Raw genomic sequence first — 54767 nt, 5'->3', positions numbered from 1 at the left:
TGCTGACGGCGATGGACAACATCGCCGACCTGCTCGACAAGTCGGGTACGACGCACCAGGTCAACGACGAAGAGCAGCAGCAGATGCTGGACAAGTTCCACTCTGCACTCAACCCGTGATCCGCCGAGACGAGCAGGGGAGGAACTCATGAGCATCAAGGTTGACTACGCGGTCCTCGAGAGCAGCAACCAGCAGATGATGGCCATCTCGCGGACCATCGACGAGAAGCTGGACACGCTGCGTTCGATGCTGTCGAAGCTCCAGTGGGACGGTGAGGACCGTGCCGCGTACGAGCAGCACCAGGCGCAGTGGGACGCCGCCGTCCGGGACATCAACAAGATCCTGAACGACATCGGTGGCGCCGTGGGCATCGCCCGCGAGAACTACGTCAGCACCGAGATGAGCAACGCCAAGGCGTGGAACTGACACAATCGCCGACGCGGCTCCGGTCCGGTTCGACCGGGCCGGAGCCGCGTCGCGTTGTGCGTCGATAGGTCCTGGGAGAATCATGCGTGCGGGAAAGGCTTCGCGGCCCAAGCTCCGGCTGGCCGTCGCGGCGCTGGCGTTGTTCGTCGGCGCCGGTTCCGGTCCACTGGCCGCGCCGGCCCCGGCACGCGCCGACACGGTGCGCGGCCTCCAGTGGTACCTCGACACCCTGAAGATCCCGCAGGCCCACAAGCTCACCAAGGGCAAGGGCGTCACCGTCGCGGTCATCGACACCGGGGTCAACCCCGACCTGCCGGATCTGCGCGGTCAGGTCCTGCCGGGCAAGGGCATCGGTTCCGGGACGGCGGCCGACGGCCGCCGCGACGACGACACCAGGAAGGCCCACGGTTCGTCGATGGCCGGGATCATCGCGTCCCGGGGCGGTGGCGCGATGCGGCACCTGGGCATCGCCCCGGAGGCGAAGATCCTGCCCGTCGCGATGGGCGACTCCTTCGACTCGGCAGACCTCTCGGCGGGCATCCGCTGGGCGGCCGACGCCGGCGCCGACGTGATCAACATGTCCGTCGGGACGGGCACGGCGGCGACCCCCGACGAGATCGCCGCCGTCCGCTACGCCCTGGACAAGGACGTCGTGCTGATCGCCTCGGCCGGCAACCGGCTGCAGAACGACCGCGTCGTCACCAGCCCCGCGAACATCCCCGGCGTCATCGCGGTGACCGGGCTGGCGAAGAACGGCGAGTTCTTCGCGCAGAGCGCCACCGGCCGGGAGGCCGTGCTCGCCGCGCCGATGCAGGAGATCATCTCTCCCCGGTCCGCGTCGGTGTCGTCCAACGGCTACGGCATCGCCAGCGGCACGAGCGACGCCGCCGCCATCACCTCCGGGGTGGCGGCGCTGGTCCGCGCGAAGTACCCGGACCTCGACGCGGCCAACGTGGCGAACCGGCTGATCCGCACCGCCCGGGACCAGGGCCCGGCCGGCCGCGACAGTCAGTACGGCTTCGGCGCGATCGACCCGCTCGCCGCGCTGACCCGCTCGGTGCCGGCGGTGGACGCGCACCCGTTGCTCGCCGGTGCCGGGAACGGCGCCGCCCCGTCCGCGGGCGCGGCGGAGCCGCGGAAGGACGACGGTCCGGCGGTGTCGATCAGCATGAAGAAGGACACCGGCGCGCTGGTCCGGGGGGCGCTCTGCCTGCTCGTGCCCGTCGCGTTGCTGATCCTCGTGATCGTGCTGGTGCGTCGGTCCCGACGGAAGGCGACCGCTGCCCGGCCCGGCCCGCCCGGGTACCCGCCGCCCGGCGGCCCGCCCGGGTACCCGCCGCCGGGCTATCCACCGGCCGGCGGCCCGCAGGCCGGTCCGCCCGGTTACCCGCCGCCCCCCGGCCACCCGCCAGCCGGCGGCGCACCGGGCGGGACGCACGGTAACCCGCAGTTCGGCGCGCCCGGATATCCGCCACCCGGCGGGGCACCGGGCACGCCCGCACCGCCCCAGGCGGGACCCCCGCCCGGGTACGGCCCGACGCCCACCGGCGGGACCCACCCGTACGGTGCGCCGCCGGCACCCCAGGCCGGTGCCTGGCAGCCGCCCGGCGCCGCGCCGACGGCACCACCCCCGCCGGCCCCCGGCGGACACCAGCAGTAAGCCACATTGTCAGTCGGCGACGGGGAGGAACCGATGACGGACGACAGGACGGACCAGCCGGAGGAGATCCGGGTGGACACTCCATACATGCCCATCACCCCGCTGGCACCCACCGTGCACGTCAGCGGCATCACGATGGACAACGTCAACCGGGCGCAGGCCCCCTCCGGCCTGGTGCCGGGGGCGGGCGAGAGCGGCGACAACACGGAGTGGGACGCGTCCAGCCTGGACAGCGCCATCGAGTGGTTGGAGTCGCACGCCTCGTTTCTCAACAAGCAGTCGTACACGATGGTCGAGATCCAGGACAAGATGGGCGGCGCGGCGGCGTCGGGCGGCCTGAACGGCGTCGGCGGCGGGGCGACGAGCCCGCTCGGCGCCTTCGACCGGGCGGGCGACCTGGCCCGCAAGCACGGCAGCCTCTTCACCACCACGCAGCAGAGCGTCCGCAAGCTCGCCGAGGACCTCTACCAGGCCGCCAACGCGCTGCGCGAGGTCAAGGAGAACTACGAGACGGCGGAGAAGGCGAACGCCATGTCCGCCGCCGAGATGGAGCGCGCCTTCAGCCAAGCCGCCACCAACGGATCCAACGGCTGATCGGGAGGGTGACAGGATGCCGAGCTGGGAAGAGATGTGCCAGCAGATCGTCGTCGCGGGCAGGCCGGGCGACGTCACCAGCGCCGCCCTGGGCTGGGAGCAGCTGCTGAAGAACCTGAACTCCGTCAAGGAGAGCCTGGAGACGAACGTCGCCGATCTCGGTGAGGTGTGGAAGGGCCCGGCGTACGAGTCCTTCAAGACCCACATCAAGCAGATCGCCACGGACACGGGCCGGGTCGTCGACGACGCCGAGAAGCACAACGGCATCGTCCAGTCGTTGAAGACCGCAGCCGACAAGCTGAGCGCCGCGCAGGCCGAGTTCCCCATCCCCGCGAGCTGCGTCAACGACGTGCTCGAGGCGCGCAACGGCCGCATCGTGATCGACACGGGCCTCTTCGAGATGAAGGTCAAGCCCGACTTCCTGGGCCTGCTCGACCCGCTCACCTCGCTCGCCGACTGGCTCAACGACAAGTCCGACGAGGCGGCCAAGGTCTACAACCAGGTCAGCGGCGAGTACGTGACGATCGACTCGGGCACGCCCGGCCAGACCACGCCGGGCACCACCCAGTCGCCGGACGTGCAGACCCCCGACCTCGGCGCCGGCCCCGGGGCCGGTAGCGCCGGCGGCGCGCCCAGCATGGGCGGCATGCCCTCGACCGGTGGCATGCCGGGCGGTGGCATGCCGTCGCTCAGCGGGGCCGGCGTGCCCGAGACCGGGACCACCGGGATCGGCTCCACCGCGCACCCCGGCCTGACCGGTGGCGGCTACGACCCGAGCGGTGGCTACGACCCGAGCGGCGGTTACGACCCGAGCACCGGCAGCCTCGCCGACGACTACGGCAGCGGTCTGGCCGGTGCCGGCGCCCCGACGGTTCCCGCGCTCGGCGGCGGCGGTGGCGGCGGCCTGCCCGGCACCTCCGGGCTCGGCGGCGGTGGCGGCCTGGGCTCCGGTGGCGGCGGGCTCGGCGGCGGAGGCGTCATCCCGGGCGGCGGCTCGCTCGGCCGGCCGGTGAGCCCCAACATGGGGCCGATGATGGGCGGCGGCGCGGCCGGCGCCAACCGCGGTGGCGGCCGGGGCGCTGGCGGCAAGCTCGGTGCCGGCGGCAAGCTCGGTGCGGGCGGCATGGCGCCGATGATGGGCGGCGCGGCCGGTGGGGCCGGCCGTGGCGGCGGGCGCGCGGGTGTCGCCGGCGCGGGCGCCAAGGGCGTCGGCGCGGGCGCACGGGGCGTCGGTGGCATGGCCGGCATGGGTGCCGGCTACGGCGAGGAGGAGGCCCCTCGCAACACCTGGCTGGAGGAGGACGAGGACGTCTGGGGCGCGGACGGCGGCGGTACGCCGGGCATCCTGCGCTGACGAAGTCGTACCGAGCGCCGTCCACCGCACCGGTGGGCGGCGCTCGACGCTTCCCCGGGAGACCGACCGGAGAGGGGCGTCAGCCGGTCGTGGCGTCCGTTGCGGACGGGCGGCGGCCCGGGCGCCAGCCCCGGCGTCGCCCGCGGACCAGGATCGGCTTGACGGAGAGCAGCAGCCCGGCGACGAGCGCGCCGACGGCGGCGGCCCAGACCGCGACGGTGCCCTGCCAGGCGAGCGGATCCTCGGTGGAGGGCGGTGCGGGCATCGCGCCGGCCGGCGGGTCGGTACGGGTGCCGAGCACGGTCGCCACCGCGCGGTACGGATTCACCACCCCGTGGCCGACCTCGGCGTTCTTCCCCTCGGGCGGGCTGTCGGCCGTCCGGATCAGCCGGTCGGCGACCTGCTCCGGGCCGAGGTCGGGGTGGGCGGCCCGGACCAGCGCGGCCACCCCGGAGACGTACGCGGCGGCGAAGCTGGTGCCGCCCTGCGGCTCGGCGAGGAAGCCCTCGCCCCCGGGGGCCGGGCCGAGGATGTTCAGCCCGGGTGCCGCGAGGTCGACGTAGTCCCCGCTCACCGAGCTGCCGACGTGACCGCCCTCCTCGTCCACCCCGGCGACCGCGATCACCCCGGGGTAGGCGGCCGGGAACGCGGGCCTGTCCTGCTGGTTCTCCTGGCGGTTGCCGGCGGCGGCCACCACGACCACCCCCTCGTCGAGGGCGTAGCGGACGGCGTCGGCGAGATCCTGCCGGTCCAGGGTCACCAGCGACAGGTTGATCACGTCGGCGCCGTTGCGCACCGACCACCGGATCGCCTCGGCGATCTGCCCCGGCAGCCCCTCGTCGGCGGTGGTCCTCGTGTCCGGCAGGACGCGTACCGGGAGGATCCTGGCCTGCGGCGCGATGCCGCTGAACGACGCGCCGGTGCCCTCCTTCCCGGCGATGATGCCGGCGACGATGGTGCCGTGCCCGGCCAGGTCGCAGCGGCCCTCCTGCTGCGGCAGGCCGTTGAAGTCCCGGCCCACCCTGACCTGACCCTTCAGGGCGGGATGGAGGGCGGAGACGCCGGAGTCGATGACCGCCACCGTGACGCCGGCGCCCCGGGAGATCCGCCAGGCCGACGAGGGTTCGAGTCTCTTCAGCGGCCACGGCGTCTCGGCGGGGGCGGCGACGCCGGGGGGCCCGCAGCGGGGGACCGCCGCGGCGGCGGGGGACGGGGCGACGACGGCGGTGCCGAGCAGGACCGCCGCCGCTCCACCGAGGACCGCGCGGGCACCGCGCCCGCCTCGGCGGGCCGGCCCGGTCCCGCCCGGTCGGAAACTCTCGCGCACGCGGTGAGATTACCGCCGCGGGCCCACGGCGCGTGCCGCCGCCCGACCCGTCGTCAGGGACGCTCGGTGGCCTCGGCCGGCTCCTGCTCGTCGGCGAAGAGGGCGAGGAGGGCGCCGACCTGCCGGTCCGCCTCGGCGGGGTGCCGGAACCGCCCGGCGGGGTTGAGGGTGTACTCGTTGCGTCGGCCCACCCGGGTGCGGTGCAGGTAGCCGCCGGCCTCCAGGTCGGCGACGATCGCCTGCGCGGCCCGCTCGGTGACGCCCACCTCGTCGGCGACGTCGCGGAGGCGGGCGGTGGGGTTGCGGGCGATGGCGAGCAGCACGTGCCCGTGGTTGGTGAGGAACGTCCAGTTGCGGGTGCTCCCGTTCTCCCCTGTCGTCGCCATGTCCGCCATCGTATGGCCCCTGCTTCGTGTTTTGCTGCGTGCCCTCGCGGCCGGCGGACGCACGGCGGGCCCGACCGCCGTCGCGCCGGGCCCGCCGAACATATGAAATGCATATCACGCATACCTTGACGTATCTTGCAGTGCGTGTGACGGTGGTGGCAGCCCGCGTCCAGCGTCGGCCCGGGTGACCAGGCCGTTCACGTGCGGAGCGAGGTGTGGGATGAGTCGTCCCGGATCGCCAGGAACCCAACCGGGCCCGGAGCGGACGCTCCCGGTGTCGACCACGGGTGGAGCCCCGGCCGACGCCGGCACCACGTTCACCGTCCCTGCGAGTCCCGAGCAGGCGCTCGCCGAGCTGCACGCCGGCAACCGGCGGTTCGTGACCGGCGCCCCGCGCCACCCCAACCAGGACGCCGGGCACCGCGCCGCGGTCGCCGACGGGCAGCACCCCTTCGCGGTGATCGTCGGCTGTTCCGACTCCCGGCTCGCCGCCGAGATCATCTTCGACCGTGGCCTCGGTGACCTCTTCGTGGTCCGCACCGCCGGGCACACCATCGGCCCCGAGGTGCTGGGCAGCGTGGAGTACGCCGTCACGGTCCTGGGCACGCCGCTGGTGGTGGTGCTCGGGCACGACTCCTGCGGGGCCGTCCAGGCGGCGCGTACGGCGGACGCCACCGGCACCCAGCCGGTCGGGCACCTGTGCGCCGTGGTGGACGCCGTGGTGCCGAGCCTGCGCCGGGCCGCCGCCGAGGGGGTGGACGACATCGACCGGATCGTCGACATCCACATCGCGCACACCGTCGAGGCGATGCTGGGCCGCTCCGCCGTGCTCGCCGCGGAGGTGGCCGCCGGCCGCTGCGGGGTGGTCGGCATGTCGTACCGGCTGACCGCCGGCGAGGTGCGGACGGTGGCCTCGGTGCCCGCCCGTGCGGCCGACGCGCCGGAGCCGGCGGCCAGCGCCGCGCTCGCCTGACCTCGCCCGCCGGCAGATCGTCGCGGCGGGCCCGCACGACGGCAGAGGGCCGCTCCCGCGTCCGGCGGGGGCGGCCCTCTGTGTGCGTGTGGTCCGGCTAGAGCAGTGACACGTGGACGTGGTCGGTGTGGTTCGACGGCCCGCTGTAGGACTTCCAGCCCGTCGCCGGGAACCAGATCTGTCGGTTCCAGATCACGTAGTAGATGCCGAGCCGGTCGGCGTTGCGGACCAGGAACGCGGTCAGGTTGTTGCCGTACATGTAGGTGTCGTCGTTGTGCCAGGGGGAGAAGCCGCTCCTCTGCAGCGACCAGTCGCAGGCCCGACCCTTCGGATGCTCGTACGGCCCGCCGGAGCGGTAACAGCCGACGAACCGGTTGAAGCCGGCCCGCTTGACCTCCTTGTACATGTGCAGCGTGCGCGCGGTGATGCAGCCGGAGGTGGTGGGGTCGTTCTCGGTGCAGGACAGGGGCTTCCAGTCGCCGTCGGCGGTACGACCCGGCGCCATCTTCGCCACCGGCGAGGTCGCCACCACCTTGCCGCTGGTCAGCCCCCTGCCGCCGACCAGCGCGAGCGCCTTCTCCGCCTCACGCTTGCCGCGCGCCATCTCGTTGGTGAGCTTCTGCTGCTCGCGGACCTCGGCGTCGAGCGCCAGCTTGGCCTGCTCGGCGCGGTCCTTGATCGCGTTCACCTCGGCCAGCTTCTTGGAGTTGACCAGGTTGAGCTCGTCGAGGGCGGCGGCGCGTTTGACGAACGAGTCGGGGCTGGTGGTGTCCAGCAGCATGGACACCGCGCCGATCCGCCCGGTGCGGTAGGACTGGGCGGCGATCTGGCTGACCTGGGGGGCCAGCGCGTCCAGCTCGGCCTGCGCCCGGTTGACCTCCAGGGCCAGTTCGAGCTGGCGTTCTTCCGATTTCTTCAGCTTCGCCTTGGCCTGCACGTAGGACCGGTTGCGGGCCTCGATGAGGTCGTCGAGCAGCTTGGGCTCGTCGTCCCCGTGCCCGGAGGGCTTGGGCGGGGTGGGCGCGGCCGCCGCCGGGAGCGGCCCGGCGAAGACCGCCAGGGCGGCGAGTACGGCCACCACGGGCGTCAACCAGCGGCGTAGGGGTGCCGTCACAGTTTTCCCTTCCGTCGACCGCCGACCGGGTTAGCTGACGGGTTCGGGGCGGAAGTGGCCCCTACCGCTGTCGCGGATTCACCCCACGTACCTGGGTCCCCGGTTCGCCTCGCGGCGATTGGGCGGCGGCACCGCAGGCGCCGCTGCGCGCCTTCGGCGGTGACCGGCAGCGAGGTTACCCGAGAACACTCCCGGGGATCTACGTCCCTAAGCCGACTAAATGCGTTATTTCGTAATGGCGGACGGTGAGCAGTGACGCGTTTATCAGGCCGTACGTCCTGTTCGGTCACGCTGAGGAGTGTCACCATGCGGTGTCCGTGCTCCTGTCCCGGTCGGGCCATCCGGCGGGAGCGGCGGACGGCGTGTCTGCGCGCGGCCCGCTGAGGGCCTCCAGCGCCTCGGACCGGTCGGCGGCCGGCCGGGGCGTCGGCGCGGGCGCGGCGCGGTCGGTGGCGTTCCCGCCGCGGCGGCCGGCCGTGGTCACCAGGGCCGCCAGCCCGGTGGTCAGTGGCACGGCGGCGATCAGGCCCAGGGTGGCGACCGCGCTGCGGACGATCTCCTGGGCGAGGAACTCGCTGGTGAGGAGTTGGGTCACCGCCCGCGAGTCGGCCGTCAGCAGGAGCAGCACCGGCAGGGAGGCGCCGGCGTACGCCAGCACGATGGTGTTCACCGTCGAGGCGATGTGCGCCCGGCCGACCCGGGTCGCCGCCCGGTAGAGCTGCGTCCGGGACAGCCCGGGGTTGGCGTGTGCCAGCTCGGTGACCGTGGCGGCCTGGGTCACCGTGACGTCGTCCAGCACGCCGAGGGAACCGATGATGATCCCGGCCAGCAGCAGCCCGTGCAGGTCGACGTCGGCCTGGTACATCGACAGCGTGGTGGCGTCCTCGGAGCCGAACCCGGTCAGGTGGGTCGCGGCGGTGGCGATCGTGCCGAGGACGCCGGTCAGCACCAGGCTGCCCAACGTGCCGAGCACGGCCACCGAGGTCTGCGCGGTCACGCCGTGGGTCAGGTAGAGCACCACGAACATGATCAGCGCGGCGCCGACGACCGCGACCAGCAGGGGCGGGCTCCCGGCGCCGATGCCCGGCAGCACGAAGGTCAGCAGGATGGCGAAGCTCGCCGCCAGGCCGGCCAGCGCGGCCAGCCCGCGCCACCGTCCGAAGGCGACGATGGCGGCCGCGAAGAGCGCCACCAGCCAGACCAGCGGCTTGCCGCGCTGGTGCTCGGCGATGTTGTAGGTGCTGGCCGTGGGGTCGGCGGGATCGGTGAGCTCGACCAGGATGATCTCGTCGTCCACGGCGACGGTCGGCGCGCCGGGGCCGGCGGGCACCGGCGTCTCCACCTGCTGGCCGGCGTCGGGACCGTCCTGCACCCGTACGGTGACCGTGCCGCAGGGGCCCTGCGACCCGCCAGGGCTCCCCTCCGGGGTCTCCGGGGTGGGCGGGCACGGCTCCGTCACGACCCGCGTCACCGTGCCGTGGTAGCGGGGCGCGTCGGTGCCGGTCGGCGGGTCGGGCGCGTCCCACGGCCACAGCACCAGGGCGGCGACCAGCGTGGCGACGAAGAGGGGCACCACCGTCGCGACGAGGATCCGCCGCACCCTCGGCGGGGCGGACGGAGCGGGACGGGTGTGGTCGGCGCCCAACGAGTTTCTCCCAACGGATCCAGGGCGGGGTACGTGCCGGCGGGCCGGTCGGTTCACCCGTCGCCGCGTGGCCGGGACGGGGATCGCTTCCGTGTGGTGGCGCGGTCACGTACCGCGGTCCCGGGCCTCCGTCCGGTCGCGGTTGGTCGGTGTCGCCGCCCGGCGGGGCGCGCGGGGCGGGCGGTGCGGAATCGGGAGGGCCACCGGCCGAATGGTAGCCACCCCGACATCCGGGCGCAGGTCGTGCGGGTGGTGTCGGGGTGTGGCGTCGCCGTGTGCCCGCGTTTCGTCGCGGGGCCGAGGGGCCGGGACGGGTCAGCCGCGCTTCATCAGGCGGCCGACGGCGGCCATCATCTCGGTGGCCATCTCGTCGGCGCGCCCCTCGGCCGCGCCCTCGTGCATGCAGTGCCGGGCGTGCCCGTCGAGCAGGCCGAGCGCGACCTTGTCCAGGGCGGCCTGGATCGCGGAGATCTGGGTGAGCACGTCGATGCAGTAGCGGTCCTCGTCGACCATCTTCTCGATGCCACGGACCTGCCCCTCGACGCGGCGCAGCCGCGCGAGCAGCTGGTCCTTGGTGGCGGTGTATCCCCTGATCGGGGTGGGCGTCGGTGTGGTCATGGGGACGAGGATAGCGTACCCCTCGGGGGTATGGTACGTTCGTTCCTGGCCGGCATACCCCCACCGGGTACCGGTACAAGGCACAGGCACCGGTCCGCCTCCGATTTACCCCCGGGGGGTATATGCTGGGGGCGGCGAGAGGAGAGTTCGATGATCACCACGACGTACCAGGTGCAGGGCATGACCTGCGGGCACTGCGCCACCGCGGTCAGCACCGAGGTCGGCGCGATCCCGGGCGTCAGCGACGTCCAGGTCGACGTCGCCGCCGGTCGGGTCACCGTCACCAGCGAGGGCCCGTTGGAAACCGACACCGTGCGCTCCGCCGTCGACGAGGCCGGTTACGACCTCGTCGGCGTCTGAGATCGGGCACGGGGGAAACGAGGCACACCATGAACACGGCGACGAAGCTGAGCGGTTTCGCCCTCGGCCTCGCGGTGGTGTTCGGCGCGACGTACGGGGTCGGCCGGGTGGCCGACCCCGTGGCACCGCCCGCCGAGGCCCCGCACGAGGCCGGCGGTGGGCACGGCGAGGACGGCGGAGCCGGACACGGGGGCGACAACGGCGCGGCGGCACACCTGCCCGGCGGCCTGCTCGTCTCCGACCGTGGCTACACCCTGCGTCCGGTGGACGCCCCGGCCGGGCAGTTCGCCTTCCAGGTCACCGGTCCGGACGGCCGGGCGGTGACCGCGTACGACGTGGCGCACGACAAGCGCATGCACCTGATCGTGGCCCGCCGCGATCTCTCCGGATTCCGGCACGTGCACCCGGAGATGGCGCCCGACGGCACCTGGCGGGTCGACTCGCCGCTCGCCGGGCCCGGCGTCTGGCGCGCGTTCGCCGACTTCACCCCGACCGGGGGCGAGGCGCTGACCCTCGGCGTCGACGTGACCGTCCCCGGCGCGCTGACCGGGCGGCCCCTGCCCGCACCGGCGACCAGCACCACGGTCGACGGCTACACCGTCACGCTCGCCGGCGCCCCGCAGCCCGGCCGCACCGCCGAGCTGACCCTGACCGTGAGCCGTGACGGCGCGCCGGTCACCGACCTGGAGCCCTACCTGGGCGCGTACGGCCACCTGGTGGCACTGCGCCAGGGCGACCTGGCGTACCTGCACGTGCACCCGCACGGTGAGCCGGGCGACGGGCGGACGCGGCCCGGCCCCGAGGTGAGCTTCTCGGCGGAAATGCCGTCGGCGGGCGCCTACCGGCTCTACCTGGACTTCAAGCACGGCGGCGTCGTGCGTACCGCCGAGTTCACCGTCGTCGCCGGCAGCCCGACCGCGCCGGGTGTCCCGGCCACGACCGGCTCCCCGACGGCGGGCACGCCCGCCGCCACGAGCTCCCCGACCGCCGACGCCAGCCATGGCGTCCCCGGTCACGGGCACGACTGACGGGAAGCGTGATGACTACCAAGCCCTTGCTGACGGCGCCGAACCAGATCGAGCTGGCGATCGGCGGCATGACCTGCGCCTCCTGCGCCGCCCGGATCGAGAAGAAGCTGAACCGGATGGACGGGGTGACCGCCACCGTCAACTACGCCACGGAGAAGGCCACCGTCCGGTACGCCGACGAGGTCACCCCGGACGAGCTGATCGCCACGGTGGAGAAGACCGGCTACACGGCGGCCCTGCCGCCCCCGCCCACGCCCGCCGGTGGCGAACCGGCCGCCGAGCCGGTGGACGAGTTGCGCGGCCTGCGTACCCGGCTGTGGGTCTCGGCCGTGCTCACCGTGCCGGTGATCGTGCTGGCGATGGTGCCCGCCTGGCAGTTCGACTTCTGGCAGTGGCTGTCGCTGACCCTGGCCGCCCCGGTCGTGGTCTACGGCGGGCTGCCCTTCCACCGGGCGGCCTGGATCAACCTGCGGCACGGCGCGGCGACCATGGACACCCTGGTCTCGCTCGGCACCCTGGCGGCGTTCGGCTGGTCGGTCTGGGCGCTCTTCCTCGGCACGGCCGGGACGCCGGGGATGACCCACCCGTTCAGTCTCGCGATCAACCGCTCCGACGGCGCCGGCAACATCTACCTGGAGGCGGCGGCCGGGGTGACCGTGTTCATCCTCGCCGGCCGCTACTTCGAGGCGCGGGCGAAGCGGACCGCCGGCGCGGCCCTGCGCGCCCTGCTCGAACTGGGCGCCAAGGACGTCGCGGTGCTGCGCGGCGGCACGGAGACCCGGATCCCCGTGGACCAGCTCGTGGTGGGGGACCGGTTCGTGGTGCGGCCCGGTGAGAAGATCGCCACGGACGGCGTGGTCGACGAGGGCACCTCGGCGGTCGACGCCAGCATGCTCACCGGCGAGTCCGTCCCGGTCGAGGTCGGCCCGGGCGACTCCGTGGTCGGCGCGACCGTCAACGCGGGCGGCCGGCTGGTGGTCGCCGCCACCCGCATCGGCGGCGACACCCAACTGGCCCAGATGGCCCGGCTGGTCGAGCAGGCGCAGACCGGCAAGGCGGCGGTGCAGCGGCTGGCCGACCGGATCTCCGGGGTCTTCGTGCCGATCGTGATCGCCCTCGCGGTGGGCACCCTCGGCTGGTGGCTCGGCAGCGGGTCGGGCGGGACCGCCGCGTTCACCGCCGCCGTGGCGGTGCTGATCATCGCCTGCCCGTGCGCCCTCGGGCTGGCCACGCCGACCGCCCTGCTGGTCGGCACCGGCCGGGGCGCGCAGCTCGGCGTGCTGATCAAGGGGCCGGAGGTGCTGGAGTCCACGAAGCAGGTGGACACCGTCGTGCTGGACAAGACCGGCACCGTCACCACCGGCCGGATGACCCTGGTGGACGTGGTCCCGGCGGCCGGTGAGGACCGCGCTGAGCTGCTGCGGCTCGCGGGCGCGCTGGAGTCCGCGTCCGAGCACCCGATCGCCCGGGCCGTCGCCGCCGGGGCGGCCGAGGCGGGCCCGCTGCCGCCGGTGACCGGCTTCGTCAACGCCGAAGGGCTCGGCGTGAGCGGGACGGTCGACGGTCGGGAGGTGCTGATCGGCCGGCCCCGACTGCTGCGCGAGCGCGGCCTCGACGTACCGGAGGAGGTCGCGCGGGCGGCGGCCACGGCGGAGGCCAAGGGGCGGACGGCGGTGCTGGCCGGCTGGGACGGTCGGGCCCGTGGGGTCCTCGCGGTGGCCGACGTGGTCCGACCGACGAGCCGGGCGGCGATCGCGCAGCTCCGCGCGCTCGGCCTGACGCCGGTGCTGCTGACCGGCGACAACGCCACCGTCGCCCACGCCGTGGCCGCCGAGTTGGGCATCGACGAGGTGGTCGCCGAGGTCCTGCCCGCCGACAAGGTCGACGTCGTGCGGCGGCTCCAGGAGGAGGGGCGGGCGGTGGCGATGGTCGGCGACGGGGTCAACGACGCCGCCGCGCTGGCCCAGGCCGACCTCGGCCTGGCGATGGGCACCGGCGCGGACGTGGCGATCGAGGCGTCCGACCTGACCCTCGTCCGGGGCGACCTGATGGCCGCCGTGGACGCGATCCGGCTCGCCCGGCGCACCCTCGGCATCATCAAGGGCAACCTGTTCTGGGCCTTCGCCTACAACGTGGCGGCCCTGCCGCTGGCCGCCGCCGGCCTGCTGAACCCGATGATCGCCGGCGCCGCGATGGCCTTCTCCTCGGTCTTCGTGGTCGCCAACAGCCTCCGGCTGCGGGGCTTCCGCTCGGTCGCCTGAGCCCTTCGCACCGTGCCGCCGGCCCCACCCGCCAGGGGCCGGCGGCACGGTTCGTGGCGGGTCCGCCCGCCCGCCGGCCCGCGCCGTCCGCCGGCGGTAAGTGACCGGGACGGTTGGACGGTGGCGGTACGGGGTATTCGAAGGGCGTACCGGCACCGCCAATCGGGAGGTTGACATGGGTTTCGAGGACAAGATCAACAACACGACCGAGGATGCGGCCGGCAAGCTGAAGGAAGGCGCCGGCCGGGCCACCGACAACGAGCGGCTCGAGGCCGAGGGGCGCAACGACCAGGCCAGTGCCAAGCTCAAGCAGGCCGGCGAGAAGATCAAGGACGCCTTCAAGAGCTGACCCGCGTACGCGCCCTCCGCCGGATCGGTCCCGAGCCGACCCGGCGGAGGGCGTGCCGGCGTGTCCCGCGGGAGGCGCCACTCGTTGGCAGGTCGACGTCCCGCCGCCCGGCACCGGCCGAACCCGTGCCGTCCCCCTGACGGCCGAGACCCGAACGGGAGGTCCCGTGTCCCGATCCGTCGTCTACGCGCGGCGCGCCGCCGCCACGGTGGCGCTCGGGGTGCTCGCCGTGGGATGCCAGGACAGCGCGCGGGAGGAGGCCGCCCGGACCGGCGCGGCCCCGCCGAGCCCGACGGCGTCGGCGAGCGCCGCCCCGAGCCCCTCCCCGGTCGCCACGACCGCCGCCAACACGGCCGAGGTCTGCCGCGAGGTCGACCGGCTCATCCTCGCCGGCAGCCGGCGGATCGCCACCGACTCGGCCGCATCGGTCACCCGCGACCTGACCGGTGAGCAGGTCGCCGACCAGCTCCGGCGCAACCTCGCGGAGTTGGCGGACGACGTACGCGGGCAGGCCCGCCGCGCCGCCGACCCGGAGATCCGCGCCCTGATCCAGGAGACCGCCGACAGGATCGACGCCGGTTCCCGGGCGTCCCGGCCGGCCGCCTGGATGGACTCCACCTTCACCGCGATCCCACCGAAGCTCACCCGCGAGTGCCGCGCCTGAGGCCGACGGGCACGTGCCCCGGCGTCGTCGACGCCTGACCGGGACGCCGGCCGGCATGCACCCCCGAGCCGCACGCCGGCCGGCATCCGTCAATGTGACTCCCGCAGCCGCCGGGACTCATCGGTCCCCGTCAGCCGGGCGGCCCGCAACTCCAGGTAGCGCTGCTCCGGCAGGCTCGTCGTCCCCCGGGCCGCCGCCAGGTACGCCGCCCGCGCCCGCTCCGGTTCGCCGGCCAGCTCCAGCAGGTGGGCGCGGACGGCGGCGAGCCGGTGGTGCCCGGCCGTGCGGTCGTCGTCGTCGAGCGGGGCGAGCAGGGCCAGGCCGGCGCGGGGACCGTCCACCATGGCCACGGCGACGGCCTGGTTCAGGGTGACCATCGGGCTCGGGGCGGTCCGGGCCAGCAGCCGGTAGAGCGCCAGGATCTGTCGCCAGTCGGTGCGCCCGGCGGACGGGGCCTCGGCGTGCACGGCGGCGATCGCCGCCTGGAGCTGGTACGGGCCGGGCGGTGACCAGGTCAGCGCCTCGGTGACCAGCGCGGTCCCCTCGGCGATGGCGGCGTGGTCCCAGCGGTCGCGGTCCTGCTCGGCGAGCGGGACCAGCTCCCCGGCCGGTCCGGTGCGGGCGGCCCGGTGCGCGTCGGTGAGCAGCATCAACGCCAGCAGCCCGGTCACCTCGCCGTCGCCCGGGAGCAGCCGGTGCACCAGCCGGGCCAGCCGGATCGCCTCCGTGGTCAGGTCCGTCCGGTGCAGGTCCGGCCCGCTGGACGCGGTGTACCCCTCGTTGAAGATCAGGTAGAGCACCTGGAGCACGGCCCGTAGCCGCTCGTCCCGGTCCCCGGGGGCGGGCATCGTGAACCGCGCCCCGGCGGCCTCTATCCGCTGCTTGGCCCGGCGGATGCGCTGGCTCATCGTCGCCTCGGGCACGAGGTACGCCCTCGCGATCTGCGCGGTGGTGAGGCCGCCGACCGCCCGCAGCGTCAGCGCGACCTGAGCCGACCGGGCCAGCGCCGGATGGCAGCAGAGGAACAGCAGGGCCAGGGTGTCGTCACCCGCCGGCGGCTGTTCGTCGGCGGCCGGCGCGACCGTCGCGTACGCCGGCTCGCGGGCGGCCAGCGCGGCCTCCCGGTACCGCCGGGCGCGCTCGCTGCGCCACTCGTCGGTCAGCCGGCGCGTGGCGACGGTGAGCAACCAGGCCCGGGGGTTGTCCGGCACGCCCTGCTCCGGCCACTGCACGGCGGCGGCGAGCAGCGCCTCCTGCACGGCGTCCTCGGCGGCGTCGAACTGGCCGTGCCGGCGGACGAGCAGGCCGAGGACCTGCGGCGCCAGGTCGCGCAGCAGGTCCTCCAGCTGCCCTGCGCTCACATCTCCGTCCCGGCCTCGTCCATGATCGCCCGCACCTCCAGCACGCCGAAGCCCCGCCGCACGTCCGGCCAGCTGGCGGCGATCTCGGCGGCCCGCTCGGCGCTGTCGCAGTCGACCATCAGGTAGCCGGCGAACTGTTCCTTGCTCTCCATGTACGGCCCGTCGGTCACCTCCGGCCGGTCACCGGCCAGCCGGACCGTACGCGCCTGCGACGGGTCGGCCAGGGCCTGGCCGCCGAGGAACTCGCCCGACTCGGTCAGCTCCCGCATGACCTCGTCGACCTCGCCGAAGAGCGCGGTGCGTTCCTGCTCCGACAGCCCCTCCACGAACCCCGGGCGGTTCCAGATCAGCAGCATGTACTTCATCGGGTGCTCCTCGTTCCGTCGGCCGCGCCCATGGTGGCGCGTCTGCGGTGGAAGGTCGGAGCCGACCCGCCGGTTCCGACAGCCGGCCGTGCGGAATCTCAGCGCCGGCCGCGTACCTGGCGCTTCGGGGCGGGGCCGGCGCCGAGCGAGGCGCGGTCGGCGGCGGAGGTGCCCGACGACCAGCCCTCGGCGTCGCGCACGGTGAGCCGGCCCCGGACGACGCCGGGGAAGAGCGTGTCGAGGCGTTCGCGTACCGCCTCGGCGCGGGTGGCGAGCACCGGCAGCAGCCGCTCCGGCCCGGCCTGCGCCGTCGCCTCCCGGTCGGCCGCGTCGGTGGCGGCCCGCAGCCGCTCGCCGATCCGCAGCGCGAAGGCGTTGAGGAAGGACTCGTCGTAGTCCCGGGTCCGCCGGCCGGTGCCCGTGGCCCGCCGTTCCCCCCGGCCGCGCAGCATCGCGGCGGTGGCCTGCACCAGCAGCGAGGTGTAGAGCAGCTCGACCGCCTCCAGGTCGGCCGGCCAGCCCAGCACGGTGGTGAAGCCGAGGTCGTCGGACCAGACCGCCTCGCAGCGGTTCGCCGCCGCCACCTCCTGCGCCAGCAGCGCCTTCGCGCCCGCGTACGGGGGCTCGGTGCCGAGGCGCACCCCGCCGGGCCGGTCGGCGGGCTCGGCGACGCCCGCCAGCAGCGCCTGGTCGATGCTGTGCCGGGCGATCAGCTCCTGGGCCTTGCCGGTCAGCGCCTCCGCCTCGGCCGGGTAGGTGGTCGACTCCGCCTTGGCGAGCAGCGCCCGCACCCGGTCGAGCATCCGTGAGGCGCTGCCCGACCCGCCACGCGCGACGGCCGTTCCGGGCGCGCCGGGCGGCGGGCGCAGCACGGCGATCGGCGGGAGCCCCTCGACCAGGGCCAGCGCGTCGACCGCCGCCCGCAGCGCGGTGAACCGGTCGCAGCCGGCGCGGGCGGACCAGGCGGCCAGGTGGCCCTCGTCGGCGTCCCACCACACCCCGGCGCCCAGGTCGCGCAGCTGGTCGTCCCACCACGGCGGCACCGGGTCGGCCAGCTCGCGGCGCTGCGCGGCGAGCGCGTCGGTGACCAGCCCGGCCGCCCGGGGGCCGAGCCGGCGGGCGGCGAGCCGACCGAGGTCCACCGGCTGCCAGCCGTGCCGGGCCAGCCGCCCGACGCCCCGGGCCAGCCGGCGCAGGAGGGTGGCGTCCACCGCCGCCGCGCCGTCCGCGGCACCCGACCCGATCATCAGCCGGTCCAGCTGCCGCTCCGCGAGACGTACGTCGGTGCCGCGTACCGCCGCGAGCGCGTCGTTGACCAGTTCCTCGGCGTCCGGCACGGCCGTGTCCTCCTGGGGTCTGCTTCTTCCGCGCCGGGAAACGATCGTCGCCCGCCCGCCGAAGGTACCTCCGGGTCAGCGCGCCGTCCGCCGGTCGTGACCCGTGCCACCGGACCGCCCGTCCCTCCGGGGAACTTCCGCATGGTTCGGCCGGTCCGGGGTAGTTCGGGGGGAAGCGGGCGAGGCGAGGTGGTGCAATGGCGGGATCGTGGTTGCCGGGCAACGGCTCCGGCGCACCTGATCTTCGCCGGTCGGTCCTCGCCGCCGCGGTGATCGGGGCGGCGGTGATGGCCGCCGTCGACGAGATCGTCTTCCACCAGATCCTCGGCTGGCACCACTTCTACGACCGGTCCACCCCCTCCGTCGGGCTGCTCTCCGACGGGCTGCTGCACTCGGCCGAGCTGCTCGCCCTGGTCGGCGGCTTCTTCTGGTTCGCCGACCTGCGCCGCCGGGGTGCTGTGGTGCCCCGGGCCGCCTGGGGCGGGTTCCTGCTCGGCGCCGGGGCGTTCCAGCTCTTCGACGGGATCGTCGACCACAAGGTGCTGCGGCTGCACCAGATCCGCTACGGGGTGCACCTGCTCCCGTACGACGTGGTGTGGAACGTGGCGGCGGTGGCGCTGCTGCTGCTCGGCGCGTGGGTGACCTGGCGGGTGCGGTCCCGCGCCGGCCGCGACGCCCGGTGACGGCGCTCGCGCACACCGGTGCCGCCGCCGGGCCGGCCCCGCTGCCGCTCGCGGCGGTCGCGTTGCTCGCCGCCGGCTACCTGCTGGCCGTGTCCCGGGACCGGCGCGGCTGGCGTCGCCGGCGTACGGTCGCCTGGCTGGCCGGCTGCGCGGTGCTCGCGGTCGCCCTCGGCCCGCTGGCGGGCGGGCCGGGCGACCCCCGCGTCCACATGGCCCAGCACCTGCTGCTGGGCATGGTCGCGCCGCTCGCGCTGGCCCTCGGCGCGCCGGTGACCCTGCTGCTGCGGGTCGTGCCGCCGCCGGTCGGCCGCCGGGTGGGCCGGTTCCTGCGGGCGGGGCCGGTGCACGTGCTCGCCCATCCGGTGACGGCGGCGCTGCTCAGCACCGGCGGGCTGGCGCTGGTGCTGCTCACCCCGCTCTACGCGGCGGCCGAGCGGAACCCGGTACTGCACCACGCCCTGCACGTGCACTACGTCGCCGCCGGCTACCTGCTCGCCTGGTCGGTGGCCGGCCCGGACCCGGCCCCGCGCCGGCCGGGCCTGGCGGTGCGGGCCGGCGCGCTGCTCGGCGCGGGGGCCGGGCACGCCGTGCTGGCCAAGTACCTGTACGCGCACGCCGCCACCCTGCCGCCCGGGCTGCCCGACCGGGACGTCGCGGCGCTGCGCGCGGCGGCGCGGTTGATGTACTACGGCGGCGACGTGGCCGAACTGCTGCTCGCCACCGCCCTCTTCGCCGCCTGGTACCACCGGCGTCGGCCCCGCCGGCCGGCACCCGCCGTCGGGGAGGGCCCGCCCGGACGCGAGGCCGTGCGGGTCGCGCCCGTCAGCCGGTGTACGCCCTCCCGGCCGTCAGCCGGAGCGTGAACCCGGCGTCGTCACGCTGCCAGGTCACGTGGTTGCAGGACTGGTAGGTGATCCAGAGGCCGAGCCCGCCGGGGGCGCCGTCGGACACGGGGAGCAGCCCGCAGAACGGATCGCCCGGCCCCTCGCCGCCGTCGCTGACCGTCGCCACGATGCGGTCGTCGCCGGCCCAGACGCGCAGTCGGACCGGCGGCCTGCCGTGGCGCAGCGCGTTGGTGACGATCTCGCTGACCGCGACAACCAGATCCTCCACGTCGTCGACCGGCACCTGGCCCTGGTCGGCCTTGTGCACGGCGGCGCGCGCCTCGGCCGCCGTCGGGTCGGCCAGCTCCACGGCCGGCGGCTGCGCCTGGAGGGGGTCGGGCACGACCCGGGGGCACTGTCGCAGGTACTCCCTCGGCGGCGTCCAGGTCGGGCTGGGCACGTGCCGCCCGTCGGGGGTGGCGAACCGGGGGTGCGTACGGGCCACGTCCGCCAGCACCTCCGGCGGCGTGATCCGGGTGTCGTACGCGCACATGCTCCACAGGGGGAAGTCGTCGTACGCGTGGTTTATCGCCGACTCGTAGCGGGCCCACCAGTCCCAGGTCGCGCCGAACGAGACCGGGGGCACCTCACCGATGATCCGGATCTGCCCGGCGCCGGCGGCCACCTGCTCGGCGAGGAGCTGGCGGTAGGAGCGGATGGCGGCGGCGGGCCGGGCGTAGACGTCGCCGCCGGGCAGGAACTCGACCTTGGAGCCGGCCGGCAGCGCCGAGCGGACCAGCCCGCCGGTGCGCTCGCCCAGCGCGACGAAGGTCGGCTCGCCCGACTCGATGCCGCCGAGCAGGAACGGCACCGCCACGGCGAGCAGCTCGTCGTCGGAGTCGTAGTGGACGGCCTCGTGGTAGTAGCCGTGGTGCTGGGCGGCCGCACCGGTCCTCATGGCGTGACCTCCACCCGCATACCGGGCAGGCGCAGCAGCTCCACCAGGCGGGCCGGGGCCGAGCGGGGGGTGCGCAGCACGGCGGTCGCGCCACGGCGGTGCGCGTACTCGGCCAGGATGGTCAGGGCGCGGTGGTCCACGAAGCGCAGGTCGGCCGCCGACAGCACCAGCTCACCGTCGGTGGGCCGCAGGTCGGCGCGGTCCAGGGCGGTGTGGAACAGCTCGTGGTTCGACATGTCCAGCTCGCCGTCGAGCGCGGCGTGCCCGTCGGCGGGCGCCACGGCGTACAACCGGAACAGCAGGTCCTCGACGTTGGTCTGCGGATGCATGCAGGCCAGCTCGGTGACCGCCCGGTCGCCCAGCTTCAGCCGGTGGTAGGCGCACATGGCCTTGAACGGCCGGGTGCGCATGTAGCGGTCGATGAGGTGCTCGTAGCGGGTGAAGACGTCGAGCTGGGCCGGGGTGCGGACCAACTCGGTGGCCTCCGCGACCACCCGCAGCCCGGTGTGGCCGGCGGCCAGCGCCCCGTCGGTGGCCGCCGCGTAGGCGGCGACCTGTGCCGCCGGGTCGACGACGTGGTCGGGCGAGTAGGTCGAGACCAGGGGGACCACCGCGGCGGCGCCCTGACGTACGGCGTCGGAGAAGCTCGGCAGCGCGCGCAGCCGCTCGGCCACCAGGTCCGAGGGGCGCGGCGTCACGTACCAGAAGCGCTCGCCGGCGGCGAGGCTCGTGGCGAGGTGGCGCTCCGCCTGGTCGGCCAGGGACTCCGGGTCGTCGTACGACCAGCAGATGTGCCCGCCCGGCGCGGCCCGCCGTTCGCTGCTGGTCATGCTGACTTCCTCACGGCAACCAGTGTAGGTCGGCCGGGAACGGGCGCCGGGCCCGCGACCTGCCAGGACGCCCTTTCGACCGGTTCGTCGCCCGGGAGCGGGCGTGCGGCCGGCCGTTCCGCCCCGCGCCGCCCGGGCTGCCGGTGCCCGGTCAGGCGCTCCGGGCGCCGCTCAGGCGTTCGGTGCGGGGGAAGGACGCCCAGATGTTCTTGGTGGTGCCCGTGGCGTACCAGCCGACGTCGAGGGAGAGGGCGCGGGCCAGCTCCAGGCCGCGCCCGCCGTCGCCGACGGGCCGGGCCTCGGCGAGCTGCGGCAGGGACCCCAGGTCGTGGTCGGCGACGTCGAGGATGAGGCAGTCGTCGGTGGCGAGCAGCCGGACGATCGTCGGCGGGATCCCGTGGCGCAGGGCGTTCGTGGCCAGCTCCGTGGCGATCAGCGCGACGAGCTCGGGGACCTCCTCCAGGGCCTCGCCCTCTCCGAGCACGTCGCCGGTCAGTTCCTCGTGCAGGGACGCCCGCAGGGCCCGCAGGTCAACCGCCTCAGACAGGGTCCACCGGCGCAGCTCAACGGCCTGCGGCGGGGGTGGGGAACTGCTCAGCTGGCCCATGGTCCCGTTCTACCCGATCTCCGGCCGGCTCACTCCAGGCGCACGGGTCGGCGCACCGGGTCGTGGGTACCCCGGGGCACCCCGGGACGGCAGCGGCGCACCCGCTCGGCGGCCAGCCGTCCCCCCACCGCCAGCCCGTGCCACTCCACCGCCGTCAACCCGTACGCCCCACAGGTCGGCGTGAAGCGGCACCGCCCCGGCCAGTGCGGCGACAGCCACCGGCGGTAGCCCCGGATCGCCGCCACCCCCGCCCGGTCCAGCACCGGCGCCCGGGTAGCCGCCGCCGTCGCCGAGCCGAGCATCAGCAGGGTGGAGAACAGCCCCAGGTCGCAGCAGTCACAGCAGCCGTCGGGGTTCTTCGACTTCGACATGAGCCGTTGCTGCCGGCGGTTCTCGCGGGCCGTCTCACGGAGGCGTCTGAACATGGCCCGATCATCGGCCACCGCGGCGACCGGCGGGCCGTCGCCTCCGCAGCCGGTCAGCCGGTGGGACCCGGGCGCGGTGGTCGACGCGGTCGACGGCCCGACGCGACCGGTGCCGCCGGTGGCCGCATGCCGGGCGACGGTCGCGGGTAGTGCACAGGCAGTGACCGAGAGGAGAACGCCGTGCCCAGCACCACGATGCCGATGCTCGAGACGTACCCGAAGTCGATCAACCTGGACCGGGCCAAGCTGGCCGCCGTCGTCGACGCGCTGAACACCTGCGCCCAGGCGTGCACCGCCTGCGCCGACGCCTGCCTGAGCGAGGACATGGTCGCCGAGCTGACGAAGTGCGTACGGACGAACCTGGACTGCGCGGACATCTGCACGACGACCGCCCGGGTGCTGTCCCGGCACACCGGCTACGACGCCAACATCAGCCGCACCCTGCTGGAGGCGTGCGCCACCGCCTGCAAGTCCTGCGGCGACGAGTGCGCCAGCCACGCGGGCATGCACGAGCACTGCCGGGTCTGCGCCGACGCCTGCCGCGCGTGCGAGCGGGCCTGCCGGGACCTGCTCGCCACCATGAGCTGACCGGTCCGCGGACGGCGACGGCGCCGGCATCCCGCGCGGGGTGCCGGCGCCGTCGTGCCGGTGGTCAGCGCAGCCGGACCGGGCCGGCGTCGATCCGGACGCGGAACAGGGCGTACGGCTTGCGCCGCAGGTCCTGCCCGCGCTGGTACTTCGCCTGGCGGTGCAACTGGTTGGCGGTCACGTACAGGTGCCCGTCGCTCGCCACGGACATGGTGTCGGGCCAGAGCAGGCGGGGATCGTGCACCACGGTCTCGTACCCGCCGTCGGGACGGCGGCGCAGCACCGCGTCGTGCTCGTACGAGGTGAGGTAGAGCCGGCCGGCGTCGTCGGTCTCCAGGCCGTCGGAGCCGCCGCCCTTGTCGCCCTCGTCCACCACCGACGCGGCGACCTGGTCGTCGGCCGCCGAACGGTCGGTGAGCGCGTCGGTGGGCACGCTGTACCAGCGGCGCGAGGCGAGCGGGCAGTAGTGCAGCCGGGCCCCGTCGGCGGAGATGGCGATGCCGTCCGCGCCCATCGTCACCGGCTTCGGCGTTCCGTCGGCGGGGCGCTCCAGGAACGGCCGGCCCTCGACCACGGGCCGGAACGTCTCCAGCGGTTCGGCCTTCGTGGACGGGTGGTCGTGCAGCCGCCGCCAGGACGCGCCGCTGGCCAGGTCCACCACGATGATCCCGTTCGGGCCGGAGTCGGAGGAGTCGGTGACGTAGGCAACGCCCGCCTCGCCGCGGCGCAGGTCGAAGCGCACGTCGTTGAGGTAGGTGCTGGGCAGGGCGACGTCGGTCGGGAAGGTGATCACCTGGGCGACGGTGTCGGTGTCCAGGTCGACCCGGACCAGCTTCGGGCCGCCGGGCGAGGTGGGGCGGAACATCGGGCTGCCGGTGTCGAGGATCCAGAGCCGGTCGGCGGGGTCGACGACGATGCTCTGCACCGACACGAACGCCTCCGCGTCGTCGTCGCCCGACGGGCTGTTCCACCGCTGGTCGGGGAAGGGCACCTCGCGGCCGTCGCGCAGTTCGACCACCGTGGCGGGCACCTCGTCGCCCCACTTCGGGAAGTTGACGAAGATCCGGCCGGTGTGCGAGACGCTCACGCCGGTGGGCATCGGGCCGGTGAAGGCGTGGACGAGTTCCAGCTCGCCGACCGGCTCGGCGCCGACCGGTCCGCTCACGACGCGCCCCCGGGACGCGGCGCGGCGTCCCGCGCGCCGGTGGCGACGAGCGGCCCGTGGGTGGCGACCGGCCGATCGTCGCCACCGGCGACCGGCCCGCGTGCGGCGACGGGCGTCCGAACCGGTGCGGCGTCGTCCGCGACCCGGCGCGGATCCTCGTGGAGCACGTGCACGGCGTCATCTCCCTCTCGCGCGGGGTCGACCGTCGGGCTTCCCGGCGCCCACCGCCGCAAACCCTCCGCCCGCCTCTCCTCCGAGCGATCCGTCGGCATATACCCGGAGGGGGTATGTATGGTGGGTCGGGAGGAGGCGCAGATGCCCCACGAGACGCACCACCACGACGGCCACCCGCCCCGCGCGACGGGTGCCTCCGACGCGCACGCCGGCCGGCACGCCCACGGCGCGGGCGGACACGCCGGGCACGACAAGCACGCCGGGCACGACCCGGAGATGTTCCGCCGGAAGTTCTGGCTGAGCCTGGCGCTGACCGTGCCGATCGTCCTGACCAGCGACATGGTGATGGACTGGTTCGGCTACCGGCTGGAGTTCCCGGGCGTGGCATGGGTCGGCCCGGTCCTCGGCACGGTCGTCTTCCTCTACGGCGGCTGGCCGTTCCTGGTCGGCGCCGTGCGGGAGGTGCGCGACCGGGCGCCCGGCATGATGCTGCTCATCGCGATGGCCATCACGGTGGCGTACGTCGCCTCGGCGGCCACCGCGCTCGGCGTCTTCGACCTGGACTTCTGGTGGGAGCTCGCCGCCCTGGTCACGATCATGCTGCTCGGGCACTGGCAGGAGATGAAGGCCATCGGCCAGGCGCAGGGCGCGCTGTCCGCCCTGGCGGCGCTGCTGCCCGACGACGCCGAGCGGGTGACGGCGGACGGCGGGGTCGAGCGGGTGTCCGTGGCGGACCTGCGGGTCGACGACCTGGTGCTGGTCCGGCCCGGCGCCCGGGTGCCGGCCGACGGCCGGATCACCGAGGGCGGCGCCGAGCTGGACGAGTCCATGGTCACCGGCGAGTCGCGGCCGGTATCCCGGGGCGTCGGGGACCGGGTGGTCGCCGGCACGGTGGCCACCGACGCGGCGATCCGGGTACGCGTCGAGGCGGTCGGCGAGGACACCGCGCTGGCCGGCATCCAGCGCCTGGTGGCCCAGGCCCAGCAGTCCAGCGGTCGCGCGCAGGTGCTCGCCGACCGGTTCGCCGCCTGGCTGTTCTACGTCGCGACCGTGGTGGCCCTGGCGACCCTGGTGACCTGGGCCGTGCTCGGCGACCCCGGTGCGGCCGTGGTGCGTACCGTCACCGTGCTGGTGATCGCCTGCCCGCACGCGTTGGGCCTGGCCATCCCGCTGGTGATCGCGCTGTCGACCGCCGTGGCGGCCAGGGGCGGGATCCTGGTCAAGGACCGGCTGGCGCTGGAGCGGATGCGCACGGTCGACGCGGTGCTGTTCGACAAGACCGGCACCCTCACCCGGGGCGAGCACGTGGTGTCGGGGGTGGCGGCCACGGGGAACGGCAGCGAGGACGAGGTGCTCGCCCTGGCGGCGGCGGTGGAGGCGGACAGCGAGCATCCGCTGGCCCGGGCCATCGTGGCCGCCGGGTCCGAGCGCGGCGCGGCCCGGCGGGCGACGGGGTTCCGCTCGCTGACCGGGCGCGGCGTCCGCGCCGAGGTCGACGGCACGGCGTACGCCGTCGGGGGCCCCGCCCTGCTCCGCGAGTTGGGCGCCGAGGTGCCGGACGACCTGGGCGACCGGCAGGGCGAGTGGTCGCGCCGGGGTGCGGCGGTGCTGCACCTGCTGCGCCTCGACGGCGGGACGGCCACCGTGCTCGGCGCCCTCGCGCTGGAGGACCAGGTCCGCCCCGAGGCCCGGGAGGCGATCGCCGAGCTGCGGGAGCAGGGTGTCCGCAAGATCGTCATGATCACCGGGGACGCCCGCCCGGTCGCCGAGGCGGTCGCGGCCGACCTCGGCTTCCGTCCCGGCGTCGACGAGGTCTTCGCCGAGGTGCTGCCCGCCGACAAGGACGACGCCGTGGCCGACCTGCAACGGCGCGGGCTGCGGGTGGCGATGGTCGGCGACGGGGTGAACGACGCCCCCGCGCTGGCCCGCGCCGACGTGGGCATCGCCATCGGCGCCGGCACCGACGTGGCGATCGAGTCCGCCGGGGTGGTGCTCGCCTCGTCCGACCCGCGGGGCGTCACCGGCGTGATCCGGCTGTCCCGGGCCTCGTACCGCAAGATGATCCAGAACCTGGGCTGGGCGGCCGGCTACAACGTCGTCGCCCTTCCGCTGGCCGCGGGCGTGCTGGCCTGGGCCGGGGTGACGCTCAGCCCGGCGGTCGGCGCGATCCTGATGTCCGCCTCGACGATCGTGGTGGCGCTCAACGCCCAACTGCTGCGCCGCGTGCGCCTGCGTCCCCGGGAGGAGTGAGCGGCGCGGGCCCTCACCGATCAATCGGATTGTCTTGACAGGAAAAACTGTCGGTGGGACGCTGTGGTCATGTTCGACATCGCAGTGATCGAGGACCCGGCGGCGGCCGAGGCGTCGCTGGACCCCATGCGGGCCCGGCTGCTGGCCGCGCTCGCCGAGCCGGCCTCGGCGACGATGCTCGCCGCCCGCGTCGGCCTGCCCCGGCAGAAGGTCAACTACCACCTCCGGGCGCTGGAGCAGCACGGCCTGGTCGAACTGGTGGAGGAGCGCCGGAAGGGCAACGTGACCGAGCGGGTCATGCGGGCGACCGCGGCGTCGTACGTGATCTCGCCCGCGGCCCTCGCCGCCGTGCGGCCCGACCCGGCGCAGTCGCCGGACCGGCTGTCGGCGCGGTGGCTGCTGGCGCTGGCCGCCCGCCTCGTGCAGGACGTCGGCGCGCTCATCACCGGCGCCGAGCGGGCGAAGCAGCGGGTGGCGACGTTCGCGGTCGACGGCACCGTCCGGTTCGCCTCGGCGGCCGACCGGGCGGCCTTCGCCGAGGAACTGGCCGCCACCGTCACCGCCCTGGTCGGCAGGTACCACGACGAGAACGCCCCCGGCGGCCGCGAGCACCGGGTGGTGGTCGCCCTGCACCCCAGCGCCGACCCCGACGACAGCACCGCGAACGAGGAGCACTGACTGACATGGGACACCACTTCGAGCTGCGCAAGGACGTCGAGCTGGCCGCCACGCCCGAGCAGGTGTGGGAGGCCATCGCCACCGGGCCGGGCATCGACTCCTGGTTCATGGGCCGCAGCGAGGTCGAGCCGGGCGAGGGCGGCCGGACCCGCCTGACGATGGCCGGCCACGTCGAGGAGTCGACGATCACCGCGTGGGAGCCCGGCAAGCGGCTCGCCGACCGCACCGCGACGGCCCCGGACGGCACCTTCATGGCGATGGAATACCTCATCGAGGGCCGCGAGCGGGGCAGCACGACCCTGCGGCTCGTCCAGAGTGGCGTCCTCGGGGACGACTGGGAGACCGAGTACGAGGCGATGGGCGTCGGCTGGGACATGTACCTCGGGACGCTTGCCGCGTACCTCGCCCACTTCCCCGGCCGGACCGCGACCCCGGTCTCGGCCTTCCGCCCGGGCGTCGGCGGCGCGGACCGGGCGTGGGCGGCCGTGGCCGACGCCCTCGGCGTCGCCGGTCCGCTCGCCGAGGGGCAGCGGGTCCGGTTCACCGTCGCCGGGCTGCCGCCGATCGAGGGCGTCGTCGACCTGGCCGGCCTCCCGACCTACGTCGGTGTCCGCACCGCCGACGCGCTCTACCGGTTCCTCCACTCCGGCGCCGAGCGCGGCGACGCCCTGGTCCTCGGCCACCACGTCTTCGCCCCCGGGCAGGACCCGGCCCGGAGCGAGCGGGCCTGGCAGGACTGGCTGGCCGCCCTTCCCGTCGGCTGACCCGACGACAGGAACGGCGAGCGGGCCTGGCAGGACTGGCTGGCCGCCCTTCCCGTCGGCTGACCCGACGACAGGAACGCCCGGCGGGCGGGCCGGCCCGGACGCCTGGGTGGACGGGGGCCGATCCGGACGCCCGGCAGGCGCTGCCCGGTGGGAGTCGGGCCGGCCCCGCCGGGCGTCCGGGTGTGGCCAGGGCGTGAGGACGAGGCGCCCGCGCAGGCCGCCCGCGGCGAGGCGGTCGTGGGCCACGCCGACCTGGTCCAGCGGCAGGGTGTCCGCGACGCGCGGGCTGAGCCGTCCCGCGCCCACCAACGCGGCCAGTTCGGCCAATCGCGCGCCGTCGGCGAACACCTCCTGCACGACGACGCGCGTGGCCCGCAGGGGCGGCGGCGCGAACGGTGCGACCAGGGCCACGAAGGTGCCCTCCGGCCGCAGTGCCTCGTGCGCCGCGACGCCGACCACCGCGGCGTCGACCACCGGGCACGTCGTGGCGTACGGCCTCGGCGAGCCGTTGCGTGCGCGGCACGAACCAGGTCGCCCAGCTGCGGGAGCACCAGCGCGACGAGTACAACGCCTTCCTCGCGCAGTGCCCGGGTCACCAGCTGCTGGCGACGCTCAGCGACAAGGGGTGACGCTGGTCCTCGCCGCCCTCGCCGCCCTCGCCGCCCTCGCCGCCCTCGCCGACGGGCCCCTGCGCTACAGCGACCTGAGCCGCACCATCCCCGGCGCCAGCCAGAAGATGCTGACCCAGACGCTGCGCAAGCTGGAACGCGACGGCCTGCTCACCCGCACCGTCACGCCGGCGGTGCCGGTGCGCGTCGATTACGGGATCACCGCGCTGGGCCGTACCCTGCTTCCGATCCAGCAGGCGATCAAGAACTGGGCCGAGACGCACATCGAGCAGGTCCATCGCGCCCGCGCCGCATACGACCGCGGCGCCGCCGGCTGACCGTCGCGCTCCGACGCGGACGGGGTGTGGCCTGGGCGACACGGCCCCCTGGCGCTTGTTGCATGAGATTGGCAATTGCGGAATGCTGGCGTTAGTGGCCGGCTGCCCCCGGCACGCGATGATCGAGACCATCGCCGGGGCGTCCGTCCGCTCGTGACCGTGGACCGCCGCGGGCACGGTCGGTCAGATCAGGACGCCGGCCCCGGCGTGACGCCGGGCGGTCGCGCGAAGAACAGACCCGGGAGCATGTGATGGGTACGCCTGTGTCCAAGCGCGTGGCGGCGGTGGCCGTCGCCGGTGTCCTCGCCGTGGCCGGCTGCTCCTCGCCGACGACCACGTCGACGGGCGCGGCCGGCGCCGGCACGCTCGTCGTGGCGACGGCGGGTGAGCCGGACGCGTTGAACCCGGTGCTCAACTACGGCGTCGACGGCGGCTCCCTGATCTTCGACGGGCTGGTCGCCCGCGACGCCCGCAACGAGCTGGTGCCGGCGCTGGCCCAGGAGCTGCCGACCGTGTCGGCGGACGGCAGGACGGTCACCGCGAAGCTGCGCGACGGCGTGCTGTTCCACGACGGCAGCCCGTTCACCGCCCAGGACGTGGTCTTCACCTACCAGGCGGTGCTGGACCCGAAGGTCGACTCCACGCTCCGCTCCGACCTGGACATGCTCGCCTCGGTCACCGCGCCCGACCCGTCGACCGTGGTGTTCACCCTGAAGTACGCCTACGCGCCCTTCCCGCAGCGGCTGGCCCTCGGGATCGTGCCGGCCAAGGCGCTGGCCGGGCAGGACATCAACAAGGCCGAGTTCAACCGCAAGCCGGTGGGCACCGGCCCGTACCGCGTGACCTCGTGGACCCCGGGCGACCGGCTCGTGCTCGCGGCCAACGAGAGCTACTGGGGCGGCAAGCCCGCCAACGGCGGCGTGGTGGTGGCGTTCGTCGCCGACGACAACGTACGCGCGCAGCGGATGCGGGCGGGGGAGTTCGACGCGGCGGAGCTGGCGCCGAAGCTGACCACCGGCTTCGACGGGCAGGCCGGCTACCGGGTGCAGCGGGTGCCCACCGCCGACTACCGGGGCGTGATGCTGCCGATGGGCAACCCGGTCACCGCCGACCTCGCGGTGCGGCGGGCGCTGAACGCCGCGGTGGACCGCGCGGCGATGGTCACCGGGCTGCTCGGCGGGGCGGGCGAGCCCGCGTTCGGGCCGGTGCCGCCGACGTCGGAGTTCGCCGAGCCGTCGATCGTCGGCAAACCCGCCGCCGACCCGGCCGCCGCGACCGCCGCCCTCGACGCCGCCGGCTGGAAGCCGGGCCCGGACGGAATCCGCGCCAAGGACGGCCGGCAGGCCGCGTTCTCGCTGATGTACCCGGCCACCGACAGCCTCCGCAAGGAACTCGCCCTCGCGGTGACCGCCGACGCGAAGAAGGTCGGCATCAAGATCACTCCCGAGGGCCTGACCTGGGACGCGATCACCCCCCGGATGAAAAGCGACGCGCTCGTCATGGGCTACGGCACGCCGTACGACCCGGACTTCGTCAGCTACAAGCTGTTCGGCTCCGCCTTCGCCGGCCAGGGCTTCTTCAACCCCGGCTCCTACCGGTCGCCCGTGGTGGACAAGGCGTTGCAGGACGGCCGCGCCAACGCCGACCCGGCCGCCCGCAAGGCCGCGTACGCCACGTTCCAGAAGCAGCTCGCGACGGACATGCCGTGGGTGTTCCTCACCTACCTCCAGCACACCTACGTGGTGAAGGACGCCGTCGCCGGGGTGACCCCCCGGGTGGAGCCGCACGAGCACGACGTCGCCAACAGCCTCTGGTGGAACATCCACACCTGGACGAGGAAGTCGTGACGACGCCCGCCCCGACAGCCGCGCCGGCACCGGCGAGGGCCACCCCCCGACGTCGGACGCGTCGGATGGCGGGAGCCGGCGCGGTGGTCCGCCGACGGCTGCTGGTGGCCGTGCCGATCCTCGCCGCCACCAGCGTCGGCATGTTCGCCCTCGGCGCGGCCTCGCCCATCGACCCGGCCCAGCAGTACGCGGGCGCGGCGGCGTTCACCGCCAGCGAGGAGAACCTGGCGCAGATCCGCGCCAACTGGGGTGTCGACGACCCGCTGCCGGTGCAGTACCTGCGTTGGGTGGGCAACCTGCTCCAGGGCGACCTGGGCTGGTCCACGAGTCGCCACGAGCCGGTCACCTCCGTGCTCGCCGCCCGTGCCGGTTGGACCCTGCTGCTCGTCGGCGCCGCCCTCGCCCTCGTCCTCGTGGCGAGCCTGCTGCTGGGCACGCTGGCCGCGTACCGGCGTGGCGGCTGGTTCGACCGGGCGCTGCGCGCCACCGCGTACGCCGTGCAGTCGATGCCGGTGTTCTGGATCGGGCTGGCCGCGATCGCCCTGTTCGCCCTCACCCTCGGCTGGCTGCCGGCGGGCGGGCTCACCGACATCACCGCCACCGGCACCGACCCCGCCGACGTGGCCCGGCACCTGATCCTGCCGGTGGGCGTGCTGGCGATCGCCCAGACGCCGTGGTTCGTCCTGTTCATCCGGGACGCCGTCGCCGACAGCCTCCGCGACGACCACGTCCTCGCCGCCCGGGCCCGGGGCCTGCCCGGCCGCACCGTGCTGTTCGGCCACGCCCTGCGTACCGCGCTGCTGCCGTTCCTCACCCTCGTCGGCACCCACCTGCCGGAGTTGATCGGCGGCGCCGTCCTGGTGGAGACCGTGTTCTCCCTGCCCGGCCTCGGCGCGGTCACCGTACAGGGCGCGCTGGGCAGCGATTTCCCGCTGCTGGCCGCCACGACCCTGGCCACCACCGTCGTGGTGCTGGCCGCGAACCTCGGCACCGACCTCGCCTACGCCGCCGCCGATCCCCGGGTACGCCTCGATGACTGACCTCGCCCTGCCCCTGCGGGTCCGGCGGCCGAAGCCGCGTACGGGCCGGGTCGGCGCCGCCGTCGCCTGGGCCGTGCTCGTCGGCGCGGGCCTGGCCTGCCTCCTCGCCCCCGTCCTCTGGCCGCTCGACGAGAGCGCGGTGGACCTGGCCCGGACCCGGCTGGCGCCCTCCTGGGCGCACCCGGCCGGCACCGACGACCTCGGCCGCGACGTGGCCCACCGCAGCCTCTACGGCCTGCGGGTCTCGCTGCTCGTCGGCGCGGTCGCCGCGCTCGTCGCCACCGTGATCGGCGGCCTCGTCGGCGCGGTGGCCGGCACCCTCGGCGGCTGGGTCGACCGCGTGCTGATGCGGGTGGTCGACACCATCGCGGCGCTGCCGCACCTGCTGCTGGGTATCTTCATCGTCGCGATGCTGCGGCCGAGCCTGGGCGCGGTGATCCTGTCGATCGGGCTGACGCACTGGCTCTCCACCGCCCGCATCGTCCGGTCCGAGCTGCTCAGCCTGCGTACCCGGCCGTTCATCGACGCCGCGATCTCCGGCGGCGCCAGCCGGGCCCGGGTGATCACCCGGCACCTGCTCCCGCACGTGCTGCCCCGGTTGGCCCTGGCCACCACGCTGATGGTGCCGCACGCCGTCTGGCACGAGACCGCGCTGTCCTTCCTCGGCCTCGGCCTGCCCCCGCACCTGGCCTCGATCGGCAACATGATCAACGACGGGCAGCGGTCCCTGCTCACCGGCGCCTGGTGGGCCAGCATCGTGCCCGGCCTGCTCCTCGTCGCCGTCACGCTGGCCCTGGCGGCCCTCACCGGCCGGTGGCGCGACCGCCTCGACCCGCGCGTACGAGCGGAGCTGAACCTGTGACCACCACCCGCGAGCCCGCCCCCGCCGACACCACCGCCCCGGCCGGGAGGACCGCCACCCGCCCCACCGGATCCGCCACCACCGGCGAGACCGCCGGCAGCGCCGGCACGGGTGGCACCGCCGCCGACGGGCGGCCCGGCCTGCTGGAGGTCGACGGGCTGACCGTCCGCTTCCAGCTCCGCGACGCCGTCGTGCAGGCCGTCACCGACCTGCACCTGACCGTCCACCCGGGCGAGCTCCTGGCGGTGGTCGGGGAGTCCGGCTGTGGCAAGTCGGTGCTCGCGCACGCCCTGCTCGGCCTGCTCCCCGGCAACGCCACCGTCACTGGTCATGCCCGCCTGCGCCCGCCCGCCGGGGCGCAGGTCGACCTGGTCGGCTCCTCCGAGCGCCACCTCGCCCGCGCCGTACGCGGCCGCGCGGTCGGGCTGGTGCCGCAGAGCCCCGCCACCGCCCTGACCCCCGTACGGACGGGCCGGCGGCTGCTGGAGGAGACCCTGCGCGCCCATGGGCACACCCGGCGCGAGGCGCCCGCGGCGGCCGAGCGGGTCGCCGCCGAGGTGGGTCTCGACCCCGCCGACCTCGACCGCTACCCGCACGAGCTCTCCGGCGGCATGGCCCAGCGCCTGGCCACCGCCCTCGCCCTCGCCCCCGACCCGCCGCTGCTGCTCGCCGACGAACCCACCACGGGCCTCGACCGGCCCCTGGTCGACCACACCCTCGACCTGCTGCGCCGCCGCTGCGACGCCGGCGGCGCCGTCCTGCTCATCACCCACGACCTGGCCGCCGCCCGCCGGGTCGCCGACACGGTCGCCGTCATGTACGCCAGCCGGATCGTGGAACGGCGGCCGACGGCCGAGTTGTTCGCGGCGCCCGCCCACCCGTACACCGCAGGTCTTCTCGATGCCCTGCCCGAGCGGGCCTTCCGGCCCGTCCCCGGCCATCCGCCGATGCTCACCGACCTGCCGCCCGGCTGCGCCTTCGCCCCGCGCTGCGACCGCGCCACCGACGTCTGCCGCACCCCGCCCGCTCCCTGCGCGGGCGCGCCGGGCCGGGCCGCCTGTCACCACCCGCTGACCCTCGGAGCGCCGGCATGACCAGCACGGCCGGAAGCGCCGGCACGACCAGCACCGCCGGAAGCGCCGGCACGACCAGCACGGCCGGGAGCGCCGGCACGACCAGCACCGCCCTCGCGGCCCACGAGGTCGCGGTCTCCTACGGCGGCCGGCGCGTCCTCGACGGCGTCGACCTGCGCGTCGCGCCCGGCGAGACGGTCGGCCTGCGCGGGCCCTCGGGCAGCGGCAAGTCCACCCTCGCCCGGGTGCTGGCCCTGCTGCACGCCCCCGAGGCCGGGCACGTCACCCTCGACGGCCACCGGGTGGCGGGCGCCCGGCACCGGGTGCCCGCCGCCGTTCGTACCCGCGTCGCGATCCTGTTCCAGAGCCCCCGCGCCGCCACCGACCCCCGGCTGGGCCTCGCCGACATCATCGCGGAACCGCTGCGCGCCACCGGCACGCCCGAGGAACAGGCGCGGGCCCGGGCGGCGGAGCTGGCCGACCTCGTCGGCCTCACGCCCGACCTGCTCGCCCGCCGCCCGCACGCGGTCAGCGACGGGCAGCTGCAACGCGCCTGCCTCGCCCGCGCGCTCGTGCACCGGCCCGACTACCTGCTCTGCGACGAGGCCACCGCCATGCTCGACGCCTCCACCCAGGCGCACCTCGCGGCCGTCATCACCGACTACCAGCGGCAGCACGCCGCCGGGGTCCTGCTCATCACCCACGACCCGGCGCTGATGGCCCGCTGGGCCACCCGGGTGGTCGACCTGCCGACCGCCGCGCAGCCCTGACCGGCGCGCCTCCCGACAGCCCTCGGCGGACCGTCCCTGATGGTGTTCGTCGCGTGACTTCCGGGGCGGCCGGCGGCTAGGGTGACTCTGCCGTGGTGCTCGGGAAGCCGGTGGAAGACCGGTGCGGCCCTCGCCACTGTGATCGGGAAGTTCGCGGCCCTCGTCGTACGAGGTCACTGGGCGTAACCCGCCTGGGAAGGCCGGCCACGGACGCACCTCCCGTCAGCCAGGAGACCGGCCACGGCACTGCGTTGACCCGTCCACGAGGTGTTGGAAGGCGGTCCCGATGCGCGTGCGCGCAGTGCGGTCCACCCTGTCCCGGCGCGTTGCCGCGCCCCTGTCCGTCCTCGTCGTCCTGCTCGGCGCCTGCGCCACGGACGACCCGGCCACGGCGCCCCCGGCGGCCGCCGCCCCGGTCGCGCTGACCAACTGCGGTACGCCGGTCGCCGTCGCCGCCCCGCCCGAGCGGGCGGTGACCCTGAACCAGCCCGCCACGGAGATCATGCTGGCGCTCGGCCTCGCCGACCGCATGGCCGGCACGGCGTACCTGGACGACGCGATCCTGCCGGAGCACGCCGCCGCGTACGCCGCCGTGCCGGTGCTGTCGGACAAGTACCCGGCGAAGGAGAAGCTGTTGGAGGCGGCGCCGGACTTCGTCTACGCCTCGTTCCACAGCGCCTTCGGCGACGAGGGCGTCGGCGACCGCGCCGCGCTCGCGGGGCTCGGCATCGGCACGTACCTCTCGCCGGCCGGGTGCCCGAAGCAGCACCGGCCGGCGAAGCTGACGGTGGAGGACGTGTTCGCCGAGATCCGGGACGTGGCGGCCGTCTTCGGGGTGCCGGAGCGGGCCGAGAAGCTCATCGCCGACCAGCGGGCCCGGATCGCCACGGCCGCCGCCCGGATCGGTGGCGCGCGGGACGTGTCCGTGCTCTGGTGGGACGCCGGCACCGACGCCCCGAGCGTGGGCGCCTGCTGCGGCAGCCCCAACATGATCATGTCGGCGGTCGGGGTGGGCAACGTGTTCGGCGACCTCACCGGCGGCTGGGCCGACACCAGCTGGGAGGCGGTCGTGGACCGCGATCCCGACGTGATCGTGCTGGTCGACGCGGGCTGGGACGCGGCAGCCGCGAAGCGGGCCTTCCTGACCCGCCACCCCGGCCTGAAGGAGTTGCCGGCGGTGGCCCGGCAACGGTTCGTCGTCATCCCGTTCTCCTCGACCTCCGCCGGGGTGCGCGTCGTGCTCGGCGTCGAGGCGCTCGCCGCGGGCGTGGCGCAGCTCCCCGCCGGGGCGGACCGCTGACCGCCGTGGCCCGCCGCGCCGGCCCGGGACCAGCACGCCGCACCGCCCCCGACCCGACCCGCCGCGCCGCCCCCGGGTCCGCCGACCGCGCCGCCCTCGGGTCCGCCGACCGTGCCGCCCCCGCTGGCGTCCGCGCGGCCAACCCGCTCGGCCTGGTGGTGCTGCTGGTCGCCCTGCTGGCCGGGCTGGTCGTGTCGATCGGGGTGGCCGTCACCGTCGGACCGGCCGACATTCCCGTGTCGACGGTCTGGTCGGTCGTGGCCGACCGGCTGGGACTCCCGCACGCCGAGGTGCCGCTGCTGCGCGAGCACATCGTCTGGCGGCTGCGCCTGCCCCGGGTGCTCGGGGCCGCCGCCGTGGGAGGCGGGCTGGCGGCCGTCGGCGCGGTGATGCAGACCGTCACCCGCAACCCGCTGGCCGACCCGTACCTGCTCGGGGTCTCCTCGGGGGCGTCGCTCGGCGCGGTCGCGGTCCTCGTCCTGGGCTTCGGCGGCGGGGTCGCCGCGCTCACCGGGGGCGCCTTCGCCGGGGCGCTGGCCGCGTTCGCGGTCGTGGCCGCGGTGGCCGGCCGCCGGGCCGCGCTGGCCCCCACGAGGGTGGTGCTGGCCGGCGTGGCCGTCGCGCAGCTCTGCGGGGCGGCCACCTCGTTCGTCATCATCTGGGTCGCCGACCCGCACGCCACCCAGAGCATCACGTTCTGGCTCTCCGGCTCGTTGGCCCGCGTCGACTGGACCGCCCTGGCCTGGGCCGCGCCGGTCCTGGCCGCCGTGCTCGCCCTGGTGGCGGCGTACGCCCGCACGCTCAACGCCTTCGCCTTCGGCGAGGACGCCGCGGCGACCCTCGGTGTCCCCGTCACCCGGGTCCGGTGGCTGCTGCTGGTCGCCACCGCGCTGCTCACCGCGGCGCTGGTCGCCGTCAGCGGCGCGGTGGGCTTCGTCGGGCTGATCCTGCCGCACGCCGCCCGGTTCCTCACCGGGGCGGACCACCGGCGCCTGCTGCCCGTCGTCGTCCTCGCCGGGGCGATCTTCCTGGTCTGGGTGGACACCGCCGCGCGGACCCTCTTCGCGCCCCGGGAGCTGCCGGTCGGCGTGCTGACGGCGCTGCTCGGGGTGCCCGCCTTCGTGGTGCTGCTGCACCGCCGGAAGGTGCGTGGCTGATGCTCACCGTCACCGGCGTGTCCTGGTCCGTCGCGGCCCGGCGGATCCTCGACGACGTCACCTGCGCGGTGCCGGCGGGCAGCCTCGTCGGGCTGCTCGGCCCCAACGGCTGCGGCAAGACCACCCTGCTGCGGATCGTCGCCCGGCTCGCCACGCCGGACGCCGGGTTGGTCACGGTCGGCGGCGACGACGTCACCGCCCTGCCCCGGGTCGCGCTGGCCCGCCGGACGGCGCTGCTCGCCCAGCACGCCGACACGGACCTGGACCTCACCGTCGGCGAGGTGGTGCTGCTCGGCCGTACGCCCCACCGTGGCTCGCGCTGGTCCGACAGCGGCGCCGACCGCGCCGCGGCGGCCGACGCGCTGGCCCGGGTGGACCTGGACGGGTACGCCGGGCGCCGCTGGCACACCCTCTCCGGCGGCGAGCGGCAGCGGGTGCAGCTGGCCCGCGCCCTGGCCCAGCAACCGCTGCTGCTGTTGCTCGACGAGCCCACCAACCACCTCGACATCGGCCACCAGCTGCACCTGCTGCACCTGGTCCGCCGCTCCGGGGTCACCACCCTGGCCGCGCTGCACGACCTCAACCTGGCGGCCATGTTCTGCGACGCGGTGGTCGTCCTGGCCGCCGGGCGGGTCGTCGCCGCCGGTACGCCCGCCGAGGTCCTCACCCCCGGGCTGCTCGCCGACGTCTACGGGGTGCGGGCCGACGTCGCGACGCACCCGGGCACCGGGCGGCCCGCCATCACCTACCACCCGCCGGCGCCATGACCGTCGCACCGGGCTGCCTCGTCACCGTGTGCCGCGACTGCTGCTGCGGCAGCGCCCGCAAGCACCCGTCCGTCGACCACGACGCGCAGTTGCGGCGGTTGCGTGCCGGGTTGCCGGCTCCGCACCGGGTACGGGTCAGCGCCTGCCTCGACCTCTGCGCGCAGTCGAACCTGGTCGTCGTGCACCCGACCCCGGCGGCACGCCGCGCCGGCGCGCGGCCGGTCTGGTTCGGCCTGGTCCTGCACGACTTCGTCGTCGACGACATCACCGGATGGGTCCGGGCCGGCGGGCCGGGCGTGGCGCCGCTGCCCGCCGCGCTGGAGCTGTCGGTGGTCGCCCCGGCGCTCCACCCCGGCCGGTGAGGCGGCCTCAGCGCGGGCGGTCGTCGCCGGGGCCGGCGGGATCGGCGCGACCGGCGGCGGCCAGGAAGGAGTTGTAGCGGGCCAGGTCGTCCGGCTCGCCGGTGGCCTCGGCGCGGGCGGCGGCCCGGTCGAGGCGGGCCTGTTCCCGCCGGTCGGCGCGGACCCACTGGCGGACCAGCACGACCAGGACGACCGCGGCGGGGATCTCCCCGAACGCCCAGGCGATGCCCGCGCCCAGCCTCTGGTCCTCCATCAGCGACGACGCCCAGTCCGGGTGGACGGCGACGTACCAGTCCGGGGCGATGAGGCTGGTGGTCTGCATCAGCACGAGGCCGAAGAAGCCGTGCGCCATCATCGACGCGAGGTGGATGATCACCAGGAGGGGGTGGGCGAGCCTCGGCCGGCCCGGGTCGACCCCGATGAGCACCCAGAACAGCAGGTACCCGGCGACCACGAAGTGCGTGAGCATGGCCAGGTGCCCGAGGTGGGAGCGCATCAGCGTGCCGAGCAGGTCGCTGAGGTAGAGACCGAAGAGGCTGCCGGCGTAGATGCCCAGCGCGACCAGAGGGTGGGTGAGCAGCCTCGCGGGCCGGCTGTGCAGCGCCAGCAGCAGCCACTCCCGGGCCCCACGGACCTGCGGGTCGGTGGGGCGACGCAGGGCGCGCAGCGCCAGGGTGACCGGGGCGCCGCCGACGAGCAGGATCGGCACCAGCATCGACAGCACCATGTGCTGCACCATGTGGGCGCTGAACAGCACGTACGCGTAGCGGGCCACGCCCAGGTTGGTGACGGCGGCCAGCAGCAGCAGACCGGCCGACCAGCTCGCGGTCCGGGCCAGCGGCCAGCGGTGCCCGGCCCGGTGCAGCCGCCACACCCCGGCCAGGTAACCGCCGATGCCGAGGACGGTGAGGGTCAGGAAGAACATGTCCGGCAGCGGCTGGCCCACCAGGCGTTCCGGGGTCGGCGCGGCGGGCATCGGGAAGCCGAGCAGCTCGGTGATCGGGTCGGCGTCGAGCGGGTCCTGCGCCACCGGGGTGGGGCTGCGGGACAGCGCCACGGCCAGCCCGACGGTGGCGGCGAACACGACCACCTCACCGGCGGCCAGCCGGGCGAACGCGCCGCGCCGGCCCGCGCGCAGGGCCGGCAGGGTCCGCGACCGGTGCACGGCGCCCAGGGTGCCCAGGACGGCCAGGGCGACGAGCTTGCCGAGGACCAGCCAGCCGTACCGGGACTGCCAGAGCTGGGACACGTCGCCGAGGCGTACGGCGGCGTTGGCCGTTCCGCTCACCGCGACGGCCACGAAGCAGCCCAGGGCGAGGCGGCCGTACCGGTCGGCGGCGTCGGCCAGTTGCCGGCTGCGGCGGACCATCAGCAGCGCCACCAGCCCGCCGACCCAGAGGGCGGCGGCCAGCACGTGCAGGACGAGGCTGGACACCGCGATCTGGTGGTTGCCCGCCCCGGCGGCGTGCCCGGTGAACGCCGGCGGCAGTACCCCGACCAGCGCGATCAACGCCGTCGCGGCGGCGAGCCCGCGCGAGACGCCCACCCGGGCCAGCACCGCCACCGCCAGCGCCAGCCCCGCCTGGAGCAGCAGCGCCCGCCCCTGCGAGATCGAGGAGGCGAAGCTGACCACGGTGGGGACGCCGAGTTCGTCCACGGGGACGCCGAGCAGGTCCGAGACCGTCAGCACGATCAGCGTCAGCGCGGTCACCGCCCAGCCCGCCGCCGCCGCGCCCGCGCGGCGCAGCAGCAGCCAGCCGTACGCCGAGACGCTGCGCCCGTCGCCGGGCAGCAGGAAGGCCGCCGTCACCACCATCCCGACCGTCAGGGTGGCGAGGCCGTCGGCGAGCAGCCGGACCACGGGCAGCGCCCACGTCGTGACCGGCCCCGGGTCGGGCAGCCCGGGGACCGCTACCGCGAGCGCGTCGCCGGCACGCAGGCCGAGCAGGAGTACGGCCACCGCCGACGCCACGGCCGCGACGGGTACGAGCCACCCGCCACGCCCCCGGGAACCGGGACGGAGGTTGGGGCCGGGCGTGGCCGCGACCGGGGTGACGGCGGCAGGCTGGTCGTCCACGTCGGCTTCACCCACCGTCGTCGCCACGGGCTCGGCGCCCGGGCCCCGGACGGGCTGGGCGGGGCGGGAAGTGGTGTCTGGCACGTCGGTGTCCCTTGGGTTCGGGGAGGGCGGTTCGCGCCCGGGGCAGGTCCCGGGGCTTCGAGGGTCGGGGTGCTGCCGGTCAGCGGGTCTCGCGGCGCCGGCGCAGCAGCAGCGCGGCCCCGCCGAGGACGGCCACCAGGACCCCTGCGGCCAGCAGCACGGCGCCCGTCCCGGGGCCGCCCGAGCCGGTCGCGGAGGCGGGGGGTCCGACCGACACGGCGGCCGGCGGCGCGGCGGCGGACGATGCGGCGGCGGTCGGCGCGGTGGCGGACGGCGCGGTGGCGGTCGCCCCGCCGGCGGTGTCGACGCCGCCGGCGACGGTGAACCGGTACGACCCCTGCACGGGATGCCCGTCGGCGGAGACGATCCGGTAGGCCACGGTGTAGGTGCCCTCGCCCAGCGTCTCGTCGACGGTCACCGTGCCCTTCGTCCCGTCGACGGCGGGCGCACCGGTGGGGACCTTCCGCCGGGCGGCGTCGGTCAGCGCGATGGTGGTGAAGGTCGGGTCGAGCCGCTGCGCGAACTCCAGGGTGATCCTCGTCGGCGGCGTCGTCAGGCGGTCGCCGTCGGCGGGGCTGGCGGCCCGCAGCGTGTTGTGCGCGGCGGCGGGGGCGGCCGGTACGAGCAGCAGCGCGGCGGCGGCCAGAGCGGCGGCGACGAGGGCCGCGGCGGTCGGGCGGCGGAACCGGGTGTGCATGTCTGGTGCTTCTCCTGAAAATGGTGGTGGTGGTCAGCCGAGCGGTTGCTGGCCGAGCCGGCCGCCCCCGGGGCAGCCGGGGACGTTCCGACCCGGGCGGGTGCCTCGGCCCGGAGCCCGGTCAGGCCGCGCGGCGGTCGGAGACGCGCGCGGAGCCGGGATACGGCGACGGGAGCAGCCGCAGCCCCGGCGACTCCGTGGGCTCGTCGGCGGGCAGGCTCCAGCGGGGCTCGTCCGGCCGGCTGCGCCGCGCCGGGCCGTCGGGGCGCAGCCCCGGGCGGGACAGGGCGACGACGATGACGTAGCCCGCGAGCAGGAAAACGTGGCTGACCAGCCGGGCGGTGTCCACGCGCCCGGTCAGCAGGTCGTTGACCGACAGCAGCGCCAGCATGCCGACGAAGGCGCTCAACATCGGCACCAGCCCGGTCGGCGGCGTGCGTCGGGCCGCGACGAAGAGGAAGCCCGCGCCCACGGCGACGTTCCACGCCGCCGACTCGTGCCACAGGTGCCCCGACATCAGCCCCCCGGCCGCCGGGTGGGCGTGGGCGCTCGCCGTGCCGCGTCCGACCTGCGCCAGGCCCAGCACGAGTTGCAGTGCCCCGACCAGACCCAGGACCGCCCGCAGGGTGAGCACGACCCGCTCCCGCCGGCGACGCGGAGCGGGGGTGGGCAGCGCGCCGAGGATGACGTCGGTGCGGTCGTCACCGGCGACGGCGACCGACAGCCGGGCCCGGCGGGTCACCGCCGTGGCGCGGTCGTACCACGTCCGGCAGCCGCCGCAGCCGGCCAGGTGGGCCGCCACCGCCGTCCGCTCGGCGGCGGTCTCCTCCCCGTCCAACTGCGCCGACAGCACCTCACGCCACTGCTCGCACCCCATGTACCGGTAGTCGTCCCGGACCCGCCGTTGGTTCCGCGCAGTTTCGTGGACCGTCGCCTTCCCGCAGGTCAGGGCGGCAGGCGGCTCAGCCGGTGGCGTCGCCGCCCCGGCCCGTGTCCGGCTCCGACCAGCTGCGTACGGCGGCGACCAGATCCTCCCGGGCCCGGGCCACCCGGGAGCGGATGGTGCCCACCGGGCAGCCGCACACCTCCGCTGCCTCGGCGTAGGACAGGCCGAGAACCTGGGTGGCGACGAACGCCTCCCGCCGGTCCCTGGGCAACGCCGCGATGAGGCGTTCGAGCACGACCTGCCGGTCGAAGCCGCTGCGCGCCGGGTCGGGCACGTCGTACCCGTCCGGCATCGGCACCGTGCGCGGCCGTGACGTCACGGTGCGGACGTGGTCCGCCGCGACCCGGCGGGCGATGGCGAGCAGCCACGTCCGCGTCGAGGAGCGCCCGGCGTACGACGGCAGCGACCGCATCGCCCGCAGGAAGGTCTCCTGGGTCAGGTCGTCCGCCTCGTGGGGCGTGACCAACGCGGCGAGGAAGCGGCGGACCTGCTGCTGCGTCGCCCGGACGAAGCAGGCGGCGGCCGCCCGGTCACCCCGGCCGGCGGCCAGCGCCCACGCGGTCAGCTCCGCGTCGTCAGCCATCCGGCACCTCCGTGTCGGGCCGCCGGGGAGCGGGTGCCCCGACGACAATCACGACAGGTCGTAGTAGTGACTGGTCGGCAGCGTACCGCAGTCGGCCCGGTGGTGGCCCTCCCCGAAAGTCCCGCATCCGGGTGCCACCGCGCCCGTCGCCGGGGGATGTCTAGCATGGACGGCCCCGCCCGACCGTCGAAGCAGGCAGCCCATGACCGGTACGGTTTTCGAGAACGCCCGGATCCACACGCTCGACCCCGCTCGACCGCACGCCGAGGCGATGCTGGTACGCGGCGAGCGGATCGTCGCCGTCGGAGACGCCGACGAGTGCCGCGACCGCGCCGGCGCCGGGGCGCGCCGGGTCGACCTCGCCGGGATGGCCGTGCTGCCCGGGCTGATCGACAGCCACCTCCACTCGGCGCTCTACGTGCGCGGCCTGGAGCAGGTGGACCTGCGCGGCACGACGAGCCTCGACGAGGCGTTGACGCGGATCGGGCGGCACGCCGCCACCCTGCCGCCCGACGCCTGGCTCTTCGGGGGACGCTGGGACAGCCACAAGTGGGACCGGCCGGTGCAGCCGACCCGGGCCGAGCTGGACCGCGTCTGCCCGGACCGGCCCGCCGTGCTGCCCAGCATCGACGGGCACACCACCTGGGTCAACACGGCGGCCCTCCGGCGGCTCGGCATCGACGCCGACACCCCCGACCCGGTCGGCGGGCAGATCGTCCGCGACGAACGCGGCGAGCCGACCGGCATCCTGCGGGAGGCGGCGGGGGACGCGGCGTACGACGTCATGCGCTCCTCGCTCGCCGGCGACCTGGTCGCGCAGTTGCGTACCCATCTGCCCCGGCTGCTCTCCGTCGGCCTGACCAGCATCCACGACCTCGACGGTCAGGACTGCCGGGCCGCCTACGAGACCCTGTACGCCCGGGGTGAACTGCCGCTGCGGGTGCACAAGTCGATCCCGTCGACCGCGTTGGACGAGGTGATCGACCGGGGCTGGGCGACCGGCGACGGGGACCGCTGGCTCAGCACCGGCCCGGTCAAGATCTTCACCGACGGTGCGCTCGGCTCGCACACCTGCCTGATGACCGAGCCGTACGAGGGCGAGCCGCACAACCACGGCATCGCGGTCACCCCGGCGGAGGAGTTCGAGCGGCTGGTGGCGAAGGCGGCCGGGGCCGGCATCGCCGTCGCGGCGCACGCCATCGGCGACGCGGCGAACCAGATGGTGCTGCGGGCGTACGCCAACTGGCAGGAGTCGGCGCGCACCAACCCGACCGTCGCCGGGGCGGTGCGGCGGCTGCGGCACCGGATCGAGCACACCCAGCACCTGCGCCCGGCGGACGTGCCGCTGCTCGCCCGGCTGGGCGTGACCGCCTCGATGCAGCCCACCCACTGCACCAGCGACATCCCCCTGACCAGCCGGATGCTCGCCGGCCGGGACCTCGCCTCGTACGCCTGGCGCAGCCTGCTGGACGCCGGCGCGACGGTGGCGTTCGGTTCGGACGCCCCGGTGGAGGACCCGGATCCGTTCTTCGGCATCCACGCCGCGGTGACCCGGCAGCAGCCCGACGGCACCCCGCCCGGCGGCGTGGACCCGCACGAGCAGGTGGACCTCGACACGGCGCTGCGCTGCTTCACCGAGGCCGGCGCGTACGCCTCCTACGAGGAGCACCTCAAGGGGCGGCTGACCCCGGGGATGCTCGCGGACTTCATCGCGCTGCCGACCGACCCGTACCGGGTCGAGCCGGCGGAGCTGCGCGACCTCACGGTGGCACTCACCGTGGTCGGCGGGGTCGTGCGCTGGCAGCGCTGACGGGACCCGCCGCCCGTTGACCGGGGCCGGCCGCCCAGGCGGAGACCAGCGCCGTCACCCGGGGGTGGGTGGACACGCCGAGCAGCCCCGGAAGCAGCACCCAGCCGAGCGGCGTGCCCACCTCGGCCACACCCATCACGAGGGACGCCGTCACATCGACCGCCGCGGACCTGCGCGCGGGAGGTCGGCGACCGGTCGCGGGCGCGGGCGCGCCGCCACCCCGTATCGCCAATATGCGGATTCGCTCCTTACCGGTTAGGGTTGGCTAACCGGCTGTCGAGCTCTGGGGAGGGTATGTGCTGGTTCTGGTGGCGGTCCACGCACTCGCAGCCGTGATCGCCCCGGGACTGATACGTATCTGGGGGCGACGGGCCCTCTACCTGGTGGCCCTGGCCCCGGCCGCGACCCTGGTCTGGGCGCTGACCCGGACCGGGACGGTCCGCTCCGGCACCCCGGTCGTCGAGACGGTCACCTGGGTCCCGCAGCTCGGCCTGGAGATCGCCCTGCGGATGGGCACCCTGGCCTGGCTGATGGTGGTGCTCGTCGGCGGGGTCGGGGCGTTGGTGCTCGCCTACAGCGCCCGCTACTTCCGCTCCGACGACCCGGGCCTGGGCCGCTTCGCGGCCGTCTTCGTCGCCTTCGCCGGGGCGATGCTCGGCCTGGTGGTCTCCGACGACCTGCTGCTGCTGTACGTGTTCTGGGAGCTGACGACCGTCCTCTCCTACCTGCTGATCGGCAGCGACCCCACCAAACGCGCCAGCCGGCGGGCCGCCATGCAGGCGCTGCTGGTGACCACCCTGGGCGGCCTGGCGATGCTCGCCGGGTTCGTCATGCTCGGGCAGCACGCCGGCACCTACCGCTGGTCCGAGATCGCCACGAACCTGCCCGGCGGGGGCTACCTGGCCGTGGCCCTGGTGCTGATCCTGCTCGGCGCGCTGAGCAAGTCGGCGATCTTCCCCTTCAGCTTCTGGCTGCCCGGCGCGATGGCCGCGCCCACGCCGGTCAGCGCCTACCTGCACGCCGCCGCGATGGTCAAAGCCGGTGTGTTCCTCGTCGCGCTGATGGGACCGGCCGTGGTCGGGGTCACGCCGTGGCGGCCGGTGCTGCTGGCCGGCGGGCTGATCACCATGTTCCTCGGCGGCTGGGCGGCGCTGCGGCAGGCCGACCTGAAGCTGCTGCTGGCCTACGGCACGGTCAGCCAGCTCGGCCTGCTGATGGTGGTCCTCGGTGCCGGCACCCGCGACACCGCGCTGGCCGGCGCGGCGATGGTGCTGGCCCACGCGCTGTTCAAGTCCACCCTGTTCCTCGTCGTCGGGATCGTCGACCACGTCGCCGGCACCCGTGACCTGCGCGAGCTCAGCGGCCTCGGGCGGCGGGCGCCGGCGCTCGCGGCGGTGGCCGGCCTCGCGGCGGCCTCCATGGCCGGCCTCCCGCCGCTGGCCGGATTCGTCGCCAAGGAGGCGGCGGTCGAGGCGTTCCTGCACGGCGGCACCGCCGACCTGGTGGTGCTCGCCGGCGTGGTGCTCGGCTCGGCGCTGACCGTGGCGTACACGCTGCGCTTCGTCTGGGGCGCGTTCGCCACCAAAGGCGACGTGCCCGCCACCCAGGCCCGGCCGGTCCGGTGGCCCTTCCTCGCACCGGCCGTCGTGCTCGCCGCCGCGGGCCTGGCGGCGGGGCTCTTCGCGCCCGCCGTCGACAAGGCCCTCGCCCCGTACGCGGACCTGTACCCGAGCAGCGAGCCCGGCTACCACCTCGCGCTCTGGCACGGGCCGACCCTGGCGCTGGGCCTGTCGGCGCTGGCGGTCGCCGGCGGCGTGGGGCTGTTCCTCCTGCGGCACCGGGGGCGGCTGGGCCCGGCGGCCCGCCTGCCCTTCGACGGGGCCGCGGTCTACGACCGGCTGATCGGTGGGGTGGACCGGCTCGCGGTGGAGCTGACCGGCGCCACCCAGCGCGGATCCCTCCCGTTCTACCTCGGCGTCATCCTCCTGGTGATGATCACCTTGCCGGGTGGGGCGCTGCTGGCCGGGATGCCCTGGCCGCAGCGGTTCCAGCTGTGGGACACCCCGTTGCAGGCCGTCGCCGCCGCGGTGGTGATCGTGGCCGCCGTGGCCGCCGCCCGCGCCCGGCGCCGACTGACCGCGATGATCCTCGTCGGCGTCGCCGGCTACGGCACCGCGCTGCTGTTCATCCTGCACGGCGCCCCGGACCTGGCCCTGACCCAGTTCCTGGTGGAGACCGTCACGATCGTCATGTTCGTGCTGGTCCTGCGCCACCTCCCCGCCAAGTTCTCCGAGCGGCCCATCCGGTCCAGCCGGCGCGGTCGCATCGCGCTCGGCGTCGCCGTGGGCGTGGTCACCGCCGGCATGGCGTACGTCGCGGCGGGAGCGCGGATCGCCACCCCGATCTCCGTCGACTTCCCCGACGAGGCCGTCTCCTACGGCGGCGGCAAGAACATCGTCAACGTGACCCTGGTCGACATCCGGGCCTGGGACACCATGGGCGAGATCGCCGTCCTGGTGGTGGCCGCCACCGGCGTGGCCAGCCTCATCTTCCGCCACTCCCGGGACCTCGGCCTGCGCAGGGGCATCCCCGGCGTCGGCCGCACCGAGTCGGCGCGACCCCGCTGGCTCACCACCGGCGCCACCACCCGCCAGCAGTCGGTCATCCTCCAGGTCGTCACCCGGCTGCTGTTCCACGCCATCGTGCTCTTCTCGATCTACCTGCTCTTCTCCGGGCACAACGCCCCGGGCGGCGGCTTCGCCGCCGGGCTGGTGGCCGGGCTCGCGCTGGCCGTGCGCTACCTGGCTGGCGGGCGCACCGAACTCAACGGGGCCGCCCCCGTCGACGCCGGCGCGGTGCTCGGCGCCGGGCTGTTCGTCGCGGTCGGCACGGGCGTCGCCGCGATGCTGCTGGGCGGGGAGTTCCTCCAGAGCGCCCTGCTGGACCTGCACCTGCCGGTCCTCGGCCACGTCCACTTCGTCACGTCGGTCTTCTTCGACGTCGGCGTCTACCTCATCGTGGTCGGCCTGGTCCTGGACATCCTGCGCAGCCTGGGCGCGGAGATGGACCGCCAGCAGGAGACCGACCAGAACGAGACCGAACAGGCCGACGACCGGACGAAGGAGCTGGTGTGAACCCGAACCTGACCTACGTCCTCGTGGTCGGTGTCCTCTTCGCCGCCGGGGTGACGCTGCTGCTGGAACGCAGCCTCACCCGGGTGCTGATGGGCGTCATCCTGCTCGGCAACGGCGCCAACCTCCTGCTGCTCACCGGCGGCAAGGCCGGCGGGCCGCCGATCGTCGGCACCACCGCCGAGGGGGACATGAGCGACCCGCTGCCCCAGGCCATGGTGCTGACCGCGATCGTCATCACCCTCGGCATGACCGCGTTCCTGCTCGCCCTGGCGTACCGCAGCTGGCACCTCAACGGTCACGACGAGGTGCAGGACGACGTCGAGGACCGCCGCATCATGGAGCTGGCCGACCGGGACGAGGGGCCGGGCACCGCCGACACCGACGGCGGCGACGCCGACGGTGACGACGTCGACCCCGCGCTGGCGACCGTGCCGGCCGACGGCGCCGCGACGAGCCCGGCCGGGGACGCGGGGAGGGGCCGATGACCTGGCTCGTACCCCTGCCGGTGGTGATGCCGCTGCTCGGCGCGGCCCTGACGCTGCTGCTCGTCGGCCGGCCCCGCGCCCAGCGCTGGGTCAGCCTCACGGTCCTCACCGCCACCGTCGCCGTGGCGGCCACGCTGCTGGTCCGCTCCTCCGTGGACGGGCCGCTGGTCGTCGAGGTCGGCGGCTGGGTGGCACCACTGGGCATCGTCCTGGTCGCCGACCAGCTCGCCGCGCTGATGCTGGTCGTCTCCGCCGCCGTCACCCTCTGCGTGCTGGTCTACTCGATCGGGCAGGGCACGGCCGACGGCAACGAGGAGACGCCGCTGTCGGTCTACCACCCGACCTACCTCGTGCTGACCGCGGGCGTGTGCAACGCCTTCCTCTCCGGCGACCTGTTCAACCTCTACGTCGGCTTCGAGATCCTGCTGGTGGCCAGCTACGTGCTGCTGACCCTGGGGAGCACGGAGACCCGGATCCGGGCCGGCACCACGTACGTCGTGGTCAGCCTGCTCTCGTCGCTGATCTTCCTGGTCGCGATCGGCCTGGTCTACGCGGCGACCGGCACGCTCAACCTGGCCCAGCTCGTCGACCGGCTCGACGCGCTGCCGGACGACCTGCGGCTGGTGTTGCAGGGGATGCTGCTGCTCGCCTTCGGCATCAAGGCGGCCGTGTTCCCGCTGTCGGCCTGGCTGCCGGACAGCTACCCGACCGCCCCGGCCCCGGTCACCGCGGTCTTCGCCGGCCTGCTCACCAAGGTCGGCGTGTACGCGATCATCCGCACCGAGACGCTGCTGTTCCCCGGCGGGCGCACCGCCGACCTGCTGCTGGTGGTGGCGGCACTGACGATGGTGGTGGGCATCCTCGGCGCGGTCGCCCAGTCCGACGTCAAGCGGCTGCTGTCGTTCACCCTCATCAGCCACATCGGTTACATGCTCTTCGGCGTCGGCCTGAGCACCTCCCTCGGGCTGTCCGCGGCGATCTTCTACGTGGTGCACCACATCACCATCCAGACGACCCTGTTCCTCGCCGCCGGCCTCGTCGAACGCCGGGGCGGGAGCACCGCCCTGGACCGCCTCGGCGGGCTGGCCCGACTCTCGCCGCTGCTGGCCGTGCTGTTCTTCGTACCCGCGCTCAACCTCGCCGGCATCCCACCGTTCTCCGGTTTCCTCGGCAAGCTCGGCCTCGTCCAGGCCGGCGTGGACGACGGCGGCGCGCTGGCCTGGACGCTCGTCGCCGGCGGGCTGCTCACCAGCCTGCTCACCCTCTACGCCATCGCCCGCGTGTGGAACCTCGCCTTCTGGCGCGCCCCGCACCCGGACATGCCGGACGCCGGCGACGTCGTCCGGGCCGCCCGCACCGACGGCGCCGAGCAGCCGCGCCGGGCACCGGACGCCGAGGGGTCGGGCGTCGTGCTGCCCCGGCTGATGATCGGGTCGACCGCCGCCCTGGTGGTGCTGGGCCTGGCGCTGACCGCGGTGGCCGGGCCGCTGTTCGACATCAGCACCGACGCCGCCGACGACCTGCTGCGCCGGACCCCGTACGTCGAGGCCGTGTTCCCGGACGGTGCCCCGTGACCAGCGACCGGACGACCCCGACCACCCCACCGGCGAACCCGCCGCTGACCCGCAGGGCCCGCCGGCGCAACCGGATCGTCGCCGTGACCGGGCTGACCAGCGTCTGGGTGCTGCTGTGGGGCACCCTCTCCTGGGCCAACGTGATCAGCGGGCTGGTGCTCTCCGTCGTGCTGCTGGCGGTGTTCCCGCTGCCGCCGGTGACCTTCGCCGGGCGGATCCGCCCCGTGCCGCTCGCCCGGTTCTGGGTGCGGTTCCTGCGGGACCTCGTGGTCGCCTCCGCCCAGATCGCCTGGCTGGCGGTGCGGATCGGGCACCCTCCGCTCAGCGCGATCATCGCCGTACCGTTGCGGGTCAACACCGACCTCAACCTCACGCTGACCGCCGAGGCGCTGTCCCTGGTGCCCGGCAGCCTCATCATCGAGGCCGACCGGACGACCGGCACCCTCTACGTGCACGTCATCGGCGTCCGCAGCCGCGAGGAGGTGGAGCGGTTCCGGCAGGGCGTGCTCGACCTCGAAGCGCGGATCGTCGCCGCCATCGGCTCGCCCGACGAACTGCGCCGCGTGACGCAACCCCACGTCGCCGGCCCCTCGGAGCCGGCCCACCCGGAAGGGGTACCCAGTTGACCGTCGTCGCCGTGACCGTCGCCGCGCTGCTCGCCGTGGCCGTCGGACTGACCCTCGTCCGCATCATCCGCGGACCGTCCATCCTCGACCGCGCCGTCGCCACCGACGTCCTGCTCGCCGTCGTCGTCGCCGCCATCGCCACGGAGGCCGCCTACAGCCGCGACGCCACCGCGCTGCCCGTGCTGGTCGTCCTCGCCATCCTCGGGTTCGTCGGCTCGGTCAGCGTCGCCCGGTTCGCCGCCCGGAGGAACGACAAGTGACGCTCGACGCCGTCCTCGACGTCGCCGCCGGCGTCTGCCTGATCGCCGGCGCGCTGCTCTGCGTCGCCGCCGGGGCGGCGCTGCTGCGCTTCCCCGACCTGCTCGCCCGGATGCACGCGGCGGCCAAGCCCCAGGTGCTCGGCCTGCTGCTCGTCCTGCTCGGCTGCGCGCTGCGCCTGCGTACGGGGGTGGACATCACCACCCTCGTGCTCGTCGGCGCCTTCCAGCTCGCCACCGCGCCCGTCGCGGCGCACATGGTGGGCCGGGCCGGCTACCCGCACGACGAGATCCGCCGCGACCTGCTGATCACCGACGAACTCGCGCCCCACCTGGACCGCATCAGCTCCGGCCGCTCCTGACCGAAGGGTCGCGGCAGCTCTGCGGGGCGCGGCCGGCCGGGACGACTCGCGGGGACGGATCGAGGCCCATTCTGGGCCGGGCCCGTCACGATCGGCGTCCGACCGGACATGGGATGGACGTGACCTCCGCGACCGAGCACGAGGACCATTTCCGACGCGTCTACGCCGACGGCTTCGAGCCGCTGCTGGCGTACGCCCTGCGGCGCGTCGAGCACCCCGAGGACGCGGCCGACGTGGTCGCGGAGACCTTCCTCGTGGCCTGGCGGCGCAGACACGAGATGCCGACGGACGCCGAGACCCGGCTGTGGCTGTACGGCGTCGCCCGGCGTGTGCTCGCCAACCACCACCGCAGCGGCAGGCGCCGGCAGCGGCTGGGCGAGCGGCTACGACAGGGGATCACGGCCGCGATCGCCGCCGATCCGGGCAGCGAGGTGCCGGAACGGCTCACCGTCCGGGCCGCGCTGGCCCACCTGTGTGAGCTGGACCGGGAGGTGCTGATGCTGACCGTCTGGGAGGGCCTGGAGCCCCGTGAGGCGGCCGCGGTCCTCCGGGTGAGCCCGGCCGTGGTCCGTACCCGCCTCTCGCGCGCCCGGGCCAGGCTGCGCGACCTCGTCCGTGACGATCCCGACCCACCCGGACATGTACTCGGCGTCCTGACCGCACCCACCCCGAAGGAGGACCGATGACCGAGGAGCACCTCGACCGGATGGTTCGAGACGCCGATCCCTACCGACCCGATGTCGTCGGGCACCTGGACGGGGCGAAGCAGACCCTCCTGGAGGAGATCATGTCCGAGCCGAGGCTCGATCGCGTCGTCGAATCACCGCCACCACGCTCCCGGGCGGGCCGCGGCACGGTCCGCCGCTTCGCCGGCGCGCTGACCGCCGCCGCCGTCCTCACCGGCGTCCTCGCCGTCTCCACCGTGTTCCGAGAGCATCCGGACGACAGTCAGGTCCCTCCCACGGGCGCCGCCAGCGCGGGCGCCCCCGTCGTCTACTCGCCCGTGGCGATGAAGGCCGCCGAGGGGAACCCACGGCTGCTCATCGACCAGCCGGGCTGGAAGGTGACCACCGTCTACGGGTTCACCGAGCAGCAGGGCACCATCGCGTTCAGCAGCGGTGGGCGCCAGTTGGAGATGAACTGGTACCCGGCCGCACAGTACGAGGGCTTCCACGCCGACCGGCGCAACGTCAGCCCTCCGAAAACGGTGCGGGTCGACGGCTGGCCGGGTGACCTGTTCCGCTACAGCTCCGACGACTTCGCGGTCATGCTCCGCCCGCGCGACGGCGTCTTCGTCGAATTCCGTACCGGGGGAGGCTGGAGCCGGGACGAGTTCGACGGGGTCCTCGCCGACATCGTCCGCGTCGACGTACGCACCTGGCTGGCCGCGCTTCCGGCGGAGATCGTCACGCCCGGGCGGGTGGCCGAGCAGGCCGCCAAGGTGCTCGCCGACGTGCCGCTTCCGCCGAACTTCGACCCCACCGCGCTGGGTGACGTCGGCACCAACGACTCCTACCAGTTCGGCGCCCAGGTGACCTCCCGGGTCGGCTGCGCGTGGATCGCCGAATGGCTACGCGCGAAGCGGGTCGGCGACGACGCCGCCCTCCAGCGGGCCGGCGACGCCCTGCGCAGCAGCCACAACTGGCGGGTGCTGCACCAGATGAACGACGAGGGCGACTGGCCGGAGGTGTTCTGGGAGATCGCCGACAAGGTCGCCGCCGGAAACCCGCCGCCCGCGTACGCCCAGGGGTTGGGCTGCGCCTGAGCGCCTCGACCGTCCCGACGCCGGCACTCGCGCAGCGTGAGTGCCGGCGCGGCCCCACGTCCAGGGTCGGCTGAAACTACTCGGTGGGCAGTTTCTGCCCGGTGGTGTCCGATTCCTGGGAGGCGGCCCATGAGGCGAGCAGGCGCAGCGCGTCCTCGGACGGTGAGCCGGGTTCGGCGGCGTAGATGGTGAGGGTGAGGCCGGGCTCGGCGGCCATCTCCAGGCCCTCGTAGGCGAGGGTGAGGTCACCGACGATGTGGTGGTGGAACCGCTTCGCGCCGGTGCCGTGGTGGCGGACGTCGTGGGTTCCCCAGCGGGTGCGGAACTCGGTGCTGCGGGTGGACAACTCGCCGACGAGGTCGTGCAGGTCCTTGTCCCGCGGATCGGGGCCGGCCTCGGTACGCAGGATGGCGACGCAGACGTCGGCGGCGGAGTCCCAGTCGGGGTAGAAGTCGTGGGCGTTGTCGTCGAGGAAGGTGAACCGGGCGATGTTCGCCGGGCGCTGCGGGTCGGCGTACACCCGGGCGTAGAAGGCCCGGGCGAGCTGGTTGGCGGCGAGCAGGTCCATGCGGCCGTTGCGGACGAACGCGGGGCCGGCGGTGACGGCGTCGAGGGTCCACTGCAGGCTGCGGTGCGGGGTCCACTGCCTGGTGCGGCGGCGCCGGGGCTTCAGCAGAGCGCTGCCGTCGGCGGCGCGGGCGAGGTCGAAGAGGTGGGCCCGTTCGGCGTCACCCACGACGTGCGGCTGCCCGGCATGGAGCTGTTCTTCTCCCACGTACGCCTGCACGGCGGGCCCGCCCCCGTGCGCCGCTTCCTGCCCGAACTGGTCGACCTGATCACGAGCCGGCAGATCGACCCCGGCAAGGTCTTCGACCTCGACCTGCCCCTCGACCGGGCGGCCGAGGCGTACCGGGCCATGGACGAGCGCCGCGCCATCAAGGTGCTGCTGCGTCCGTGATCCTTCGCGCCGCCCGACAGCGACGGCGCAACAACGCGGGAGAGGGCAGGGGCGGTTCCACCGTCGTCTGTCCTCCCGGCGAGGAAGACTGGCACGGGCCGCCGACGGCACGTTCATGAGCCACCTGGCCATGCTCGAAGCCCCACCCGGTGGGCAGGATCCCACCACCTGGCCCGAACCCCTCGCCGACGAGCGGCACCTGACCGCGAACCAGCACCACGCCTGACAGCCACCCGCCGGCACCCACGAGGGCATGAACCGGCGCCACCGACCCCGACGACGAGGAGCAGACCATGACCGCCACCGGCAAGACCGCCGACTACGAGGGCAAGGTCGCCTTCGTCACCGGCGCGGCCAGCGGCATCGGCCGCGCCACCGCACTGGCGTTCGCCCGCGCCGGCGCCAGCGTCACCGCCGCCGACGTCTCCGAGCAGGGCGTCCAGGAGACCGCGCGCATGATCGAGGAACTCGGCGGTCGGGCGCTCGCCGTCCGGTGCGACGTCACCTCGTCCCGGGACGTGGCCGCCGCCCTGGCGCAGACCGTGGAGACGTTCGGTCGCCTCGACGTCGCCTTCAACAACGCCGGCGTCGAGCAGCCCGTCACGCCCACCGCCGACATCACCGAGGACGACTGGGACCGGACCGTCGCGATCAACCTGCGCGGCGTGTTCCTGTGCATGAAGCACGAGATCCCGCTGCTGCTCCAGCACGGCGGTGGCGCGATCGTGAACACCTCCTCCGGCGCCGGGGTCGTGGGCATCGCGGGACAGGCCGCCTACACCGCCGCCAAGCACGGCGTCGTCGGGCTCACCAGGTCCGCCGCCCTCGACTACGCCCGTTCCGGCGTACGCATCAACGCCGTCTGCCCCGGCATCGTCGCCACCGAGATGATGGACCGCTTCACCGGCGGCACTTCCGAAGGACGCGACCGCGTCATCGCCCAGGAACCGATCGGACGCATGGGCACCGCCGACGAGATCGCCGCCGCGGTGCTCTGGCTCTGTTCGGACGCCGCGGCCTTCGTCATCGGCCACGCCATGGTCATCGACGGCGGACAGACCGTCGGGCCGGCATGAGTCCGAGGCCACGGCCTTCGATGGACCCGCGAGGTGAGGACGGCCCGCCCCGAGCCGGCGCCGTCCGGCCGCGGGGTTCCCTCCACGGGCGCGGTTCCCGCTCCGTCAGCCATCGCCGCCTTGAGCGGCTGGTCTCTAGGAAGCCTGGCGGACGGGCATGTCGGCCCGCCAGACGTCGGCCAGGTCGCTGAGGGGGACGTCGAGGGCGTGGCTGAGGCCGACCACGGTGCCGAACGCCGGTGCGGGCAGGCGGCCCGCCTCGATCTTGCGCAGCGTCTCGGGGGAGATGCCGGCTGCCAGGGCCACCTCGACGAGGCTGCGGCCGGCCCGCGCGGCGCGGAGGGCGGCTCCGAGACGCTGGCCCGCTGCGATCTGTTCGGCGGTGAGTGGTTGGCGCACCATGGCAGCAGGATACCCCCGGAGCGCCCCGACCCGGCG

At 74.9% G+C, this 54767-nt stretch carries 57 protein-coding genes, 1 pseudogene and 2 riboswitches (1 of these 60 only partly in view); of the genes and pseudogenes, 38 read left to right on the top strand and 20 right to left on the bottom strand.

The genetic code is table 11. The annotated features are described in order from the left end of the window. The 5 genes from AB0883_RS11150 to AB0883_RS11130 all read left to right on the top strand — a co-directional run. Window positions 1-119, top strand: the end of a protein-coding gene (locus AB0883_RS11150; protein ID WP_121396950.1) for a WXG100 family type VII secretion target. The gene continues 190 nt to the left of window position 1, outside the view; only the last 119 of its 309 coding nucleotides appear in the window; the start codon falls outside the window, past its left edge; its stop codon occupies window positions 117-119. Window positions 120-147: 28 nt separating this feature from the next. Continuing rightward, a complete protein-coding gene (locus AB0883_RS11145) occupies window positions 148-426 on the top strand; it encodes a WXG100 family type VII secretion target (protein ID WP_089002279.1) in 279 nt (92 codons plus the stop codon). Window positions 427-508: 82 nt separating this feature from the next. Next, the gene (locus tag AB0883_RS11140; RefSeq protein WP_366641074.1) at window positions 509-2086 is read left to right on the top strand and encodes a S8 family serine peptidase; all 1578 of its coding nucleotides are present in this window, start codon (window positions 509-511) and stop codon (window positions 2084-2086) included. 33 nt (window positions 2087-2119) lie between these two features. After that, window positions 2120-2680 carry a hypothetical protein gene (locus AB0883_RS11135; protein WP_366641073.1) on the top strand — a complete coding sequence of 187 codons (561 nt, stop codon included), beginning with the start codon at window positions 2120-2122 and terminating at the stop codon, window positions 2678-2680. Between the two features lie 16 nt (window positions 2681-2696). Then, complete coding sequence (locus AB0883_RS11130; protein ID WP_366641072.1) at window positions 2697-4034, top strand: hypothetical protein; 1338 nt, start codon at window positions 2697-2699, stop codon at window positions 4032-4034. A 79-nt stretch (window positions 4035-4113) separates the two neighbouring features. On the opposite strand, the gene mycP is transcribed toward AB0883_RS11130, so the two are convergent. Both mycP and AB0883_RS11120 read right to left on the bottom strand, forming a co-directional pair. Beyond that, a complete protein-coding gene (mycP, locus tag AB0883_RS11125; RefSeq protein ID WP_366641071.1) occupies window positions 4114-5361 on the bottom strand; it encodes a type VII secretion-associated serine protease mycosin in 1248 nt (415 codons plus the stop codon). Window positions 5362-5414: 53 nt separating this feature from the next. After that, complete coding sequence (locus AB0883_RS11120) at window positions 5415-5756, bottom strand: MarR family winged helix-turn-helix transcriptional regulator (RefSeq protein ID WP_366641070.1); 342 nt, start codon at window positions 5754-5756, stop codon at window positions 5415-5417. Between the two features lie 211 nt (window positions 5757-5967). Here AB0883_RS11120 and AB0883_RS11115 point away from each other — a divergent pair, with 211 nt between their 5' ends. After that, window positions 5968-6720: a carbonic anhydrase gene (locus tag AB0883_RS11115; RefSeq protein WP_366641069.1), complete on the top strand. Its 753-nt coding sequence runs from the start codon at window positions 5968-5970 to the stop codon at window positions 6718-6720. A gap of 97 nt (window positions 6721-6817) precedes the next feature. Here AB0883_RS11115 and AB0883_RS11110 read toward each other — a convergent pair whose 3' ends face one another. From AB0883_RS11110 to AB0883_RS11100, 3 genes are all read right to left on the bottom strand, one after another. Beyond that, complete coding sequence (locus AB0883_RS11110) at window positions 6818-7834, bottom strand: hypothetical protein (RefSeq protein WP_366641068.1); 1017 nt, start codon at window positions 7832-7834, stop codon at window positions 6818-6820. Window positions 7835-7837: 3 nt separating this feature from the next. Next, window positions 7838-7969, bottom strand: a riboswitch (cyclic di-AMP (ydaO/yuaA leader). Window positions 7970-8135: 166 nt separating this feature from the next. Beyond that, window positions 8136-9479 (bottom strand): YibE/F family protein, encoded by a 1344-nt coding sequence (locus AB0883_RS11105; protein ID WP_366641067.1) that lies wholly within the window; start codon window positions 9477-9479, stop codon window positions 8136-8138. 315 nt (window positions 9480-9794) lie between these two features. After that, window positions 9795-10097, bottom strand: a complete 303-nt coding sequence (locus tag AB0883_RS11100) for a metal-sensitive transcriptional regulator (protein ID WP_121396942.1) — start codon at window positions 10095-10097, stop codon at window positions 9795-9797. 150 nt (window positions 10098-10247) lie between these two features. Between AB0883_RS11100 and AB0883_RS11095 the strand changes: the two genes are divergently transcribed. From AB0883_RS11095 to AB0883_RS11075, 5 genes are all read left to right on the top strand, one after another. Next, window positions 10248-10457: a heavy-metal-associated domain-containing protein gene (locus tag AB0883_RS11095; protein ID WP_366641066.1), complete on the top strand. Its 210-nt coding sequence runs from the start codon at window positions 10248-10250 to the stop codon at window positions 10455-10457. 29 nt (window positions 10458-10486) lie between these two features. Then, on the top strand, window positions 10487-11485 hold the full coding sequence (locus tag AB0883_RS11090; protein WP_366641065.1) for a hypothetical protein: 999 nt from the start codon (window positions 10487-10489) through the stop codon (window positions 11483-11485). An 11-nt stretch (window positions 11486-11496) separates the two neighbouring features. After that, window positions 11497-13746, top strand: a complete 2250-nt coding sequence (locus AB0883_RS11085) for a heavy metal translocating P-type ATPase (RefSeq protein ID WP_366641064.1) — start codon at window positions 11497-11499, stop codon at window positions 13744-13746. A gap of 175 nt (window positions 13747-13921) precedes the next feature. Further along, entirely contained in the window at window positions 13922-14095 is a 174-nt protein-coding gene (locus tag AB0883_RS11080; protein WP_132231820.1) for a CsbD family protein, read from the top strand. Between the two features lie 166 nt (window positions 14096-14261). Then, window positions 14262-14759 (top strand): hypothetical protein, encoded by a 498-nt coding sequence (locus AB0883_RS11075; protein WP_366641063.1) that lies wholly within the window; start codon window positions 14262-14264, stop codon window positions 14757-14759. 89 nt (window positions 14760-14848) lie between these two features. Here the strand turns inward: AB0883_RS11075 and AB0883_RS11070 are convergent, their stop codons facing one another. From AB0883_RS11070 to AB0883_RS11060, 3 genes are all read right to left on the bottom strand, one after another. Beyond that, on the bottom strand, window positions 14849-16120 hold the full coding sequence (locus AB0883_RS11070; protein WP_366641062.1) for a sigma-70 family RNA polymerase sigma factor: 1272 nt from the start codon (window positions 16118-16120) through the stop codon (window positions 14849-14851). Next, a complete protein-coding gene (locus AB0883_RS11065; protein WP_366641061.1) occupies window positions 16117-16485 on the bottom strand; it encodes a YciI family protein in 369 nt (122 codons plus the stop codon). Before AB0883_RS11065 ends, AB0883_RS11070 begins: the two co-directional genes overlap by 4 nt. 98 nt (window positions 16486-16583) lie before the next feature. Next, window positions 16584-17822 (bottom strand): DUF2786 domain-containing protein, encoded by a 1239-nt coding sequence (locus AB0883_RS11060; RefSeq protein WP_366641060.1) that lies wholly within the window; start codon window positions 17820-17822, stop codon window positions 16584-16586. A gap of 197 nt (window positions 17823-18019) precedes the next feature. Between AB0883_RS11060 and AB0883_RS11055 the strand changes: the two genes are divergently transcribed. Together AB0883_RS11055 and AB0883_RS11050 are read left to right on the top strand one after the other, a co-directional pair. Continuing rightward, window positions 18020-18505, top strand: coding sequence for a DUF2243 domain-containing protein (locus AB0883_RS11055; RefSeq protein ID WP_366641059.1), 486 nt, complete (start codon window positions 18020-18022; stop codon window positions 18503-18505). Further along, entirely contained in the window at window positions 18502-19368 is an 867-nt protein-coding gene (locus tag AB0883_RS11050; protein ID WP_366641058.1) for a cytochrome c oxidase assembly protein, read from the top strand. The genes AB0883_RS11055 and AB0883_RS11050 overlap by 4 nt, the downstream gene beginning before the upstream one ends. Here the strand turns inward: AB0883_RS11050 and AB0883_RS11045 are convergent. From AB0883_RS11045 to yidD, 4 genes are all read right to left on the bottom strand, one after another. Further along, window positions 19328-20287, bottom strand: coding sequence for a sensor histidine kinase (locus tag AB0883_RS11045; protein WP_366641057.1), 960 nt, complete (start codon window positions 20285-20287; stop codon window positions 19328-19330). The two genes, AB0883_RS11050 and AB0883_RS11045, sit on opposite strands and share 41 nt — an antisense overlap. After that, window positions 20284-21117, bottom strand: a complete 834-nt coding sequence (locus tag AB0883_RS11040; protein ID WP_366641056.1) for an MEDS domain-containing protein — start codon at window positions 21115-21117, stop codon at window positions 20284-20286. Before AB0883_RS11040 ends, AB0883_RS11045 begins: the two co-directional genes overlap by 4 nt. Before the next feature lie 151 nt (window positions 21118-21268). Continuing rightward, the gene (locus AB0883_RS11035; RefSeq protein WP_366641055.1) at window positions 21269-21724 is read right to left on the bottom strand and encodes an ATP-binding protein; all 456 of its coding nucleotides are present in this window, start codon (window positions 21722-21724) and stop codon (window positions 21269-21271) included. A gap of 29 nt (window positions 21725-21753) precedes the next feature. Beyond that, the gene (gene yidD, locus AB0883_RS11030; RefSeq protein ID WP_366641054.1) at window positions 21754-22149 is read right to left on the bottom strand and encodes a membrane protein insertion efficiency factor YidD; all 396 of its coding nucleotides are present in this window, start codon (window positions 22147-22149) and stop codon (window positions 21754-21756) included. Between the two features lie 180 nt (window positions 22150-22329). Here yidD and AB0883_RS11025 point away from each other — a divergent pair, with 180 nt between their 5' ends. Continuing rightward, window positions 22330-22737 (top strand): four-helix bundle copper-binding protein, encoded by a 408-nt coding sequence (locus AB0883_RS11025; RefSeq protein ID WP_233599695.1) that lies wholly within the window; start codon window positions 22330-22332, stop codon window positions 22735-22737. 64 nt (window positions 22738-22801) lie between these two features. Here AB0883_RS11025 and AB0883_RS11020 read toward each other — a convergent pair whose 3' ends face one another. Then, entirely contained in the window at window positions 22802-23902 is a 1101-nt protein-coding gene (locus tag AB0883_RS11020) for an L-dopachrome tautomerase-related protein (protein WP_366641053.1), read from the bottom strand. A 315-nt stretch (window positions 23903-24217) separates the two neighbouring features. Here AB0883_RS11020 and AB0883_RS11015 point away from each other — a divergent pair, with 315 nt between their 5' ends. The 3 genes from AB0883_RS11015 (at window position 24218) to AB0883_RS11005 (ending at window position 27768) form a co-directional block, all read left to right on the top strand. Beyond that, window positions 24218-26326: a heavy metal translocating P-type ATPase gene (locus tag AB0883_RS11015; RefSeq protein ID WP_366641052.1), complete on the top strand. Its 2109-nt coding sequence runs from the start codon at window positions 24218-24220 to the stop codon at window positions 26324-26326. A gap of 69 nt (window positions 26327-26395) precedes the next feature. Then, window positions 26396-27004: a helix-turn-helix domain-containing protein gene (locus tag AB0883_RS11010; protein ID WP_192581427.1), complete on the top strand. Its 609-nt coding sequence runs from the start codon at window positions 26396-26398 to the stop codon at window positions 27002-27004. Window positions 27005-27009: 5 nt separating this feature from the next. Then, entirely contained in the window at window positions 27010-27768 is a 759-nt protein-coding gene (locus AB0883_RS11005) for an SRPBCC domain-containing protein (RefSeq protein WP_366641051.1), read from the top strand. A 258-nt stretch (window positions 27769-28026) separates the two neighbouring features. Here AB0883_RS11005 and AB0883_RS11000 read toward each other — a convergent pair. Then, window positions 28027-28182 (bottom strand): annotated as a pseudogene (locus AB0883_RS11000) (NADP-dependent oxidoreductase); the annotation flags it as partial. Window positions 28183-28396: 214 nt separating this feature from the next. Here AB0883_RS11000 and AB0883_RS10995 point away from each other — a divergent pair. The 10 genes from AB0883_RS10995 to AB0883_RS10950 all read left to right on the top strand — a co-directional run bounded on the left by AB0883_RS10995 (window position 28397) and on the right by AB0883_RS10950 (window position 37895). Beyond that, a complete protein-coding gene (locus AB0883_RS10995) occupies window positions 28397-28717 on the top strand; it encodes a helix-turn-helix domain-containing protein (RefSeq protein ID WP_366641050.1) in 321 nt (106 codons plus the stop codon). Window positions 28718-28968: 251 nt separating this feature from the next. After that, the gene (locus tag AB0883_RS10990) at window positions 28969-30564 is read left to right on the top strand and encodes an ABC transporter substrate-binding protein (protein WP_366641049.1); all 1596 of its coding nucleotides are present in this window, start codon (window positions 28969-28971) and stop codon (window positions 30562-30564) included. 65 nt (window positions 30565-30629) lie between these two features. Beyond that, window positions 30630-31604 carry an ABC transporter permease gene (locus AB0883_RS10985; RefSeq protein WP_366641048.1) on the top strand — a complete coding sequence of 325 codons (975 nt, stop codon included), beginning with the start codon at window positions 30630-30632 and terminating at the stop codon, window positions 31602-31604. After that, window positions 31597-32466 carry an ABC transporter permease gene (locus tag AB0883_RS10980; RefSeq protein ID WP_366641047.1) on the top strand — a complete coding sequence of 290 codons (870 nt, stop codon included), beginning with the start codon at window positions 31597-31599 and terminating at the stop codon, window positions 32464-32466. The genes AB0883_RS10985 and AB0883_RS10980 overlap by 8 nt, the downstream gene beginning before the upstream one ends. Then, a complete protein-coding gene (locus AB0883_RS10975) occupies window positions 32463-33560 on the top strand; it encodes an ABC transporter ATP-binding protein (protein WP_366641046.1) in 1098 nt (365 codons plus the stop codon). The genes AB0883_RS10980 and AB0883_RS10975 overlap by 4 nt, the downstream gene beginning before the upstream one ends. Further along, entirely contained in the window at window positions 33557-34309 is a 753-nt protein-coding gene (locus AB0883_RS10970) for a dipeptide/oligopeptide/nickel ABC transporter ATP-binding protein (RefSeq protein ID WP_366641045.1), read from the top strand. Before AB0883_RS10975 ends, AB0883_RS10970 begins: the two co-directional genes overlap by 4 nt. A 76-nt stretch (window positions 34310-34385) precedes the next feature. Then, window positions 34386-34567, top strand: a riboswitch (cobalamin riboswitch). A 28-nt stretch (window positions 34568-34595) separates the two neighbouring features. After that, window positions 34596-35609, top strand: a complete 1014-nt coding sequence (locus AB0883_RS10965; protein WP_366641044.1) for an ABC transporter substrate-binding protein — start codon at window positions 34596-34598, stop codon at window positions 35607-35609. A gap of 5 nt (window positions 35610-35614) precedes the next feature. Next, the gene (locus AB0883_RS10960) at window positions 35615-36766 is read left to right on the top strand and encodes an iron chelate uptake ABC transporter family permease subunit (protein ID WP_366641043.1); all 1152 of its coding nucleotides are present in this window, start codon (window positions 35615-35617) and stop codon (window positions 36764-36766) included. Next, window positions 36766-37533: an ABC transporter ATP-binding protein gene (locus AB0883_RS10955; RefSeq protein ID WP_366641042.1), complete on the top strand. Its 768-nt coding sequence runs from the start codon at window positions 36766-36768 to the stop codon at window positions 37531-37533. The genes AB0883_RS10960 and AB0883_RS10955 overlap by 1 nt, the downstream gene beginning before the upstream one ends. Further along, the gene (locus tag AB0883_RS10950; protein ID WP_366641041.1) at window positions 37530-37895 is read left to right on the top strand and encodes a hypothetical protein; all 366 of its coding nucleotides are present in this window, start codon (window positions 37530-37532) and stop codon (window positions 37893-37895) included. The genes AB0883_RS10955 and AB0883_RS10950 overlap by 4 nt, the downstream gene beginning before the upstream one ends. A gap of 7 nt (window positions 37896-37902) precedes the next feature. Here AB0883_RS10950 and AB0883_RS10945 read toward each other — a convergent pair whose 3' ends face one another. From AB0883_RS10945 to AB0883_RS10930, 4 genes are all read right to left on the bottom strand, one after another. Next, window positions 37903-40056, bottom strand: a complete 2154-nt coding sequence (locus AB0883_RS10945) for a cytochrome c oxidase assembly protein (RefSeq protein WP_366641040.1) — start codon at window positions 40054-40056, stop codon at window positions 37903-37905. A 79-nt stretch (window positions 40057-40135) separates the two neighbouring features. Then, window positions 40136-40753: a copper resistance CopC family protein gene (locus AB0883_RS10940; protein WP_366641039.1), complete on the bottom strand. Its 618-nt coding sequence runs from the start codon at window positions 40751-40753 to the stop codon at window positions 40136-40138. Between the two features lie 121 nt (window positions 40754-40874). Further along, a complete protein-coding gene (locus AB0883_RS10935) occupies window positions 40875-41630 on the bottom strand; it encodes a zf-HC2 domain-containing protein (protein ID WP_366641038.1) in 756 nt (251 codons plus the stop codon). Between the two features lie 85 nt (window positions 41631-41715). Next, complete coding sequence (locus tag AB0883_RS10930) at window positions 41716-42282, bottom strand: sigma-70 family RNA polymerase sigma factor (protein ID WP_366641037.1); 567 nt, start codon at window positions 42280-42282, stop codon at window positions 41716-41718. Window positions 42283-42484: 202 nt separating this feature from the next. Here AB0883_RS10930 and AB0883_RS10925 point away from each other — a divergent pair, with 202 nt between their 5' ends. The 9 genes from AB0883_RS10925 (at window position 42485) to AB0883_RS10885 (ending at window position 52295) form a co-directional block, all read left to right on the top strand. Next, window positions 42485-44092, top strand: coding sequence for an amidohydrolase (locus AB0883_RS10925; RefSeq protein WP_366641036.1), 1608 nt, complete (start codon window positions 42485-42487; stop codon window positions 44090-44092). A gap of 296 nt (window positions 44093-44388) precedes the next feature. Next, a complete protein-coding gene (locus AB0883_RS10920) occupies window positions 44389-47226 on the top strand; it encodes a Na+/H+ antiporter subunit A (protein WP_366641035.1) in 2838 nt (945 codons plus the stop codon). After that, the gene (locus tag AB0883_RS10915; protein ID WP_366641034.1) at window positions 47223-47711 is read left to right on the top strand and encodes a Na(+)/H(+) antiporter subunit C; all 489 of its coding nucleotides are present in this window, start codon (window positions 47223-47225) and stop codon (window positions 47709-47711) included. Before AB0883_RS10920 ends, AB0883_RS10915 begins: the two co-directional genes overlap by 4 nt. Continuing rightward, complete coding sequence (locus tag AB0883_RS10910; protein ID WP_366641033.1) at window positions 47708-49285, top strand: Na+/H+ antiporter subunit D; 1578 nt, start codon at window positions 47708-47710, stop codon at window positions 49283-49285. Before AB0883_RS10915 ends, AB0883_RS10910 begins: the two co-directional genes overlap by 4 nt. Next, window positions 49282-49911, top strand: coding sequence for a Na+/H+ antiporter subunit E (locus AB0883_RS10905; RefSeq protein WP_366641032.1), 630 nt, complete (start codon window positions 49282-49284; stop codon window positions 49909-49911). The genes AB0883_RS10910 and AB0883_RS10905 overlap by 4 nt, the downstream gene beginning before the upstream one ends. After that, window positions 49908-50171: a monovalent cation/H+ antiporter complex subunit F gene (locus tag AB0883_RS10900; RefSeq protein WP_089002241.1), complete on the top strand. Its 264-nt coding sequence runs from the start codon at window positions 49908-49910 to the stop codon at window positions 50169-50171. Before AB0883_RS10905 ends, AB0883_RS10900 begins: the two co-directional genes overlap by 4 nt. Continuing rightward, window positions 50168-50530 carry a monovalent cation/H(+) antiporter subunit G gene (gene mnhG, locus AB0883_RS10895; protein WP_151453966.1) on the top strand — a complete coding sequence of 121 codons (363 nt, stop codon included), beginning with the start codon at window positions 50168-50170 and terminating at the stop codon, window positions 50528-50530. Before AB0883_RS10900 ends, mnhG begins: the two co-directional genes overlap by 4 nt. Window positions 50531-50643: 113 nt before the next feature. Continuing rightward, window positions 50644-51216, top strand: a complete 573-nt coding sequence (locus AB0883_RS10890) for an RNA polymerase sigma factor (protein ID WP_366641031.1) — start codon at window positions 50644-50646, stop codon at window positions 51214-51216. Then, window positions 51213-52295: a hypothetical protein gene (locus AB0883_RS10885; RefSeq protein ID WP_366641030.1), complete on the top strand. Its 1083-nt coding sequence runs from the start codon at window positions 51213-51215 to the stop codon at window positions 52293-52295. The genes AB0883_RS10890 and AB0883_RS10885 overlap by 4 nt, the downstream gene beginning before the upstream one ends. Before the next feature lie 76 nt (window positions 52296-52371). Here the strand turns inward: AB0883_RS10885 and AB0883_RS10880 are convergent, their stop codons facing one another. Next, entirely contained in the window at window positions 52372-53031 is a 660-nt protein-coding gene (locus AB0883_RS10880) for a transcriptional regulator (protein WP_366641029.1), read from the bottom strand. Between AB0883_RS10880 and AB0883_RS10875 the strand changes: the two genes are divergently transcribed. Both AB0883_RS10875 and AB0883_RS10870 read left to right on the top strand, forming a co-directional pair. Further along, entirely contained in the window at window positions 53008-53253 is a 246-nt protein-coding gene (locus AB0883_RS10875) for a hypothetical protein (RefSeq protein WP_366641028.1), read from the top strand. The genes AB0883_RS10880 and AB0883_RS10875 overlap by 24 nt on opposite strands. A gap of 293 nt (window positions 53254-53546) precedes the next feature. After that, a complete protein-coding gene (locus AB0883_RS10870; RefSeq protein WP_366641027.1) occupies window positions 53547-54329 on the top strand; it encodes an SDR family oxidoreductase in 783 nt (260 codons plus the stop codon). 135 nt (window positions 54330-54464) lie between these two features. Here AB0883_RS10870 and AB0883_RS10865 read toward each other — a convergent pair whose 3' ends face one another. Continuing rightward, window positions 54465-54731 carry a helix-turn-helix transcriptional regulator gene (locus tag AB0883_RS10865; RefSeq protein ID WP_121396910.1) on the bottom strand — a complete coding sequence of 89 codons (267 nt, stop codon included), beginning with the start codon at window positions 54729-54731 and terminating at the stop codon, window positions 54465-54467. Between the last annotated feature and the right edge of the window lie 36 nt (window positions 54732-54767).

Source organism: Micromonospora sp. NPDC047812 (assembly GCF_040704175.1).
Classification (GTDB): Bacteria; Actinomycetota; Actinomycetes; order Mycobacteriales; family Micromonosporaceae; genus Micromonospora.
The sequence above is the reverse complement of the archived record's forward strand: the minus strand, read 5'-3'. Positions and strand labels throughout refer to the sequence as shown.

What these genes read in the sequence shown, in the direction of transcription:
- AB0883_RS10985 (WP_366641048.1), top strand. Translation starts at nt 30,630, where the DNA reads ATGGCGGGAGCCGGCGCGGTGGTCCGCCGACGGCTGCTGGTGGCCGTG.
- AB0883_RS11045 (WP_366641057.1), bottom strand. Translation starts at nt 20,287, where the DNA reads ATGAGGACCGGTGCGGCCGCCCAGCACCACGGCTACTACCACGAGGCC.
- AB0883_RS10890 (WP_366641031.1), top strand. Translation starts at nt 50,644, where the DNA reads ATGGACGTGACCTCCGCGACCGAGCACGAGGACCATTTCCGACGCGTC.
- AB0883_RS11005 (WP_366641051.1), top strand. Translation starts at nt 27,010, where the DNA reads ATGGGACACCACTTCGAGCTGCGCAAGGACGTCGAGCTGGCCGCCACG.
- AB0883_RS11120 (WP_366641070.1), bottom strand. Translation starts at nt 5,756, where the DNA reads ATGGCGGACATGGCGACGACAGGGGAGAACGGGAGCACCCGCAACTGG.
- AB0883_RS10940 (WP_366641039.1), bottom strand. Translation starts at nt 40,753, where the DNA reads ATGCACACCCGGTTCCGCCGCCCGACCGCCGCGGCCCTCGTCGCCGCC.
- AB0883_RS10870 (WP_366641027.1), top strand. Translation starts at nt 53,547, where the DNA reads ATGACCGCCACCGGCAAGACCGCCGACTACGAGGGCAAGGTCGCCTTC.
- AB0883_RS11065 (WP_366641061.1), bottom strand. Translation starts at nt 16,485, where the DNA reads ATGAAGTACATGCTGCTGATCTGGAACCGCCCGGGGTTCGTGGAGGGG.
- AB0883_RS10990 (WP_366641049.1), top strand. Translation starts at nt 28,969, where the DNA reads ATGGGTACGCCTGTGTCCAAGCGCGTGGCGGCGGTGGCCGTCGCCGGT.
- AB0883_RS11115 (WP_366641069.1), top strand. Translation starts at nt 5,968, where the DNA reads ATGAGTCGTCCCGGATCGCCAGGAACCCAACCGGGCCCGGAGCGGACG.
- AB0883_RS10970 (WP_366641045.1), top strand. Translation starts at nt 33,557, where the DNA reads ATGACCAGCACGGCCGGAAGCGCCGGCACGACCAGCACCGCCGGAAGC.
- AB0883_RS10980 (WP_366641047.1), top strand. Translation starts at nt 31,597, where the DNA reads ATGACTGACCTCGCCCTGCCCCTGCGGGTCCGGCGGCCGAAGCCGCGT.
- AB0883_RS11145 (WP_089002279.1), top strand. Translation starts at nt 148, where the DNA reads ATGAGCATCAAGGTTGACTACGCGGTCCTCGAGAGCAGCAACCAGCAG.
- AB0883_RS11015 (WP_366641052.1), top strand. Translation starts at nt 24,218, where the DNA reads ATGCCCCACGAGACGCACCACCACGACGGCCACCCGCCCCGCGCGACG.
- AB0883_RS10910 (WP_366641033.1), top strand. Translation starts at nt 47,708, where the DNA reads ATGACCTGGCTCGTACCCCTGCCGGTGGTGATGCCGCTGCTCGGCGCG.
- yidD (WP_366641054.1), bottom strand. Translation starts at nt 22,149, where the DNA reads ATGTTCAGACGCCTCCGTGAGACGGCCCGCGAGAACCGCCGGCAGCAA.
- AB0883_RS10925 (WP_366641036.1), top strand. Translation starts at nt 42,485, where the DNA reads ATGACCGGTACGGTTTTCGAGAACGCCCGGATCCACACGCTCGACCCC.
- AB0883_RS11130 (WP_366641072.1), top strand. Translation starts at nt 2,697, where the DNA reads ATGCCGAGCTGGGAAGAGATGTGCCAGCAGATCGTCGTCGCGGGCAGG.
- AB0883_RS10950 (WP_366641041.1), top strand. Translation starts at nt 37,530, where the DNA reads ATGACCGTCGCACCGGGCTGCCTCGTCACCGTGTGCCGCGACTGCTGC.
- AB0883_RS11080 (WP_132231820.1), top strand. Translation starts at nt 13,922, where the DNA reads ATGGGTTTCGAGGACAAGATCAACAACACGACCGAGGATGCGGCCGGC.
- AB0883_RS11055 (WP_366641059.1), top strand. Translation starts at nt 18,020, where the DNA reads ATGGCGGGATCGTGGTTGCCGGGCAACGGCTCCGGCGCACCTGATCTT.
- AB0883_RS10930 (WP_366641037.1), bottom strand. Translation starts at nt 42,282, where the DNA reads ATGGCTGACGACGCGGAGCTGACCGCGTGGGCGCTGGCCGCCGGCCGG.
- AB0883_RS11035 (WP_366641055.1), bottom strand. Translation starts at nt 21,724, where the DNA reads ATGGGCCAGCTGAGCAGTTCCCCACCCCCGCCGCAGGCCGTTGAGCTG.
- AB0883_RS11095 (WP_366641066.1), top strand. Translation starts at nt 10,248, where the DNA reads ATGATCACCACGACGTACCAGGTGCAGGGCATGACCTGCGGGCACTGC.
- AB0883_RS11040 (WP_366641056.1), bottom strand. Translation starts at nt 21,117, where the DNA reads ATGACCAGCAGCGAACGGCGGGCCGCGCCGGGCGGGCACATCTGCTGG.
- AB0883_RS11085 (WP_366641064.1), top strand. Translation starts at nt 11,497, where the DNA reads ATGACTACCAAGCCCTTGCTGACGGCGCCGAACCAGATCGAGCTGGCG.
- AB0883_RS10935 (WP_366641038.1), bottom strand. Translation starts at nt 41,630, where the DNA reads ATGGGGTGCGAGCAGTGGCGTGAGGTGCTGTCGGCGCAGTTGGACGGG.
- AB0883_RS10865 (WP_121396910.1), bottom strand. Translation starts at nt 54,731, where the DNA reads ATGGTGCGCCAACCACTCACCGCCGAACAGATCGCAGCGGGCCAGCGT.
- AB0883_RS10965 (WP_366641044.1), top strand. Translation starts at nt 34,596, where the DNA reads ATGCGCGTGCGCGCAGTGCGGTCCACCCTGTCCCGGCGCGTTGCCGCG.
- AB0883_RS11010 (WP_192581427.1), top strand. Translation starts at nt 26,396, where the DNA reads ATGTTCGACATCGCAGTGATCGAGGACCCGGCGGCGGCCGAGGCGTCG.
- AB0883_RS10885 (WP_366641030.1), top strand. Translation starts at nt 51,213, where the DNA reads ATGACCGAGGAGCACCTCGACCGGATGGTTCGAGACGCCGATCCCTAC.
- AB0883_RS11135 (WP_366641073.1), top strand. Translation starts at nt 2,120, where the DNA reads ATGACGGACGACAGGACGGACCAGCCGGAGGAGATCCGGGTGGACACT.
- AB0883_RS11140 (WP_366641074.1), top strand. Translation starts at nt 509, where the DNA reads ATGCGTGCGGGAAAGGCTTCGCGGCCCAAGCTCCGGCTGGCCGTCGCG.
- AB0883_RS11100 (WP_121396942.1), bottom strand. Translation starts at nt 10,097, where the DNA reads ATGACCACACCGACGCCCACCCCGATCAGGGGATACACCGCCACCAAG.
- AB0883_RS10955 (WP_366641042.1), top strand. Translation starts at nt 36,766, where the DNA reads ATGCTCACCGTCACCGGCGTGTCCTGGTCCGTCGCGGCCCGGCGGATC.
- AB0883_RS11090 (WP_366641065.1), top strand. Translation starts at nt 10,487, where the DNA reads ATGAACACGGCGACGAAGCTGAGCGGTTTCGCCCTCGGCCTCGCGGTG.